General features: G+C 66.5%; 53 protein-coding genes (1 of these 53 running past the window's edge). 43 read left to right on the top strand and 10 right to left on the bottom strand.

Annotated features, from left to right (window positions below):
- Positions 1–453 carry the end of a GspE/PulE family protein gene (locus AC2EBS_RS13255; RefSeq protein ID WP_484728893.1) on the top strand. 1233 nt of this gene lie to the left of the window's left edge, so the window shows 453 of its 1686 coding nt (coding positions 1234–1686); its start codon lies off the left edge, out of view; it ends in the stop codon at positions 451–453.
- A gap of 6 nt (positions 454–459) precedes the next feature.
- Complete coding sequence (locus AC2EBS_RS13250; protein WP_484728892.1) at positions 460–1674, top strand: type II secretion system F family protein; 1215 nt, start codon at positions 460–462, stop codon at positions 1672–1674.
- On the opposite strand, the gene AC2EBS_RS13245 is transcribed toward AC2EBS_RS13250, so the two are convergent.
- The 3 genes from AC2EBS_RS13245 to AC2EBS_RS13235 are packed head-to-tail and all read right to left on the bottom strand — an operon-like array spanning position 1651 to position 4771.
- A complete protein-coding gene (locus AC2EBS_RS13245) occupies positions 1651–3186 on the bottom strand; it encodes a sulfatase-like hydrolase/transferase (protein WP_484728891.1) in 1536 nt (511 codons plus the stop codon). The two genes, AC2EBS_RS13250 and AC2EBS_RS13245, sit on opposite strands and share 24 nt — an antisense overlap.
- Positions 3187–3206: 20 nt before the next feature.
- Positions 3207–4592, bottom strand: a complete 1386-nt coding sequence (locus tag AC2EBS_RS13240; protein ID WP_484728890.1) for a class I SAM-dependent methyltransferase — start codon at positions 4590–4592, stop codon at positions 3207–3209.
- The gene (locus AC2EBS_RS13235) at positions 4592–4771 is read right to left on the bottom strand and encodes a hypothetical protein (RefSeq protein WP_484728889.1); all 180 of its coding nucleotides are present in this window, start codon (positions 4769–4771) and stop codon (positions 4592–4594) included. The genes AC2EBS_RS13240 and AC2EBS_RS13235 overlap by 1 nt, the downstream gene beginning before the upstream one ends.
- A gap of 222 nt (positions 4772–4993) precedes the next feature.
- Between AC2EBS_RS13235 and AC2EBS_RS13230 the strand changes: the two genes are divergently transcribed.
- The 13 genes from AC2EBS_RS13230 to AC2EBS_RS13170 all read left to right on the top strand — a co-directional run bounded on the left by AC2EBS_RS13230 (position 4994) and on the right by AC2EBS_RS13170 (position 20621).
- Positions 4994–6445, top strand: coding sequence for a flippase (locus AC2EBS_RS13230; RefSeq protein WP_484728888.1), 1452 nt, complete (start codon positions 4994–4996; stop codon positions 6443–6445).
- Between the two features lie 8 nt (positions 6446–6453).
- Positions 6454–7377, top strand: a complete 924-nt coding sequence (locus AC2EBS_RS13225; protein WP_484728887.1) for a glycosyltransferase family 2 protein — start codon at positions 6454–6456, stop codon at positions 7375–7377.
- A gap of 4 nt (positions 7378–7381) precedes the next feature.
- Positions 7382–8488: an EpsG family protein gene (locus AC2EBS_RS13220; RefSeq protein WP_484728886.1), complete on the top strand. Its 1107-nt coding sequence runs from the start codon at positions 7382–7384 to the stop codon at positions 8486–8488.
- Positions 8489–8514: 26 nt separating this feature from the next.
- Entirely contained in the window at positions 8515–9360 is an 846-nt protein-coding gene (locus AC2EBS_RS13215; RefSeq protein ID WP_484728885.1) for a 2OG-Fe(II) oxygenase, read from the top strand.
- Positions 9357–10409 (top strand): glycosyltransferase, encoded by a 1053-nt coding sequence (locus AC2EBS_RS13210; protein ID WP_484728884.1) that lies wholly within the window; start codon positions 9357–9359, stop codon positions 10407–10409. Before AC2EBS_RS13215 ends, AC2EBS_RS13210 begins: the two co-directional genes overlap by 4 nt.
- Positions 10406–11623, top strand: a complete 1218-nt coding sequence (locus AC2EBS_RS13205; protein WP_484728883.1) for a glycosyltransferase family 4 protein — start codon at positions 10406–10408, stop codon at positions 11621–11623. Before AC2EBS_RS13210 ends, AC2EBS_RS13205 begins: the two co-directional genes overlap by 4 nt.
- 26 nt (positions 11624–11649) lie before the next feature.
- Positions 11650–12522 carry a dTDP-4-dehydrorhamnose reductase family protein gene (locus AC2EBS_RS13200; RefSeq protein WP_484728882.1) on the top strand — a complete coding sequence of 291 codons (873 nt, stop codon included), beginning with the start codon at positions 11650–11652 and terminating at the stop codon, positions 12520–12522.
- A gap of 36 nt (positions 12523–12558) precedes the next feature.
- A complete protein-coding gene (locus tag AC2EBS_RS13195) occupies positions 12559–13569 on the top strand; it encodes an SDR family NAD(P)-dependent oxidoreductase (protein WP_484728881.1) in 1011 nt (336 codons plus the stop codon).
- Complete coding sequence (wecB, locus tag AC2EBS_RS13190) at positions 13562–14695, top strand: non-hydrolyzing UDP-N-acetylglucosamine 2-epimerase (protein WP_484728880.1); 1134 nt, start codon at positions 13562–13564, stop codon at positions 14693–14695. The genes AC2EBS_RS13195 and wecB overlap by 8 nt, the downstream gene beginning before the upstream one ends.
- A 94-nt stretch (positions 14696–14789) precedes the next feature.
- On the top strand, positions 14790–16748 hold the full coding sequence (locus AC2EBS_RS13185; RefSeq protein WP_484728879.1) for an SLBB domain-containing protein: 1959 nt from the start codon (positions 14790–14792) through the stop codon (positions 16746–16748).
- A 17-nt stretch (positions 16749–16765) separates the two neighbouring features.
- Complete coding sequence (locus tag AC2EBS_RS13180; RefSeq protein ID WP_484729138.1) at positions 16766–17920, top strand: Wzz/FepE/Etk N-terminal domain-containing protein; 1155 nt, start codon at positions 16766–16768, stop codon at positions 17918–17920.
- A gap of 13 nt (positions 17921–17933) precedes the next feature.
- Positions 17934–19040, top strand: coding sequence for an MraY family glycosyltransferase (locus AC2EBS_RS13175; protein ID WP_484728878.1), 1107 nt, complete (start codon positions 17934–17936; stop codon positions 19038–19040).
- Positions 19041–19085: 45 nt separating this feature from the next.
- Entirely contained in the window at positions 19086–20621 is a 1536-nt protein-coding gene (locus tag AC2EBS_RS13170; RefSeq protein WP_484728877.1) for a DEAD/DEAH box helicase, read from the top strand.
- A gap of 80 nt (positions 20622–20701) precedes the next feature.
- Here AC2EBS_RS13170 and AC2EBS_RS13165 read toward each other — a convergent pair whose 3' ends face one another.
- Both AC2EBS_RS13165 and AC2EBS_RS13160 read right to left on the bottom strand, forming a co-directional pair.
- On the bottom strand, positions 20702–21472 hold the full coding sequence (locus tag AC2EBS_RS13165; RefSeq protein ID WP_484728876.1) for an SAM-dependent methyltransferase: 771 nt from the start codon (positions 21470–21472) through the stop codon (positions 20702–20704).
- Positions 21469–22086: a Maf family protein gene (locus tag AC2EBS_RS13160; protein WP_484728875.1), complete on the bottom strand. Its 618-nt coding sequence runs from the start codon at positions 22084–22086 to the stop codon at positions 21469–21471. Before AC2EBS_RS13160 ends, AC2EBS_RS13165 begins: the two co-directional genes overlap by 4 nt.
- Positions 22087–22143: 57 nt before the next feature.
- On the opposite strand from AC2EBS_RS13160, the gene AC2EBS_RS13155 reads away from it, so the two are divergent.
- From AC2EBS_RS13155 to nagZ, 18 genes are all read left to right on the top strand, one after another.
- The gene (locus AC2EBS_RS13155) at positions 22144–22725 is read left to right on the top strand and encodes a YceD family protein (protein WP_484728874.1); all 582 of its coding nucleotides are present in this window, start codon (positions 22144–22146) and stop codon (positions 22723–22725) included.
- Between the two features lie 250 nt (positions 22726–22975).
- Positions 22976–23158, top strand: coding sequence for a 50S ribosomal protein L32 (gene rpmF / locus AC2EBS_RS13150; RefSeq protein ID WP_133604370.1), 183 nt, complete (start codon positions 22976–22978; stop codon positions 23156–23158).
- A gap of 242 nt (positions 23159–23400) precedes the next feature.
- The gene (plsX, locus tag AC2EBS_RS13145) at positions 23401–24513 is read left to right on the top strand and encodes a phosphate acyltransferase PlsX (RefSeq protein WP_484729137.1); all 1113 of its coding nucleotides are present in this window, start codon (positions 23401–23403) and stop codon (positions 24511–24513) included.
- Positions 24510–25502 (top strand): beta-ketoacyl-ACP synthase III, encoded by a 993-nt coding sequence (locus AC2EBS_RS13140; protein WP_484728873.1) that lies wholly within the window; start codon positions 24510–24512, stop codon positions 25500–25502. Before plsX ends, AC2EBS_RS13140 begins: the two co-directional genes overlap by 4 nt.
- 36 nt (positions 25503–25538) lie before the next feature.
- Positions 25539–26480 carry an ACP S-malonyltransferase gene (gene fabD / locus AC2EBS_RS13135; protein WP_484728872.1) on the top strand — a complete coding sequence of 314 codons (942 nt, stop codon included), beginning with the start codon at positions 25539–25541 and terminating at the stop codon, positions 26478–26480.
- Between the two features lie 23 nt (positions 26481–26503).
- Positions 26504–27244, top strand: coding sequence for a 3-oxoacyl-ACP reductase FabG (gene fabG / locus AC2EBS_RS13130; RefSeq protein ID WP_484728871.1), 741 nt, complete (start codon positions 26504–26506; stop codon positions 27242–27244).
- A 140-nt stretch (positions 27245–27384) separates the two neighbouring features.
- Entirely contained in the window at positions 27385–27624 is a 240-nt protein-coding gene (gene acpP / locus AC2EBS_RS13125) for an acyl carrier protein (protein WP_195796395.1), read from the top strand.
- A gap of 44 nt (positions 27625–27668) precedes the next feature.
- Positions 27669–28913, top strand: a complete 1245-nt coding sequence (gene fabF, locus AC2EBS_RS13120; RefSeq protein ID WP_484728870.1) for a beta-ketoacyl-ACP synthase II — start codon at positions 27669–27671, stop codon at positions 28911–28913.
- A gap of 641 nt (positions 28914–29554) precedes the next feature.
- Positions 29555–30964 (top strand): DegQ family serine endoprotease, encoded by a 1410-nt coding sequence (locus tag AC2EBS_RS13115; RefSeq protein ID WP_484728869.1) that lies wholly within the window; start codon positions 29555–29557, stop codon positions 30962–30964.
- Positions 30965–31492: 528 nt separating this feature from the next.
- Entirely contained in the window at positions 31493–33301 is a 1809-nt protein-coding gene (lepA, locus tag AC2EBS_RS13110; RefSeq protein ID WP_484728868.1) for a translation elongation factor 4, read from the top strand.
- A 5-nt stretch (positions 33302–33306) separates the two neighbouring features.
- Entirely contained in the window at positions 33307–34281 is a 975-nt protein-coding gene (gene lepB / locus AC2EBS_RS13105) for a signal peptidase I (protein ID WP_484728867.1), read from the top strand.
- Positions 34282–34316: 35 nt separating this feature from the next.
- Positions 34317–34676 (top strand): DUF4845 domain-containing protein, encoded by a 360-nt coding sequence (locus tag AC2EBS_RS13100; RefSeq protein ID WP_484728866.1) that lies wholly within the window; start codon positions 34317–34319, stop codon positions 34674–34676.
- Positions 34677–34692: 16 nt separating this feature from the next.
- Entirely contained in the window at positions 34693–35400 is a 708-nt protein-coding gene (rnc, locus tag AC2EBS_RS13095; RefSeq protein WP_484728865.1) for a ribonuclease III, read from the top strand.
- A gap of 29 nt (positions 35401–35429) precedes the next feature.
- Positions 35430–36365 (top strand): GTPase Era, encoded by a 936-nt coding sequence (gene era / locus AC2EBS_RS13090; protein WP_484729136.1) that lies wholly within the window; start codon positions 35430–35432, stop codon positions 36363–36365.
- 132 nt (positions 36366–36497) lie between these two features.
- Positions 36498–37268 (top strand): DNA repair protein RecO, encoded by a 771-nt coding sequence (gene recO / locus AC2EBS_RS13085; protein ID WP_484728864.1) that lies wholly within the window; start codon positions 36498–36500, stop codon positions 37266–37268.
- A gap of 21 nt (positions 37269–37289) precedes the next feature.
- Positions 37290–38072 carry a pyridoxine 5'-phosphate synthase gene (locus AC2EBS_RS13080; protein ID WP_484728863.1) on the top strand — a complete coding sequence of 261 codons (783 nt, stop codon included), beginning with the start codon at positions 37290–37292 and terminating at the stop codon, positions 38070–38072.
- A 174-nt stretch (positions 38073–38246) separates the two neighbouring features.
- Positions 38247–38642, top strand: a complete 396-nt coding sequence (gene acpS / locus AC2EBS_RS13075) for a holo-ACP synthase (protein ID WP_484728862.1) — start codon at positions 38247–38249, stop codon at positions 38640–38642.
- A 29-nt stretch (positions 38643–38671) separates the two neighbouring features.
- Complete coding sequence (nagZ, locus tag AC2EBS_RS13070) at positions 38672–39742, top strand: beta-N-acetylhexosaminidase (protein WP_484728861.1); 1071 nt, start codon at positions 38672–38674, stop codon at positions 39740–39742.
- Between the two features lie 224 nt (positions 39743–39966).
- Here nagZ and AC2EBS_RS13065 read toward each other — a convergent pair whose 3' ends face one another.
- Positions 39967–42924 (bottom strand): Rne/Rng family ribonuclease, encoded by a 2958-nt coding sequence (locus tag AC2EBS_RS13065; protein WP_484728860.1) that lies wholly within the window; start codon positions 42922–42924, stop codon positions 39967–39969.
- Between the two features lie 817 nt (positions 42925–43741).
- Between AC2EBS_RS13065 and AC2EBS_RS13060 the strand changes: the two genes are divergently transcribed.
- From AC2EBS_RS13060 to AC2EBS_RS13045, 4 genes are all read left to right on the top strand, one after another.
- Entirely contained in the window at positions 43742–44698 is a 957-nt protein-coding gene (locus AC2EBS_RS13060; RefSeq protein ID WP_484728859.1) for an RluA family pseudouridine synthase, read from the top strand.
- 8 nt (positions 44699–44706) lie between these two features.
- Positions 44707–45372, top strand: a complete 666-nt coding sequence (locus tag AC2EBS_RS13055) for an HAD family hydrolase (protein WP_484728858.1) — start codon at positions 44707–44709, stop codon at positions 45370–45372.
- Between the two features lie 12 nt (positions 45373–45384).
- Positions 45385–45774: a Rieske (2Fe-2S) protein gene (locus AC2EBS_RS13050; protein ID WP_484728857.1), complete on the top strand. Its 390-nt coding sequence runs from the start codon at positions 45385–45387 to the stop codon at positions 45772–45774.
- A 79-nt stretch (positions 45775–45853) separates the two neighbouring features.
- Positions 45854–46870, top strand: coding sequence for a S49 family peptidase (locus AC2EBS_RS13045; RefSeq protein WP_484728856.1), 1017 nt, complete (start codon positions 45854–45856; stop codon positions 46868–46870).
- On the opposite strand, the gene AC2EBS_RS13040 is transcribed toward AC2EBS_RS13045, so the two are convergent.
- Together AC2EBS_RS13040 and hemP are read right to left on the bottom strand one after the other, a co-directional pair.
- Positions 46836–47663, bottom strand: a complete 828-nt coding sequence (locus AC2EBS_RS13040) for a DUF2325 domain-containing protein (protein ID WP_484728855.1) — start codon at positions 47661–47663, stop codon at positions 46836–46838. The genes AC2EBS_RS13045 and AC2EBS_RS13040 overlap by 35 nt on opposite strands.
- Positions 47664–48274: 611 nt before the next feature.
- Complete coding sequence (gene hemP, locus AC2EBS_RS13035; RefSeq protein ID WP_484728854.1) at positions 48275–48478, bottom strand: hemin uptake protein HemP; 204 nt, start codon at positions 48476–48478, stop codon at positions 48275–48277.
- Between the two features lie 153 nt (positions 48479–48631).
- Here hemP and bfr point away from each other — a divergent pair, with 153 nt between their 5' ends.
- From bfr to AC2EBS_RS13005, 6 genes are all read left to right on the top strand, one after another.
- A complete protein-coding gene (gene bfr, locus AC2EBS_RS13030; protein ID WP_484728853.1) occupies positions 48632–49114 on the top strand; it encodes a bacterioferritin in 483 nt (160 codons plus the stop codon).
- A gap of 130 nt (positions 49115–49244) precedes the next feature.
- A complete protein-coding gene (locus tag AC2EBS_RS13025; RefSeq protein ID WP_484728852.1) occupies positions 49245–49478 on the top strand; it encodes a (2Fe-2S)-binding protein in 234 nt (77 codons plus the stop codon).
- A gap of 139 nt (positions 49479–49617) precedes the next feature.
- Positions 49618–51246: a gamma-glutamyltransferase family protein gene (locus AC2EBS_RS13020; RefSeq protein WP_484728851.1), complete on the top strand. Its 1629-nt coding sequence runs from the start codon at positions 49618–49620 to the stop codon at positions 51244–51246.
- Between the two features lie 73 nt (positions 51247–51319).
- Positions 51320–52195, top strand: a complete 876-nt coding sequence (locus AC2EBS_RS13015; protein ID WP_484728850.1) for a GNAT family N-acetyltransferase — start codon at positions 51320–51322, stop codon at positions 52193–52195.
- A 214-nt stretch (positions 52196–52409) separates the two neighbouring features.
- On the top strand, positions 52410–53753 hold the full coding sequence (locus tag AC2EBS_RS13010; protein ID WP_484728849.1) for an MFS transporter: 1344 nt from the start codon (positions 52410–52412) through the stop codon (positions 53751–53753).
- 21 nt (positions 53754–53774) lie between these two features.
- The gene (locus tag AC2EBS_RS13005; RefSeq protein ID WP_484728848.1) at positions 53775–54362 is read left to right on the top strand and encodes a GNAT family N-acetyltransferase; all 588 of its coding nucleotides are present in this window, start codon (positions 53775–53777) and stop codon (positions 54360–54362) included.
- 3 nt (positions 54363–54365) lie between these two features.
- On the opposite strand, the gene ugpQ is transcribed toward AC2EBS_RS13005, so the two are convergent.
- Complete coding sequence (gene ugpQ, locus AC2EBS_RS13000; protein WP_484728847.1) at positions 54366–55112, bottom strand: glycerophosphodiester phosphodiesterase; 747 nt, start codon at positions 55110–55112, stop codon at positions 54366–54368.
- A gap of 7 nt (positions 55113–55119) precedes the next feature.
- Complete coding sequence (locus AC2EBS_RS12995) at positions 55120–56187, bottom strand: sn-glycerol-3-phosphate import ATP-binding protein UgpC (RefSeq protein WP_484728846.1); 1068 nt, start codon at positions 56185–56187, stop codon at positions 55120–55122.
- Between the last annotated feature and the right edge of the window lie 123 nt (positions 56188–56310).

The following is a 56310-nucleotide window of genomic DNA, read 5'->3' as shown; positions in this document are numbered from 1 at the left end:
GCTGTCAACCGCCTGGTCGACATGGGCATCGAGCCCTATCTGGTTGCGGCTGCGCTGCGGGCGGTGATGGCCCAGCGGCTCGTCCGTCGACTGTGTCCTGGTTGCGCCCGGGCGCACAGCGATATCGAGCCCTTGAACCAGCGATGGGCGCGCTTGGTGCCGCGTACGCCGGCATCAGCAGGCTTGCCTGAGCAGCCGAACTGGCTGATGGCTCAAGGCTGCGAGGCCTGTTCAGGTACCGGCTTCCGTGGCCGTGTTGGCATCTACGAGCTGGTGACGGTGTCACCCGCGCTGCAGCATGAGATTGCACAGAATGCGCCGATCGAGCGCCTGATGGAACTGGCTCAACGCGATGGCCGGAGATCCATGGTCGAAGATGGCCTAATCAAGGCGGCCCGCGGTCTGAGCACCCTCGATGAGGTGATGCGCGCCGCGAGCGCCCAGGACGATTAAGGCGTCATGCCGACCTTCAAGTACCGTGCGCAGGATGCCTCGGGTCGGATCATCTCCGGCCAGTTGGACGTTGCGAGCGAAGCCGATGCCGCGCGTGACCTGCTGCGCCAAGGCCTGCGGCCTTTGCAGATCAAGTCCGCCATACCAGGGGGCGTCGCGACGGGTACGGCATCGGGCCGCAAGCGGTCCATCACGGTGGCCGACCGTGTGGTCTGCCTGCGCGAGCTGGGCACTCTCTTAAAGGCAGGCGTCGCACTCGACGAAGCGCTTGAGTCCCTGGCTGCAGGTCATGCGGCCAGCGGAGTAGGCGCCAGCATGTCGCGTGCGTTGACTGCGGTACGGTCAGGCCAGAGTCTGTTCGATGCTCTGGTGTCTAGCGGTCTTGGGCTGCCCGAGCATCTGCTGACATTGGTGAAGGTGGGCGAGGCTAGCGGGCAGTTGGCCGCAGCTCTGAGCGACGCAGCAGAGCAACTGGAGCTGTCGCGCCGGACCGCCGCTGAAGTGCGCAGCGCCCTGATCTATCCCACCGTGCTGGTCACTGCGGGGCTGGCTGCCGTGTTGATCATCTTCATCGGCGTCATCCCGCGATTTGCCCCCCTGCTCAAGAGCTCGCGCGGCAATGTGCCAGAGTTCTCGATGTGGGTAATCGAGACAGCCGTTTTCATGAAGACCAATCTGCTCTGGTTGGGCATGGGTGGCGCGGCGCTGCTGATGGGACTGACCGTGGCGCTGACGCGTCCGGGCTTGCGGCAAGCGCTGATGGATAGGCTGGCGATGACACCCTTGCTCGGACCCTGGCTGCGCGATGCCGAAGTGGGGCGCTGGGCCACGTTAATGGGGACCATGCTGCGCAACCGTGTGTCCTTGCTCGATGCGCTGCGCCTCTCGGTCGGTGCGATCGGCCTGCAGGACTTTCGGCTGCTTGTGACCTCAGCCGCGCGCGAACTGGAGCATGGGCGCAGCCTCTACGACTGCCTGTGCCATTCGCCTTGGATCCCTCCGGCTCGGCTGAATTTGATCAAGGTGGGCGAGCGTTCGGGCACTCTGGATGCGATGCTCAGTTCGCTGGGCAGCATGCAGACCGACACGGCGCGCGAGCGTCAGAAGCAGGCGATGGCGCTGATCGAGCCGGTGGCGATCCTGGTGATCGGCGCAGTGATCGGTGTGCTGATGGTGTCAGTGATGATGGCAATCACCTCAATGAATAGCGGCGCGGTCTGATTCGTTGTCGAAGGGGCGACTCTCCGCATCCCCGATGCGCTGGGCACGTGCCTTCAGCAGGGCTGCCACATCGGCCGGTGAGTTCAGCTGCCGTCGCGCTAGCGCAGGCACAAGCTCGCGTACAACGGTGGTCGAGACCGGTCCACCATACTGGACGGCAGCGGTACCGGGTTCGCCGAACCAGACGATGAATGGCACATGCTGGTCTGCGCTCTTGCCGACTGTGCCGCTCCCGGGGCCGCGCTGACGCTCGTAGATGCCCGACCACAGCTCGCGTTCGCGCAGCCAGTGATCTGAGGTCAGGATCATGGCCACATCGTTCTGGCCTTGACGCAGCGACTCGCGCAGCTCGTCGATGATGCTGAGCATCAACTCCAGGTTGGCCTGATAGTCCTGCTTCAGGTTTTGTGCTGGTGTTCCTGCAAGTGCGACTGGTGGATGCGGCACGTTCAGGTGCAGCCAGATGACCTCATTGCCCCGATCGTTCAGAGTCAGCCTGGCCTGCTCTCGCAAGCTGGCCAGAGTGGCGCTCCATTGGCGCAGGAAATCGGAGTAGGGGTAGTCAAACTCCTGGGTGCGCTTGATGCTGCGCGACAGGGCTGACCACCAGCCTGGGAAGAACTGCACCGGCTCGGCATGGCAGCGCCGCGCGCCGACAGCGACGGCGCAGTAGTCGTGATAAAAGCCGACGACGCCGTAGCCCACCCCCGCAGCAGCGAGATCGCCAAAGAGACCTGCGTGCTCGCTGTCGAAGCGTCGCTTACCGGGGCCGCGCAGATAACCTGCCCCCCCCGACATCACCTGGCCGAATCGCTGCCCCTGCAACATACCTGGGATAGATGCCAGAGTGTTGGGCCCTGCAGGCATAGCCTGCTCGGCGAACAGACTTTGCGCCAGCATTTCGCGTAGAGGTGGCTGTTGGAAGATGCCTGTGCGATTTGCAATCTCCAGGTCCCACTCGTCGAGTACCAGAACCAAGGTGCGTCGCAGCGATGGTTTAGCCGTTGGTGCAGTGGCTGGGCTTGCAGCGTTGCGCGTGTGCGCCAGGTTCAGTAGATAGCCCGGCATGCCAGGCTGCAAGGCGAACATCGTCAGCATGGCCAGACCAGAAGCAGAAGCCAGCCGCCACTGAGATTCGACGCGCAGGCGCCACACCACCAGGGCGGCAGCGAGCACGCAAGCGACTAGCAGGCCAATCTTGAGCAGACCATTGAGCGCCAGTCCGGCAGCCAGCGAGCGCCGGAAGATCTGGAACAACGCGATGAACAGCAGCGCCAGTAGCAGCGCGCGAGCACTACCTGCCAACCAGCGCGGTCGCTGGTCCTGGTCCAGCAGCGCGCCAAGTATTCCCAGCGTGACCAGTATGCCGAGCAAGGCACTGCCTTCTCGCAGGTAGGCCCCTGGCGCGAAGGCGAGATAGAGCGAGGCCCGGCTCTGCAGGATGCTTTCTGACAGGGCGATGGCAGTCAGCGCGATCAGGCCCAACAGGGCATAGCGCAGTCCTTGGCCCATCGCTGTTCGCAGTGCAGCCATCAGGAGCGGGCAGGCAGGCGCTGCATCAGCAACAGCTCGCGCTGGTCAGAGATGCGCATGCTTTGCGCCACGCTGAACCAGGGCGAGGCAGCTGCTACGAACGCCTCGCGCGACCATCCCTCGTAGAGCCCGAGGTTTGCACCGGCGATCTCAATGAAGCGCGGATCGTCACGGGGCACGAACTCGATGAGCAGGTGCTCTCGGCAATAGCTCGCCATCGTCTCGAAGATCTGCGCCAGAGGAAGGCGCTCGGTCACCGCTAGGTGATGTACGACGGCAAGCATCAGCACCAGATCGAACTGCTGATCGAGGCGTTGCGGCAGCGGCAGCGTCTCAGACAAGCGCCAGCCAGTTGCTGGCGTTGGCCGCGCCATATTGGCGTGCAGGCACTGGATGCTGAGTTGCTCGGTGCGGGCCTGGCGGTGCAAATCGTCAAGCGCATTGAGGTCGTCGTCCAGCGCCAGCACCTGCGCACCCTGGGCGGCGGCCAGGCGCGAGAACTCGCCGCTATTGGCGCCGACATCGAGCACTTGCCGGTAGTGGCGCTCACTCAGCAGCGTGCTGACGGCTGCGCGCTTGGCCTGCAGTTCCGCGTTGCCGTAGTGATCGCGGTTGACGGTGTACTCGCTCCAGGTGCTGGTGCCGCGACAGGAGGCCGCGAGCCTTTGCACAAAGCCGCGCAGATTGTTCAGCAGCCAGGGCGTGCCGTCGGCTGCGCTGCCCGGCCGCTCTGTCCGCGCCCTGGCTTGCTGCGTGTGGACGATGCGGCGCCGCTCCAGGCGCGCGGGCATGCGCACGTGCAGCATCATGGCCAGGCTCAGCTGAGCGTGCCATGGCACGTAGGCAGAGACCTCGGCTGCCTTCAGGCCGTCTCTGTGGGCCAGGAAGATGTCGCGGGGACTGCGTCCCAGCTCTGCCACGGCCAGCAGCGGCAGCACGAAGTGGCGCACGAATTGACCGTAGGCTTCCCAACCGGGGGTGTCCGCATTGCTGCGCTGGCGCAGCGAGAGCAGGTCGCAGAACCGCGGCGTCGGGCCATCGAAGAGGATGTTGTTCGCTGCTGCGTCCTTGAGCGTCCAGCCCTGCAGCCAGGCGCGGGACTGAATGTCCAGGGTCAGCAATGCAGCATCGGCAAGCATCGAGGGCGTCCACTCGAACGGATAGCTGGGCCAGCGCACTCGAGCATGCTCCAGCAGCAGTCCATCAGGTGCGTCACTAGCTAGCTCCGTCGCTGGGATCAACCAGCCATCTCCGCGCAGCGACGCATAGAGTTCGCTCGCCAAGAGGCTGCGGGTCTCGGCCACCGCATGCGGCTGCACATGGCGCAGGATCCTCGATCCGTCGTCTTCCACATGACCAGACGGATCGCGAAAACTCACGCTCATCAGGAGCGGTCCTTGCCGAACCGGCGCTTGATGGCGCGCCAGACTTCCTTGGGGTTGCGCAGGTAGTAGAGCGCGCCGACGGCGGCCGCGATGAGGCCCTGAATGATCAGGTGTGCCGAGCCGCCGTCAATGTACGCATAGGCATTGCCGGTGGTTACCACCCAAAGCAGCAGGGCCATCAGGGCGTAGCGAAGAAGAGGCATGAGGCGGAACTCGGGGCTATGAGGGACTGGGCCGTTGTGGACTGAACTGGGCCGAACAGTGACTCAGACCTGGCATTCGAGGCTCTGTATGTTATCAGCCGGCCCGCCGCGTCGACGCTGGCAGCCGGCCTCGTACAATCCGCGTCCTTTGAGCATCCTGGGCGTGTCAGTCCCGTGACTGGCTGCCACTTCTCCCCCTTGAAGCTCGCCCGCCACACTCTGTTCAACCTGTTGGGCCTGGGCGCACCGCTGCTGTTCGCGCTGCTGTCCATCCCGGCCCTGGTACAGGCGCTGGGGCCTGAACGCTTTGGCCTGCTGACGCTGATCTGGGCAGTGACGAGCTACTTCGGGCTGTTCGACCTCGGGCTGGGGCGTGCGCTGACGCAGCAGCTGGCCATCGTGCTGGACCAGCGCCGTGATGCCGAGGTCGGGCCGCTGTGCGCCAGCGCCCTGCTGTTCATGGCTCTGGTCGGTGTGGTCGGCGGCGCGCTGATGATGGGTCTGGCGCCCTGGGGCGTGGACCTGATCAAGCAATTGCCGGATCGCCGCGAGGCCATCAACGCCACGCTGGTGATGGGTCTGGCGACGCCGCTGATCGTGCTGACCGCTGGACTGCGCGGCATGCTCGAGGCCTGCCACGCCTTCGAGGCGCTGAACTACATACGCCTGCCCATGGGCTTGTGGACCTTTGCTGGGCCTTGGCTGGTGGTGGTGGTCTGGGGGCCGGACTTGGTCTTGATTACCGTGGCGCTGGCCTTGGGGCGCGTGCTCGCGGCCGCAGTGCACGCCTGGCTGGCCTGGCGCCAGCTGCCGCAGCTGCGCGGGCGCCTGCATCTGGACAGGCGATGGCTGAGGCCACTGCTCAGCTCGGGCGGCTGGCTGACGCTGAGCAATGTGGTCAGCCCCTTCATGGGCTATGTGGACCGCTTCGTCATCGGCGTGGCGGTGTCAGCCGCAGCCGTGGCCTACTACGCGACGCCGCAGGAGATCGTCACCAAGCTCTGGATCATTCCCGGTGCGCTGACGGCGGTGCTGTTCCCGGCCTTTGCGGCGCAAGTGGCCAAGCAGGATGGCTCGTCCTGGCGGCTTTACGACCGCGCCGTTGCGGCATTGTTCATCGTGCTGCTGCCGATCACCGCGGGGCTGGCCCTGTTCTCTGGCGAGCTGCTGCAGGCCTGGCTGGGGCCGGCTTTCGCCCGCGAGAGCACCTTGATCCTGCAGGTCTTCGCGCTGGGCATCCTGATCAACTGCCTGGCCCATGTGCCGCTGACCTGGCTGCATGGCGCCGGACATTTCCGTGCGCCGGCATTGCTGCATTGCTTCGAACTGCCGTTGTTCCTGCTGGCGCTGTGGGGGCTGAGCAGCCGCTGGGGGCTGCTGGGCGCAGCCCTGGCCTGGCTGTTGCGCATGAGCGCAGATGCGGCCCTGCTGTTCTGGCTGGTGCGCCGCGAGCGCCGCGCGCAGGGCGCGGATCAGGCGGCAAGCGCCGCGCTGCCGGTCTGGGTCTGGCCGCTGGCTGGCGCGGCGCTTGCCTTTGCCGGCACGGCCTGGGCGGAGCCGTTGTGGCGCGGTGCTTGGCTGCTGGGTGTGCTTGCGGCTGCGGCGACAATGGCGCGATCCCTGCGCGCCGAGCTGCGGCGAGCCCCATGAACGGACCGATGAACCCAACGCCTCTCGTCAGCATCGTCACGCCGGCCTTCAACCAGGCCGAGTACCTGGAAGCGACCATGCGCAGTGTGCTTGCCCAGGACTACCCGGCGCTCGAGTACATCGTGATCGACGACGGGTCCAGCGACGACTCGCTGGCCGTCGCGCAGCGCGTGGCTGCCGAGTTTCCCGGCCGCGTCACAGTGTTGACTCAGACCAATAGCGGCCAGGCTGCGACACTGAACCGGGGTTGGGGTTTGGCGCGGGGCGAGATCCTGGCCTACCTCAGCTCCGATGACTGCCTGCTGCCGCAGGCGGTGTCGCGCATGGTCGGCGCCTTGCAGGCGCGACCGGATGCGAGCGTGGCCTACTGCGACTTCTGGCTGATCGATGCCGCTGGGCGGCGCCTGCGCGAGTCGCGGACCGAGGAATTCAGCGCCGAGCGCCTCTGTGTGGACCTGGTCTGCCAGCCTGGGCCGGGCGCCTTCTTCCGCCGCCAGGTCTTCGACCGCACCGGGGGCTGGAACCCGTCGCTGCGCCAGGTGCCCGACTTCGAGTTCTGGCTGCGCGCTGAACGGCAGGGGCCGTTCGTGAGGGTGGCCGAGAGCCTGGCCGAGTACCGCATTCATGAGGGCTCGGCCTCGTTTCGCGTGATGCCTGCGCAGCGCGCCGACGAGATCGTGCAGGTGGTCGATCAGCATTGGGCCGGGCGGGGCCAGCCCGCGCAGGCGGTGCGTGCGCTGGCGCGCGCCCGGGCGCTGGCAGCTAAGAACCATGCACAGTCCGGCCGCGTCGGGGCCGCGCTGCGCCGGTTCGCGCAGGCCTTGGGGCTGCGGCCGGCGCTGGCGCTGGAGTCGGCGGTCTGGCGGCAGCTGCTTGTAGGGTTCGCGCGCCGGGTCTGGTATCAGATGCGGGCGCGAACGAAGGCGGTCTGAGGTGATGCCGAGGAAAACGGATCTGGCTTGGCCAGTCGCCCTGCTGGCGGGCTTGCTGGTTTATATCCGCCTGTTGTTTGCGCAGGGCGAATCGTTCTCCTACGACTTCGCCAACTATCAAAGCTATCTGCGGGCATTGCAGGACGTTGAGTGGGCGGCGTTGATGGAACTGCTGCCCGTGACCTTCCCCTATGTCTTCGTCCCTGGCGGCGGTGCCTTCGAGCTGGGTTTCGCCGCGCTGACCAAGGCCCTGTTGCTCTGGCTTCCACCCGACGCAACCTATGCACTCATCGGCGCACTGTCGGTGGGGCTGAGGACTTTTGCGATGCGCCGGCTCGGGCTGGAATGGGGCTGGCTGATTGCCATCCAGATCTATGCCATCACCTTGTTTGAGGCGAACGCCCTGCGCGCTGGCGTAGCCCTGTCGCTGACGCTGTGGGCGCTGCTGATGGTCCGTGAGCGCCGCTGGTTGCTTGCTCTGTTGGGGGGAGTGGCTGCTGCGAGCCAGCATCTGCAGGCGGTTTTGTTCGTCATACCCTTCATGCTGTTCCTGCTTGTGCCGCAACGTTGGCTGCGTATGCGCTGGCTGGCGCTGCTGGTGCTGGCTGGGGCCGGGCTAGGCACCTTGATGCTTGGTGGCTTGATGGGCGGACTGGATGTGTCCAAGTTGGATGACTACTCGGGGCAGACTTCGGGTGCTGTGGGTTTGAATCTGGTGTCGGTGCTGTCGACCGTTTTCGTTGCGTCCGCTGTGCTGACGAGTCTGGGTGCACCTTCTGCGTCCCTGCGCACCGGCACAACTGCGGAGCGACTTGCCGCTCGGATCTGGGTTTGCTCGCTGTACGCATCCCTGCCGGCCTTGGCCTTGCTGCTGTTCGGCACGGAGCTGTCGGCCGTAGGTGACCGCGCTTGGCAGTTTGTGATCGTCATCCTGGTCACACTGTCGACTGCGATGAGGCAATCAAGCTTGGGCCATGGGTTGCGGGTAGGCATGCTTGCCCTGCTCTTGTCAGTTGCGCTGGTCAACACGCTGATGCGTTACCCGCTTTCCAACTTCTTCTCGCCGCCACTGCCGTACGAGCGGATCGTGCCGCTTTGGCTCGTTCGTTGAATCTATTGTCTTTCAGGTGACTCCCCATGCAGCCTAGTCAAGCTCCTGCCTACAGCCGCGAACAGCTGGTCGCGTTGATCCTGCAGCGACTCGAAGCGCAGGAATCGGGGCTGCGTGATGCCTTCCAAGCCTCGCGTAGCGAGGTCGGCGTGCGCTACTGCGCGCTGGACGACCTGCTGCCCGCCGAGGTGGCCCAGGCGATCTACGCGAAGTTTCCAAAGCCGGAATCCATGCGCCTGATGGACAGCTTTCGCGAGAAGAAGTACACGTCCAAGTCCTTCGATCAGTTCGACCCGCTGATGGCCGAGATCACCTTCGCCGTCCAGGATCCGCGCGTGGTGGCCGTGGTCGAGCGCATCACCGGCATCAAGGAGCAGATCCCGGATTCGACGCTCTATGCCGGCGGCTTGAGTGCGATGGTCAAGGGCCATTTCCTAGGGCCGCACATCGACAACTCGCACGAAGCCACGCGGCGCTACTACCGCACGCTGAACCTGCTGTACTACGTCAGTCCCGACTGGGCGCTGGAAAACGGCGGCAATCTGGAGCTGTGGGACCGCGATGTGAAGAAGCGCGCCACCATCGTCAGCCGCTTCAACCGCCTGGCACTGATGGAGACCACGCCGACCTCCTGGCATTCTGTCAGCCCGGTGCAGGTCGACCGTGTGCGCTGCTGCGTGTCCAACTACTATTTCTCGTCGCGTTCGCCTACGGGCAGTGACTACTTCAACGTGACCTCCTTCAGTGCCTGGCCCGATCAGCCCTTCAAGCGCGCGCTGGCGCGGGTGGACAACGGCCTGCGCCAGGCGCTGCGCGCGATCGCGCCGCAGGGGCTGGGCAAGAAGGACGTCTACCAGGGTCCCAAGGCGTGAGCGTTTCGCGCGGGCGCCTGCTGCTGTATGCGCCCAATGTCCATACCGGCGGCGGGCTGGTGCTGCTCAAGGCCTTGCTGGCCGCCTGGCCTGCGGACGCTCCGCTGCTGGCCTGGCTGGACGAGCGCGCGCGTGCTCAGCTGGCATTGCCGTCGGGGGCTGACGTGCGCTGGGTGCAGGCCAGGGCGGCTTCGCGCCTGTCAGCCGAACTGTCGCTGCGTCGCGCGGCCGGAGCTGACGACCGTGTGCTGTGCTTTCACGGCCTGCCACCCTTGCTGCCTAGCGCGGCGCGCATCGAGGTCTTTCAGCAGAACCGCAACTACCTCGGCCAGGTCCCGCTGTCGGCTTTCGCCTGGCGCACGCGCCAGCGCCTGCGCTTCGAGCAGGCGGTGAGCCGCTGGCGCCGTCATGCTGTGGATACCTACTGGGTGCAGACGCCGTCGATGGCCGAAGCTATGCGGCAATGGTGGGGCAGCGATCGTGCCGGCCTGTCGGTGCAGGTGCTGCCTTTCGTACCTGCGCCCGCTGCGGCCTTGGCCACTGATGTCGCCGCACCATGTTACGACTTCGTCTACGTCGCCGATGGCGAGGCGCACAAGAATCACCGCCGCTTGGTCGAGGCCTGGATCCGCCTGTCCGAGCAGGGCTTGCGCCCCAGCCTGGCCTTGACGCTTTCGGCGCGTGACCAGGCGCTCGGCCAGTGGATTGACGCGCAGAGCCAGACCCACGGTCTGCAGATCCATCAGCTCGGCAGCATGGCGCATGCGCAGGTGCTGCAGCTCTATCGTCAGGCGCGGGCGCTGATCTTTCCTTCGCTGGGCGAGTCCTTCGGCCTGCCGCTGCTTGAGGCCAAGGCGCAGGGTTGCGCCATCGTGGCCTCGGAGCTGGACTTCGTGCGCGATGTCTGCGAGCCCGTGCAGACCTTCGACCCGCAGTCGCCGGTGTCCATCGCGCGGGCGGTGCGGCGCTTCCTCGAGCAGCCCGAGCACCCGGCCGTGCCGGCTGATGCGGCGAGCTTCTTGCGCGCACTGGGCTGCATCGAGGCATGAAGGTCCTGCTGCTCAGCCAGCACTTCTGGCCCGAGTCCTTCCGCATCAACGAGGTGGCGCAGTCCCTCGTCGAGCAGGGCTGCGAAGTGACGGTGCTCACCGGCAAGCCCAACTATCCGGAGGGTCAGGTCTTTCCCGGCTACCGCATCGGCGGCATTCAGCGCGAGCGGCGCGAAGGCTACGAGATCGTGCGCGTGCCCTTGCTGCCGCGCGGCGCAGGCGGTGCGCGCCGTCTGGTGCAGAACTACCTGTCCTTCCTGTTCTGCGCCAGCGTGCTGGGACCCTGGGCGCTGCGCGGGCAGCGCTTCGACGTGATCTTCGTCTACGGCACTTCGCCCATCCTGCAGGCGATCGCCGGCATTGTGCTGAAATGGCTCAAGGGCGCGGCCCTGGTCACCTGGGTGCAGGACCTCTGGCCGGACAGCCTGGAGATGACCGGCTTCGTGAAGAACCGTCGCGCTCTGGATGCGGTGGCGCTGTTGGTGCGCTGGATCTATCGCCGCTGCGATCTGCTGCTGGTGCAGTCGCGTGCCTTTCTCGCGCCGGTGCGGGCCATGGCGGGTGCGACCCCGGTCGCCGTTCACCCCAATCCGGGCGACCGCGAGACCTTGCCCGAGGGCCTGGGGGAACCGGCGCTGCATCTGGATGCGCAGGGTTTCAACATCGTCTTCGCCGGCAATCTGGGCACGGTGCAGGCCCTGGAGACCGTGCTGGATGCGGCCGAGCATCTCGGGCCGGATAGCCCGATACGCTGGTGGCTGATCGGCAGCGGCGCACGCTCGGCCTGGCTGGCCGAGCAGGTCGCAGCGCGTGGTCTCGTGCGGGTCATGTTGCCCGGCCGCTTCGGGCCCGCGCAGATGCCCGCAGTCTTTGCCCAGGCCGATGCCTTGCTGGTGAGCCTGTGCAAGGGCCCGGCGATGAGCCTGACCATTCCGAGCAAAATACAGGCCTATCTGGCGGCGGGTCGCCCCTTGCTGGCCTCCATGGACGGCGAAGGCGCGCGGGTGGTCGAAGAGGCTGGCGCTGGCCTGAGCAGCCCGGCCGAGGACGCCCGGGCCCTGGCGGCAGCGGCGCTGCAATTGCAGCGCATGCCGGCCGAGCAGCGGCAGCAGTTCGGCGCAGCAGGGCGCCGCTACTACGACGAACACTTTGCGCCAGAGAAGCTGGCGCAGGCCCTGGTCGCGCAGTTCCGGCGCGCGATGCAGGGACGATGAGAAGAGACGAGAGAGAAAGACTGACGATGGATGAGAACAAGCAACGCCTGCTGGTGCTGGGCGCCAGCGGCATGCTGGGCAACGCGGTGCTGCGCTGGTTCGCGCAGGACCCGGCCTATGAAGTCTTCGGCTCGGTGCGCAGCCTCGCGTCGGTGAAGGGCCTGCAGGCCCAGGCGCCGCAGGCGCAGTTCGTGGCGGGCATCGACGTGGAGAGCCTGGACAGCCTGACCCGCCTGTTCGCGCAGGTGCGGCCGGACGTGGTGGTGAACTGCATCGGTGTGGTCAAGCAACTGGCCGAGGCCGACGATCCGCTGACCGCCATTCCGATCAACGCGCTGCTGCCGCACCGCCTGGCTCGCCTGGCCCAGGTGGCGGGGGCGCGCCTGGTGCATGTCAGCACCGATTGCGTGTTCTCCGGCAAGAAGGGCGGCTATCTGGAGAGCGACCCTTCGGATGCCTATGACCTCTATGGCCGTAGCAAGCTGATGGGTGAGGTGGACTACGAGAACGCGATCACGCTGCGTACCTCCATCATCGGCCACGAGCTGAACAGCGCGCACGGCCTGGTGGGCTGGTTCCTATCGCAAACGGGGCCGGTGCGCGGCTTCACCAAGGCCATCTTCTCGGGCCTGCCGACGGTGGAGCTGGCGCGCGTGATCCAGCAGCATGTGCTACCGCATCCCGAGCTGCGCGGCACCTATCACGTCTCCGCTTCGCCGATCGACAAGTACACGCTGCTCAAGCTGGTGGCCGCGGCCTACGGTCGCACGAACGAGATCGCGCCCGACGACAAGCTGGTGATCGACCGTTCGCTGAACTCCGAGCGCTTCCGTGCCGCCACTGGCTACCAGCCGCCCGACTGGCCCGCGCTGGTGCAGCGCATGCGCGATTTCGGCTGAGCCCCGACGAACCCAGATTTCCAGAGAGTTGTTCCCATGTTCAAAGACAAAGTCCTGCTGATCACCGGTGGCACCGGCAGCTTCGGCAATGCCGTGCTGCAGCGCTTCCTCAAATCCGACTTCGCGGAGATCCGCATCTTCAGCCGCGACGAGAAGAAGCAGGAGGACATGCGCATCGCCTTGAAGAGCGACAAGGTCAAGTTCTACATCGGCGATGTGCGCGACTACGACAGCGTGCACGACGCCCTCAAGGGCGTGGACTATGTGTTCCATGCCGCCGCGCTCAAGCAGGTGCCGTCCTGCGAGTTCTATCCAATGGAGGCGGTCAAGACCAATGTGATCGGCGCCGAGAACGTGATGCGCGCAGCGATCAATCAGGGCGTCAGCCGTGTAGTGGTGCTGTCCACCGACAAGGCGGTCTACCCGATCAATGCGATGGGCATGTCCAAGGCGATGATGGAGAAGGTCATGGTCGCCAAGTCGCGCCTGTGCGATCCGGCCAAGACCGTGTTGTCGGCCACGCGCTATGGCAATGTGATGGCCTCGCGCGGCTCGGTGATTCCGCTGTTTCTGCAGCAGTTGCAGGACGGCAAGCCGCTGACCATCACCGACCCCAGTATGACGCGCTTCCTGATGTCGCTGGAGGAGTCGGTGGACCTGGTGCTCTACGCCTTCGAGCATGCACGGCCGGGCGACATCTTCGTGCAGAAGGCGCCGGCCTCGACCGTGGGCGATCTGGCCGAGGCGATGCGGCAGCTGCTGAAGAAGAACAACGAGATCAAAATCATCGGCACCCGCCACGGCGAGAAGCTCTATGAGTCGCTGGTCTCGCGCGAGGAGATGGCGCGCTCCGAAGATCTGGGCGGCTACTACCGCATCCCGGCCGATTCGCGCGACCTGAACTACGCCAAGTACTTCGTCGAGGGCGAGACCGCGATCTCCGAGATCGACGACTACACCTCGCACAACACCAAGCGCCTGAGCGTGGACGAGGTCAAGCAGGTGCTGCTGAGCCTGGACCTGATCCGGGAGGCCGTGAATGCTTAAGGTCATGACCGTCGTCGGCACGCGGCCGGAGATCATCCGGCTGTCGCGCGTGATGGCCCAGCTCGACAGGCACTGCGAGCATGTGCTGGTGCACACCGGCCAGAACTACGACTACGAGCTCAACGAGGTCTTCTTCAGCGACCTCGGCATCCGCAAGCCCGATCACTTCCTGGAGGCGGCAGGCACCACGGCGGCCGAGACCATCGCGCAGGTGATCGCCAATGTCGACAAGGTGCTGGAGCAGACCAAGCCCGATGCGCTGCTGATCTTGGGCGACACCAACAGCTGCTTGGCCGCGATCGCCGCCAAGCGCCGCAAAGTGCCGATCTTTCACATGGAAGCGGGCAACCGCTGCTTCGATTTCCGCGTGCCCGAGGAGATCAACCGCCGCATCGTCGACCACACCTCGGACATCAACCTGACCTACAGCCAGATCGCACGCGACTACCTGTTGCGCGAGAACCTGCCGCCGGATCAGGTCATCTGCACTGGCAGCCCGATGCGCGAGGTGATCGAGCATTACCGGCCCGGCATCGAGGCCTCCGACGTGCTGCAGCGCCAGGGCCTGACGGCGGGCCAGTACTTCGTGGTCAGCTCGCACCGCGAGGAGAACGTCGATGCGCCGGAGAACCTGCAGCGCCTGCTGGGCATCCTGAACACGCTGGCCGAGCGCTTCGGTCTGCCGGTGATCGTCTCCACCCACCCGCGTACCCGCAAGCGCCTGGAGGGCCTGCTGGCCCAGCAGACCATGCATCCGCTGGTGAACTTCATGAAGCCCTTCGGCTTCCTGGACTACATCAAGCTGCAGACCTCGGCGCGCGCCGTGCTGTCGGACAGCGGCACCATCACCGAGGAGAGCTCCATCCTGAACTTCCCGGCGCTGAACCTGCGCGAGGTGCACGAGCGCCCGGAAGGCGTGGAGGAGGGCGCGGTGATGATGGTGGGCCTGGACGTGGAGCGCGTGCTCGACGGCTTGGCCATTCTGGAGAGCCAGCCGCGCGGCGACGAACGACTGCTGCGCCTGGTGAATGACTATGCGCCGGCCAATGTCTCGGACAAGGTGCTGCGCATCATCGTCAGCTACACCGGTTTCGTGAACCGCAAGGTCTGGCGCAAGCCGTCTTGATACACCAGCGATCGGACATGGTGCGCCGCTAGAATCGCGGCCAACCCGGCACCATGCCAGTGCATGGCGCGCAACACGCGAGCGACATCTTCCAATGCCTACTCTCGAACGCATGCTTGTTCGTCTATTTCAACGTGTTGTACCTGCCGGACTGCTGTGTCTGGGTGGCCTTTGGGCATCGTCGGCCTCGGCGCAGGCGATTCCCGGCATTGCCAACGAGCAGTTGCCTGCCGCGGGTGGGCCGGTGCGGCTGGCACAGCCGCTCAATTCGCCAGGTAAAGAGCGCACCGCGCGCGAGACCAAGAACGCGGCTGACGAGCGCAGCGGCAAGTCCGGCAAGGCCTGGGATGGCGAGACTGTGCGCGATGGGTATCGCCCCAGCGAGTTCGAACAGTTCGTGCGCCAGCTGGCGGGGCTGACGCGCCCCAAGACCGATCCACTGGCGGAAGAGGATCAGCCCATCCGCCGGTTCGGCATTGAGTTGCTCACGCCGCGTGCGCCCGCCGATTCTGAGCTGGCCGATCCGGTCAGCTTGGTGCCCGACGATTACCAGATCGGCCCCGGGGACGAGATCGTGCTCAATTTGTGGGGGTCGGTTGAGGGCAATCTGCGTCTGAGTGTCGATCGGAGCGGGCGTGTCGCGATTCCGCGCGTTGGCACGGTATCGGTTGCCGGTGTGCGTTATGCCGACCTGAAAGCGACGCTGCGTCAGCGCGTCGCGACCCAGTTCCGCAATTTCGATCTGTCCGTGGGGCTGGGGCAGGTGCGTGGCGTGCGCGTCTACGTTACGGGATTTGTGCAGCATCCTGGCGCGCAGACGGTGAGCGGACTCTCGACGATGCTGCACGCGCTGATGGCGGCTGGCGGCCCCACTGCGGTCGGCAGCCTGCGCAGCATCCAGCTGCGCCGCCAGGGTCAGCTGGTCAGTACCCTGGACCTGTATGACCTGCTGCTGCGAGGCGACCGGACGGCGGACCGCGTGTTGCGCAGCGACGATGTCATCCACGTGAATGCCATTGGCCCGCAGATTGCGGTGATCGGGAGCGTGAACAAGCCGGCGGTCTTTGAGCTCAAGAACGGCGAAACCATCGCGGACGCGCTGGCGATGGCCGGGGGCTTGTCGACAGTGGCCAATCGCAGCAGTGCGGTGATCCATCGGCTGGATGATCGCGCCGGTCAGGCGCTGCGCGACATCAGCTTGATCGAGGCGGCGGCTCAGAAGCTGAGCAACGGCGACGTGCTGCGCGTGATGAGCATGGCTGACATGGCCCGCCCGGCGCTGCGGCAGAGCAAGCGAATCCGCGTGGAGGGCGAAGTTCAGAAGCCGGGTGACTACGTGCTGCCGGCCGGCAGTACGCTGAGTGATGCGCTGGCTGCGGCGGGAGGCACGACGCCTCAAGCCTATCTGTTCGGCGCGGAGTTCACGCGTGAGTCGGTTCGCCTGCAGCAGATGGAGAATTACGAGCGCACGCTGCGCGAGCTGGAGACCGAGTACTCGCGCATCGCGGTGAATCAGAAGGAGAAGGGGACACCGCCGCCGACCGATGTCACTGTGGCCCGCAGCCTGGCGCAGCTGAAGCTGATCGAGCGCTTGCGCAGTGTGCAGCCCAACGGTCGGGTGGTGCTCGCACTCCAACCCGACAGCCCCACACTGCCAGCACTGGCCCTCGAGGACGGCGACCGACTCTCCATTCCTGCGCGGCCGCTGTCTATCGGTGTCTATGGCAGCGTCTTCTCCAGCGGCAGCTTTGCCTTCGCTGAAGGGCGCAAGCTAGAGCAGTACCTGAGCATGGCTGGTGGCGCCACGCGCAGTGCCGATGCCGACAGCATCTTTGTGATGCGCGCCAACGGAAGCGTGGTCAGCAATCGCGGTTCGCGCGGCGGCTGGCTGATGGGCGGCGGGGCTGTTCAGAACCTGTTGGCGCAACCTGGCGACACCGTGTTCGTGCCGGAGGACTTGTTCAGGAGCAACTCGCTCCAGGAGACCAAGGACTGGGCGCAGATCCTCTATCAGTTCGGCCTTGGCGCGGCGGCGCTGAAGAGCTTCAAGTGAGTGGCGCGGTGGATCACATGTCGAATCAAGAGACACAGTCGTCGGCCTCGGATGCGACCGACGCCCTGGATCTGCTGCTGGAGCTGGCCCGCAGCGCGCGCCTGATCGTGGGGGGCGGATTGCTCTGCGGCGTGTTGGCACTTGGGGGCAGCTACCTGATCAAGCCCACGTTCACGTCCTCAACCGTGATCATGCCGCCGCAGCAGCAGCAATCGATGGCGGCCTCGGCTCTGTCCTCGCTCGGGGCTTTGGCCGGATTGGCGGGCGGTGCCGGTGGCCTGCGCAGCTCCGTTGACCTCTACGTGGCCCTGCTGCGCAGCACCACGCTGGCCGATCGGATGATCGACCGCTTCAAGCTGCTGGATGTTTACGAGGAGGAGCTGCGACGGGACGCACGCCAGGTGTTCTGGGACCGCACGCGCGTCACGGCTGGTCGGCGCGACGGCTTGATCACGCTCGAGGTGGATGACAAGGATCCCAAGCGTGCGGCGGAAATGGCGGGTGCCATGATCGAGGAGTTCCGCCGGCTGACCTCGGAGCTGGCCATCACCGAGGCGCAACAGCGAAAGCTCTTCTTCGAAAAGTTGCTCACCGACACGCGGGGGAAGCTCACTCAAGCGCAGGCCGCTTTGCAGGCCAGTGGCCTCACGCCGGGGGCTTTCAAGGCGGAGCCGAGGGCGGCCGCCGAGGGCTACGCGAAGCTCAAGGCCGAGGTCACTGCAGCTGAGGTTCGCTTGCGTGCCTTGCTCGGCAATATGACGTCCAGCGCGCCAGAGGTTCAACAGCAGCAGTCCGTCCTTTCGGCGCTGCGTGCCGAACTCCAGAAGATTGAGGCAAACGGCGATGTCGCCAGCGATGCGGGATACATTGGGCGATATCGAGAATTTAAGTACCAGGAAACGCTGTTCGAGCTCTTCTCCCGGCAGTATGAGATGGCGCGTGTGGATGAGAGCCGTGAGGGAGGCGTGACGCAAGTGGTCGATGCGCCGCAGCTGCCCGAGAAGAAGAGCAAGCCCAAGCGTGCGGCGATCGCGGTGGGAACCAGCCTGGGCGCTGGATTGGTGCTGATGGTCTGGGTGCTTGCGCGCTTCCAACTGCGCAAGGGCGATGACGACGGACGTGTGCGGGCGAAGCTTGCTCGGCTGTGGCCGGCGCTGCTCGGCCGGGCCTAAGGAATTCGCCCATATGCTTGCTGCGCTGGCGCTGAGCTTTGCCACCGCTTTGGTGCTGACGCTGTTCATCGTGCGATTTGCCAGCCAGAAGGGGGGCATGGTCGCAGACGATGACTTCTCGGGGCCGCAGAAGTTCCATACACGTCCGGTGCCGCGCATCGGCGGGATGGGTATCTTTCTGGGCTTCGTTGCTGGTGCAGCAATTTGGTATACCCGACAGCCTGAGGCGCGTCTGCCGCTCTTGCTCCTCGTACTGTGCTCCTTGCCGGCCTTCGCTTCGGGCCTGATCGAGGATCTGACAAAGCGCGTCAGCCCCCTGCGTCGCATGCTCGCGATCGTCATGGCGGCCTTGCTGGGCGTATGGCTGCTTGACGCGAGCATTCGCCACACCAGCATCCCGGGACTGGACTGGATAGCTTCGTTCCCGCTGGGGGGCGCCGTGCTGGCCCTATTCGTTGTCGCCGGCGTGGCCAACTCGGTGAACATCATTGATGGCTTCAACGGCCTGGCCTCGATGTGCAGCATGATCATGCTGGCAGGGGTCGCCTTCGTGGCCGTCGAGGTGGGCGATCTGTGGATTGCGGGTGCGGCCTTGTTGGCGGTGGCTGCCACGCTGGGCTTCTTCGTCTGGAACTATCCGATGGGCCTGGTGTTCCTGGGCGACGGTGGCGCCTACTTCCTGGGCTTCGTTCTGGCCGAGCTGAGCATCCTGCTGATCGGCCGCAATTCGCAGGTGTCGCCGCTGTTCCCGCTGCTGCTGTGCGCCTATCCGGTGGTGGAGACGGTGTTCTCGATGTACCGGCGCAAGATCATCCGCGGCCGGCCCATGGGCATGCCCGATGGCGTGCATCTGCACAGCCTGATCTACCGTCGCCTGATGCGCTGGGCCATCGGCAGCCGCGACGCGCGCGTGCTGACGCGGCGCAATTCGCTGACCGCCCCATACCTCTGGGTGGTGTGCTCGCTGTCGGCCTTCCCGGCGGTGATCTGGTGGGACGACACCAGGGCGCTGGCGATTTGGCTGGTGGTCTATGCCGTGGGCTATAGCACGGTCTACTGGCGCATCGTGCGCTTCCGCACGCCGCGTTGGCTGGTCTTCAAGCGCGGCGAGCGGCCCTGAAGCGGGAAAACCCGGGTGAACTCGCCGGCCGGCGATAATGCCGCCATGAGTGAAACGACAAGTCCCGTGGCCGCTGCGGCCCCCGCTGCTGCCGCTGAAGCGCCACCCGCACGCTTCGATACCCTGCCACTGGACGCCAAACTGCTGCGCGCGGTGGCTGATTCGGGCTACCTGAGCATGACGCCGATTCAGGCCAAGGCGATCCCGATCGTGCTGTCCGGCCGCGATGTCATGGGCGCGGCGCAGACCGGCACCGGCAAGACTGCGGCCTTCTCGATCCCGCTGCTGCAGCGCATGCTCAAGCATGAGAACGCCAGCGCATCGCCGGCCCGCCATCCAGTGCGAGCCCTGGTGCTGGCGCCGACACGCGAGCTGGCCGATCAGGTGGCCAACAACGTCAAGGCTTACGCCAAGCACACCCAGCTGCGTGTGGCCTGCGTGTTCGGCGGCGTGGACATGAAGCCGCAGACCGTGCAGCTCAAGGCCGGTGTCGAGGTGCTGATCGCCACGCCGGGTCGTCTGCTGGACCATATCGAGGCCAAGAACGCGGTGCTCAATCAGGTCGAGTACGTCGTGCTCGACGAGGCCGACCGCATGCTGGACATCGGCTTCCTGCCTGACCTGCAGCGCATCCTGAGCTTCCTGCCCAAGGCGCGGCAGACGCTGCTGTTCTCGGCGACCTTCTCGCCGGAGATCAAGCGTTTGGCGCAGAGCTATCTGCAGGAACCGGTGCTGGTCGAAGTGGCCCGGCCCAATGCCACGGCCTCGACGGTGGAGCAGCGCTTCTTCAGCATGGACGACGACGACAAGCGTCGCGCCATTCGCCAGATGCTGCGCGAACGCGAGATCAAGCAGGCCATCGTCTTCGTCAACAGCAAGCTGGGCGCGGCCCGCCTGGCCCGCGCTTTCGAGCGTGACGGTCTGCGCACCGCCGCTCTGCACGGCGACAAGAGCCAGGACGAGCGTCTGAAGTCGCTGGATGCGTTCAAGCGCGGCGAGGTCGATTTGCTCGTTGCCACCGACGTGGCGGCGCGGGGCCTGGATATCGCCGATCTGCCCGCGGTCTTCAACTACGACGTGCCGTTCAACGCCGAGGATTACGTCCATCGCATCGGTCGGACCGGACGCGCCGGCGCATCGGGCATCGCGATCACGCTGGTCACAAAGGCCGATGCACGTCTGGTGGCCGACATCGAGAAGCTGATCAAGCGCAAGATCGATATGGAGGCGTTCGAGCTCGAGGATGATCGCTCGTCCCGTCCTCGCCGCGAACGGACCGAGCGCGAGGACGAGCCGCGCCGCGCCGCGCGTGACGAGCAGCCGCGCGAGCGCAGCAGCTACCGCCCGGCTCCGGCGCCCGTCGATCCCTTCTTCGACAAGCCCTACGAGCCCTCGGCCGCAGGCGACAAGCCGGCCTGGGAGCGTGCGCCGGCACCGGCGGCTACTGTTGGCAAGAGCCTGTCGCCCTATATCAAGCCGAAGAAGAAGGTGGCGGCGCTCTTTGGTGCCAAGCCGGCACCCACACCGGCTGCTGCGCCGGACGCCTCGCCGGACAGCCCCGTTGTTCCGGCCCAATCCTGAAGCGACAGCGCCGCGATCCCGGCGCCATTGCGGGGTGGCCTTAAGCGTCCACGGGCTCCCTCCGGAGCCTGTCTGCTAGCTCAGTCCGCCAGCAAGGCGAACACCGCCGGCAGCTTGTCCGGCATTGCTGTCGGCTTGGCGCGCCACTGCGCGACGGTGGCGGTGCGCGTCCAGCCCTGCGGCAGCGTCAGCGCGCAGCTGACCGAGAGCCGCGTCGTCGGCCTGAGCTGGGCGAGCAGGGCTTGGAGGAGCGCCTCGTTGCGGTAGGGCGTCTCTATCATCAGCTGCGTCTGCTGAGCGCGTGCCGACAGCGCTTCCAGCTCGCGAATGCGTTTGGCACGTTCGGCCGCATCGACTGGGAGATAGCCTACGAAGGCGAAGCTCTGCCCGTTCAAACCGCTGGCTCCCAGCGCCATCAGCAGCGAGCTCGGCCCCGACAGGGGCATCACGCGTAGGCCTTCGGCATGCGCTGCTGCGACCAGCAGTGCGCCGGGGTCCGCGATGGCCGGCAGGCCGGCCTCGGAGATCAGGCCCAGGTCATGGCCCTCGCGCAGCGGCGTCAACAAGGCCAGCCATGAGGCATCCAGCGTCGGTCTAGCGCCGCCCTTGGGTGGGCGCGGCAGCTCGGTGATCTGCAATTGCTGCAGCGGCTGCGTCAGCGGTACGAGGGCATCGACGCGCTTGAGGAAGGCGCGCGTCGTCTTGGCGTTCTCGGCCGCCCAATGGCCGATGCGGGCGGCGATCTGCAGCACCTGCATGGGCAGCACTGCCTGCAGATCGACGCTGGCGTCGGCGACGCCGAAGTCCAGCGAGTTCGGTACGAGATAGAGCGTGCCGCGCTTATCGCTCATGCCGCGGCTCCTCGCGGCGGCACGGCCAGGCCGGCGGCGCGCAACATGCGGCTGGTGCGGATCAGCGGCAGGCCGATCAGGGCTGTCGGGTCGTCGGAGTCGATGGCGTCGAGCAAAGCGATGCCCAGGCCTTCAGCCTTGGCACTGCCGGCGCAGTCGTAGGGCTGCTCCAGGGCCAGGTAATCGGCAATCGTCGCGTCGTCGAGTACGCGGAAGCGCACATGCACCGGGGCCAGGTCTTGCGCGCGGAACGCCGACTGCAGTCGAACCACGGCCACGGCAGTGTGGAAGACGACATCGCGGCCGCTCATGCGCTGCAGCTGCTCGACAGCGCGCTCGCGCGTGCCCGGCTTGCCCAGCGCCTGGCCGCCCAGATCAGCGACCTGGTCCGACCCGATCACGATGGCGTCCGGGAAGCGCTGCGCGACGGCAAGGGCCTTGGCCAGCGCCAGCCGCGCCGCGGTGGCGGCGGGTGATTCGCCGGCGAGCGGTGCTTCATCGACTTCCGGTGCGCTGACCTCGAACGGCAGGTGCAGGCGTGCCAGCAGTTCCCGCCGGTAGATCGAGGTCGAGGCGAGGATCAGCGTGCTGTTGGTTGGCGGGGCGGCAGACATGGCGGGCATTGTCCCATCGGCCAGGCGCGGCCCCAGTGAGCCTCTTACACTTCGGGAATGAGTCAAAGCAGCACCGGCAAATCCCGCCCCCTCGATCCGCGCAAACTCGATGTTCAGGCCATGGCTCGTGATGGCCAGGACCTGCATGGGCGGTGGCCGGCCACTCTGCTGGAGCGCCTGGCTGACGGCGCCCCCGCCGAGGCCTCGGCGGCGGGCTGGCCTGATGTGCAGTGGGCGGCGCGGGCGGAGTTGCGCGAGCGGCGCGCTGCCGAGCCTGAGCTGTGGCTGCATTTGAGCGTGCAGGCCCAGGTCAGCCAGAGCTGCCAGCGCTGCCTGCAGCCGGTGGAGCTGCCTCTGCACATCGATCGCTGGTTCCGCTTCGTGCGCGACGAGGAGCTGGCCGCCAGCCTCGACGCTGAGAGCGATGATGACGTGCTCTCGCTTGGCGGGCGGCTCGACCTGCTGGAACTTGTCGAGGATGAGCTCTTGCTGGAGTTGCCCTTGGTTCCGCGTCACGAGGAGTGTCCGCAACCCTTGCCAATGGGCACGTCAAGTGCCGACGCAGAAGACGAGGCGCCGAGCGACGAGCGGCCGCACCCCTTCGCCGCCCTCGCTGCGCTAAAGAAGACCAGGCAGTAGGCTGCATCGCGATTCGCGTGCTGCGGCTTGGTCCCCGAGATCGACCGTGCTAGAATTTCGGGCTTTCCCCGGTCTGAGGGTCAAGAGTGCAGGGCAGCCTGGCTGCGAAATGTACTTGAGCGCATGGTGCGCGAGACCTTGGTTGCCGGGGGTCGGGGCCGGAAGCGGCGTTGGGCGACGAGCTCGCGTTGCTGGGATCGAAGGCTGGCCTCAACCGCCGTAACAGACACCGGAACCAAGGAGAAACATCATGGCCGTTCAGCAAAACAAGAAGTCGCCCTCGAAGCGTGGCATGCACCGCTCGCACAATGCCCTGGTGAACCCGGGTACCGCGATCGAGCCGACCACCGGTGAGGTGCATCTGCGTCACCACATCAGCCCCAACGGCTTCTATCGTGGCCGCAAGGTCCTGAAGACCAAGGCCGACGCCTGAAGTCGGGAGGCCGCGCCAGGCGCGCGGCTTCAAGACAAGCGATGAATGCATGCGAAGCCCGGCACTGCTGAGAATGCGGTGTCGGGCTTTCGTGTTGCTGTTGCCGAATCCTGCTGCGGGTGCGCCCGCTTGTTCGCTGCCGGGGGCTCGCGTAAGGTCGGCTCCTGTTCCGGCGCGGAGCGAGCCGCCCTGTGAGCCACTTCGCTGAAGCTTCGATGAACCGTCCTGTCTCCCGCGCATCGGTGCCGGTGCGCATTGCCGTCGATTGCATGGGTGGCGACCATGGTCCGTCGGTCACCTTGCCGGCCTGTCAGTCCTTTTTGGCGCGCCACCCGCAGGCCGAACTGCTGCTTGTCGGTTTGCCTGGCGCCTTGGCTGCCGCCGCGCAGTGGCCGCGCTGCCGCATCGTGCCGGCCAGCGAGATCGTGACTATGGACGACCCGGTCGAGGTGGCGCTGCGTCGCAAGAAGGATTCATCGATGCGCGTGGCCATCGGCCAACTCAAGGCCGGGGCGGAAGGCGCTGCGCCGGCCGCCGACGCCTGTGTTTCGGCGGGCAACACCGGCGCACTGATGGCCGTGGCGCGCTATCTGCTGAAGACGCTCGAAGGTATCGATCGCCCGGCGATCGCGACCGTGATGCCCAATGAGACCGGCGGCTACACCACGGTGCTCGATCTGGGGGCCAATGTGGACTGCGGCCCCGAGCATCTGCTGCAGTTTGCAGTGATGGGCAGTGCGCTGGTGGCGGCTGTGGACGGCAAGGAGAATCCCACTGTTGGCCTGCTCAACATCGGCGAAGAGGCCATCAAGGGCAGCGAGACGATCAAGCGCGCCGGCGAGCTGTTGCGTGAAGCGGCAGCGGCGGGTCAGTTGAACTTCTACGGCAACGTCGAGGGCAACGACATCTTCAAGGGCTCCAGCGACATCGTCGTTTGCGATGGCTTTGTCGGTAACGTGGCGCTGAAAACCGCGGAAGGGCTGGGCTCGATGATCGTCAGCTTCATCAAGCAGGAGTTCGGTCGCAACGCGCTGACCAAACTGGCTGCCTTGCTCGTGATGCCGGTGCTCAAGCGCTTCAAGCATCGGATTGATCATCGTCGTTTCAATGGCGCGGCGCTGCTGGGTCTGCGCGGACTGGTGTTCAAGAGTCATGGTTCGGCGGACGCCTTCGCATTCGAGCAGGCTCTCAACAGGGCTTATGATGCGGCCTATAACCGGCTACTCGACCGGGTTCACGACCGCATCATCGCGACCTTGCAGGCCATGCCTGCCGGCAGCGCCCCTGACGGCTCTGCCGCATCGGTCGTCGATGCAGGAGACAAGGCGGCTGCGGCCGCCCATCAAGCTGCATGACCATCCCGAATTCGCCGCGCTATTCGCGCATCCTGGGCACAGGGAGCTACCTGCCGCCGAGGCGACTGACAAATGCCGACCTGGCCGCAGAACTCGCGCGCGACGGCATCGAAACCTCCGACGAGTGGATCGTCGAGCGCACCGGCATCCGAGCGCGACACTTCGCAGGTGAGGGCGTCACCGCCAGCGATCTGGCGTTACCCGCCGCGCAGGCGGCGCTGCAGTCTGCCGGCGTCGACGCTGCCGAGATCGACCTGATCATCGTCGCCACCTCGACGCCCGACATGGTCTTCCCATCCACCGCCTGCATTCTGCAGCGCAAGCTCGGCGTGGCCGGCAGCGCGGCCTTCGATGTGCAGGCGGTCTGCTCCGGCTTCGTCTACGCGCTGACGGTGGCCGACTCGATGATCAAGTCCGGTGCGGCGAAGAAGGCGCTGGTCGTCGGCGCCGAGGTCTTCTCGCGCATCCTCGACTTCAAGGATCGCACCACCTGCGTGCTCTTTGGCGACGGCGCTGGCGCCGTGGTGCTGGGCGCGAGCGACACGCCGGGCGTCCTCTCGACCGAGCTGCATGCCGATGGACACCATGTGGACATCCTCTGCGTGCCGGGTACGGTCTCCGGCGGCCAGGTGCTCGGCGACCCGCTGCTGAAGATGGACGGACAGGCTGTCTTCAAGCTGGCCGTCGGCGTGCTCGAGAAGGTTGCGCGCTCGGTGCTGGAGAAGGCAGGGCGCAGCGATGCCGACATCGACTGGCTGATCCCTCACCAGGCCAATATCCGCATCATGCTGGGCACGGCCAAGAAGCTGAAGTTGTCGATGGACAAGGTGATCGTCACCGTCGACCAGCACGGCAACACCTCGGCCGCCTCCATTCCGCTGGCGCTGGACACGGCCGTGCGTTCGGGCAAGATCAAGGCCGGCGACACGGTGATGCTCGAAGGCGTCGGTGGCGGCTTCACCTGGGGCGCGGTGCTGCTCGACTTCTGAGCACTGCCGGAACAACAAGACGACGAGAACGAAGAGATGAGCGCGAAGTTTGCATTCGTATTCCCCGGCCAGGGCTCGCAGGCCGTCGGCATGCTCGACGCCTGGGGCGACCATCCGGAAGTGGCGCGCACGCTGGCCGAGGCATCGGCCGCGCTGGGCGAGGACATCGGCGCCCTGATCAAGAACGGTCCCAAGGAACAGCTGGACCTGACGACCAACACTCAGCCGGTGATGCTGACCGCAGGCATCGCCTGCTATCGCGCCTGGATCGCCGAGACGGGGCTGGTGCCGGCAGCTGCGGCTGGCCATTCGCTGGGCGAGTACACGGCGCTGGTCGCCGCCGGCGCGTTGGCTCTGGCCGATGCCTTGCCGCTGGTGCGCTTCCGTGCGCAGGCCATGCAGGAGGCGGTGCCGGTCGGTGCCGGTGCGATGTACGCGATCCTGGGGCTGGACGGCGAGGCGGTGCGCGAAGGCTGCGCCAAGGCGGCCGCCGAGAGCGGCGAAGTGATCGAGGCGGTCAATTTCAACGACCCCAAGCAGACCGTGATCGCCGGCAGCAAGGCCGGCGCCGAGAAGGCTGCCGAGGTGCTCAAGGCCATGGGCGCCAAGCGCGCGCTGCCGCTGCCGGTGTCCGCGCCGTTCCACTCCAGCCTGATGAAGCCTGCGGCCGACAAGCTCAAGACCAAGCTGGCGGCGACGAACTTCGGCGCGCTGCAGTTCCCGGTGGTCAACAACATCGACGTTGCCACGGTCGACAGCGCCGATGCGCTGCGCGATGCGCTCTATCGCCAGGCCTTCGGCCCGGTGCGCTGGGTCGAGGTGGTGCAGGCGCTGAAGGCGCGCGGCCTCACGCACATCATCGAATGCGGCCCGGGCAAGGTGCTGGCCGGCATGGCCAAGCGCATCGATGCCGAGCTGCAGAGCACCACCGTGCTGGATCCGGCCTCGCTGGCCGAAGCCAAGGCGCTGCTGGGCTGAGCAAGACAGACAAGAAGAACACTATGACTGAAACGACGAAGCAAGTCGCGCTGGTCACCGGCGCCAGCCGTGGCATCGGCCGCGCCATCGCGCTGCATCTGGCGCGCCAGGGCTACACCGTGGTCGGCACCGCGACCAGCGAATCCGGCGCTGCCGGCATCGGCGCGGCGTTGGCCGAGTTCGGTGGCCGCGGCATCGTCCTCAATGTCAACGACGCGGCCGCCTGCGATGCGGCAATCGACGAGATCGTCAAGGCCGAAGGCGGCCTGCAGGTGCTGGTGAACAACGCCGGCATCACGCGCGACACGCTGGCCATGCGCATGAAGGACGAGGATTGGGACGCGGTGCTGGACACCAATCTCAAGGCCGTGTTCCGCATGAGCCGCGCCGTGATGCGCACGATGATGAAGCAGCGCTACGGCCGCATCGTCAACATTACTTCGGTGGTTGGTGCCTCTGGCAACCCGGGGCAGGCAAACTACGCGGCGGCCAAGGCTGGCGTGGCGGGCATGACACGTTCGCTGGCGCGCGAACTCGGCAGCCGCGGCATCACCGTCAACTGTGTCGCCCCCGGCTTCATCGCCACCGACATGACCGAGGTGCTGCCCGAGGCGCAGAAGTCGGCGCTGCTGGCGCAGATCCCGGTCGGTCGCCTGGGTGCGCCGGAGGAGATCGCCGCCGCGGTGGCCTTCCTGGCGTCCAAGGAAGCCGCCTACATCACGGGTACCGAACTGCATGTCAACGGAGGCATGTTCATGAACTGAGGCGGACGCATCCCGCGTCCGCCCACCGGATTCGCCCGGCCGGTGAAGGCACTGGACCCCTGACGCAGCCAAGCTTAGGCGCGTCACTCTAGTGCCTTAGAATCCCGGGCTGTTCCTAGCAAACCCCTCTTGGAGGAGTCATGAGCGATATCGAAGCACGTGTCAAGAAAATCATCGCCGAGCAACTCGGCGTGCCTGAGTCCGATGTGACCAATGAGAAGGCCTTCGTGGCTGATCTGGGCGCCGACTCGCTGGACACCGTGGAACTGGTGATGGCCCTGGAAGACGAGTTCGGCATCGAGATCCCGGACGAGGAAGCCGAGAAGATCACCACCGTGCAGCTGGCGATCGACTACGCCGTCAAGCACCAGAAGGCCTGAGCGCACGGCGCTCTCGCTTTCCCATCAACTGATTCCCGTACCGCATGAGCCGTCGTCGCGTCGTCGTCACCGGTCTCGGCCTGATCAGCCCCGTGGGCAACACGGTGGCCGAAGGCTGGGCGAACATCCTGGCCGGTCAGTCCGGCATCGACCGCATCACTCGTTTCGATGCCAGCAACTTCGCTTGCCAGTTTGCCGGTGAGGTGAAGGGCTTCGACGTTGGAGCCTACATCTCCAGCAAGGAAGCGCGGACGATGGACACCTTCATCCACTACGGCATGGCAGCAGCCATCCAAGCCGTGCAGGATGCGGGTCTGCCGACGGGCGATCAGTTGAGCGAAGAGGCGGCCGAGCGCATCGGCGTGCTGGTGGGATCGGGCATCGGCGGCCTGCCGATGATCGAGGAGACCCATGCCGAGCTGACCAATCGCGGTCCGCGTCGCATCTCGCCGTTCTTCGTGCCGGCCTCGATCATCAACATGATCTCGGGCCATGTCTCCATCAAGTACGGCTTCCAGGGACCGAACCTGGCGATCGTGACGGCCTGCACCACGGGTCTGCACTGCATCGGCGAAGCGGGCCGCTTGATCGAGTACGGCGATGCCGATGTGATGATCGCTGGCGGCGCCGAGTCGACCGTTTCGCCGCTGGGCATCGGCGGCTTCGCAGCAGCCCGTGCACTATCTACGCGCAATGACGATCCCAAGACCGCGTCCCGCCCCTGGGACAAGGATCGCGACGGCTTCGTTCTGGGCGAGGGTGCCGGCGTGCTGGTGCTCGAGGAATATGAACACGCGAAGAAGCGCGGCGCCAAGATCTACGCCGAGCTCGCCGGCTTCGGCATGGGTGCGGACGCGTACCACATGACTGCGCCGAACGTTGACGGACCGAAGCGCTCGATGCGCGCGGCCCTGCGCAATGCCGGGCTGAACCCGGATCAGATCCAGTACATGAACGCTCACGGCACCTCGACGCCGCTGGGCGATGTCAACGAGACGAACGCCATCAAGCTGGCTTTCGGCGACCATGCCAAGAAGATGGTGGTCAGCTCGACCAAGTCGATGACCGGCCACCTGCTCGGCGGCGCCGGCGGCATTGAGTCGGTGTTCACCACGCTGGCCGTGCACAACCAGATCGCCCCGCCGACGATCAACATCTTCAACCAGGATCCCGAGTGCGACCTGGACTACTGCGCCAATGCAGCGCGCGAGATGAAAATCGACTACGCCGCGAAGAACAACTTCGGCTTCGGCGGCACCAACGGCACTCTGATCTTCAAGCGCATCTGATGCGCTGACTCAGCCCATGCAGCCTGCGCTGCGCTCGCCGCCTGCGTTCGAAGTGAGCGTTGGCGGCGATTTTGTTTGGCGCGCGCTGTGCGCGTGTCTCTATGGGCTGACCGCAGCGGCCTTGACGGCTTGGGCGAGCGCTCACCAACCGGTGCCAGGCTCGCTAACGGTCGGCGCCAGCCTGCTGTTGATCGTCTTGTCGGCTTGGTTGGGCTGGCGTCTCGCTGCGCAGCCCGCTTGCCGCTTGCGCTGGGACGGGCAAACCTGGCAACTGGTCGAGCCGGGTCGAGAGGGCAAGACCATTGCGGTCGACGTGAGGCCGGCGATCGAGCTCGATTCATGGCTGATGCTCTGGCTGACACCTGTGGACTGCAACCCATTGATGTGGCCCCATCTTGAGAGTCGACTGCTTCGTCTCGAGCGGTATGCCGCGGGACCTCATTGGCTGTTGCTTCGCGCTACGCTACATACGGCCAGGACTCGACGGCTCGCGCCCGCGGCAGGTGGCACTCAACCCTGATCCGGCAGCGCAGCAGCGATTGCTCTATCCTCGCTGCCGTTCAACAGCGAGAGCATCCATGGTCAGTCTCCCAGTGCACCCCCTGCCTGTCACTCCGCCTTTGCGCCGACTTGCCCATGCGATGGGCCTGCTGCTGACGGCCCTGCTGCTGGGCATGCTTCCGATCGGAGCTCCCCACGCCGAGGCCCGAGACCTGCCTGACTTCACCGATCTGGTGGAGCGCGCCGGACCTTCGGTCGTCAACATCCGTACCGCGGAGCGTGTGCGCGGCTCGCAGGCCACGCCCGAGATCGACGAGCAGATGCAGGAACTGCTGCGGCGCTTCGGCATCCCGCTGCCTAACCAGCGTCGTGGTGCGCCGCGCGGTGATGACGACGCGCCACAGCGGCGCGGTGTGGGCTCGGGATTCATCCTCAGCGCCGATGGGTTCGTGATGACGAATGCGCATGTCGTGGATGGCGCGGACGAGGTGACTGTCACGCTGACCGACAAGCGCGAGTTCAAGGCCAGGCTGATCGGCACCGATGCGCGTACCGACGTGGCAGTGCTCAAGATCGAGGCTAGCGGCTTGCCCGCGGTGAAGATCGGCGACGTCGGCCGGCTGCGTGTCGGCGAGTGGGTGCTGGCCATCGGCTCGCCGTTCGGCTTCGACAGCACGGTCACTGCCGGCATCGTCAGTGCTAAGGCGCGCGACACCGGCGAACTCCTGCCCTTCATACAGACCGATGTGGCGATCAACCCGGGCAACTCGGGCGGACCGCTGCTCAATATGCGCGGCGAGGTGGTTGGCATCAACTCGCAGATCTACAGTCGCTCGGGTGGCTTCATGGGCATTTCCTTCGCCATCCCGATCGACGAGGCGATGCGCGTGGCCGATCAGCTGCGCGGTACCGGGCGGGTCACGCGCGGCCGCATCGGGGTGTTGCCCGATGACCTAAGCAAGGAGGTTGCTGAAGCCATAGGACTGGGGCGGCCCAATGGTGCACTGGTACGCAGCGTGGTCGAGGGCAGCCCGGCGGAGAAGGCGGGCGTGGAACCCGGCGATGTCATCACCCGCTTCGATGGCAAGCCCGTCGACCGCGCCAGCGAACTCCGGCGCCTGGTCGCTGCCACCAAGCCCGGCAGCAAAGTAGCCATGCAGGTATTCCGCCGTGGTAACGTCAAAGAGCTCATCGTCACTGTCGCCGAACTCAGCGAGGAGCGCCCGCGGACCGCGACCGAGAATGGGTCGTCCCAGCCTGTGCCCGTGCAGACCGGTGCCCTAGGCCTGACTGTTGCCGATCTCAGCGATGCGAGCCGGCGCGAACTGAAGGTGCGCGGTGGCGCCCGCGTGACCGCCGCCGAGGGACCGTCGGCGCGGGCGGGCCTGCGCGAGGGCGACGTGATCCTCTCCGTCAACAATCAGGAGGTGAGCAGTGCAAAGCAGTTGCAGAGCCTGTTGCTTGGCCTTGAAAGAGGCGGCAAGCCGGTGAGCCTGCTGGTTCGGCGCGACGGCGCGGTCAGCTTCGTGCTCGTCAGGCCGCAACGTTGACCCGGAAGCGCTGGCTTGAGGCGTTGTGACTAGCCGACTGGCACGGGGGGTCTTTTCGCGAGGCAGGATTTTGTTTCATATCCGAATTCCGCTGGCGGAATGAAACAAGATGTTTGCGCTTGCTGACTTCTCGTCGCGGACGGCATTGCGTCGCCAGACAGATAGAATCCGTATGTTGAAGTGTCCGTTTTGAGTTGCCCGCAATCTGAACGGGACCGTTCGCGCTGTGGGTGGCAACTGTGCCACATGAATTGTGGATAAGTTGTTGACAAGATCATGTTGGCCAGTCGCAACGCGTGGATTGGCGCGGCTTCCCGCCTTCCGGCCCCTGGGGTTTTGGCTACAATGAAAGCCCAACAAGCAGTTGCCAAAAGTTTTGTTGGAAGGCGCGTCACCACTTTCGACGTGCCTTTTTTTTATGTCCGGCCGGGCCGTCGCGGCACCGCCGATAGGCCGCGCCAGCGAGTGCATCTTGTGCAGCGGCGAGACTGCTGAAGTACTGCGCCCGCCAGGGCTGCGACTGAGTCCATGAATCACATCCGCAACTTTTCCATCATTGCCCACATCGACCACGGCAAGAGCACGCTCGCTGATCGAATCATCCAAAGGTGCGGCGGTCTCTCCGACCGCGAGATGGAAGCGCAGGTGCTGGACTCGATGGACATCGAGCGCGAGCGCGGTATCACCATCAAGGCGCAGACTGCAGCGCTGAAGTACACGGCGCGCGACGGCAAGACCTACAACCTGAACCTGATCGATACGCCGGGGCATGTGGACTTCTCCTACGAGGTGAGCCGTTCGCTGTCGGCCTGCGAGGGTGCCTTGCTCGTCGTGGATGCCAGCCAGGGTGTGGAAGCGCAGACGGTGGCGAACTGCTACACCGCGCTGGACCTTGGCGTCGAGGTCATCCCGGTGCTCAACAAGATGGACCTGCCGCAGGCCGATCCAGAGCGAGCCAAGGAAGAGATCGAAGACGTCATCGGCATCGATGCGGCCGACGCGATTCCCTGCTCGGCCAAGACCGGTCTGGGCATCGACGACATCCTTGAGGCGATCATTGCCCGCATGCCTCCGCCTCGGGGCCAGGCCGAGGCGCCGCTGCGCGCGATGATCATCGACAGCTGGTTCGACAACTATGTCGGCGTGGTGATGCTGGTGCGGGTCGTCGACGGCAGTCTGAAGAAGGGCGAGCGCATCCGCATGATGGCCACCAATGCCGTCTATCCGGCGGAGCAGCTGGGCGTGTTCACGCCCAAGAGCGAATCGCGCGACCAGCTCAATGCCGGCGAGGTGGGCTTCATCATCGCGGGCATCAAGGAGCTGGCGGCGGCCAAGGTGGGTGACACCATCACCGTCGAGAAGAAGCTGCCGAACAACCTCGGTCCGGCCGAATCGCCGCTGCCGGGTTTCAAGGAGATCCAGCCGCAGGTGTTCGCCGGCCTCTATCCGACCGAGGCCAGCGAGTACGACCAGCTGCGCGACGCGCTTGAAAAGCTCAAGCTCAACGACGCGTCGCTGCGCTTCGAACCCGAGGTCTCGCAGGCGCTGGGCTTTGGCTTCCGCTGCGGCTTCCTGGGCCTGCTGCACATGGAGATCGTGCAGGAGCGCCTAGAGCGCGAATTCGACCAGGACCTGATCACCACGGCCCCCAGCGTGGTCTACGAAGTGGAGCTGGGCGACGGCACGGTGCTGGAGGTGGAGAACCCCTCGAAGATGCCCGAGCAGGGCAAGATCCAGGAGATCCGCGAGCCCATCGTCACCGTGCACCTTTACATGCCGCAGGAATACGTAGGCCCGGTGATGACGCTGGCCAACCAGAAGCGCGGCGTGCAGATCAATATGGCCTACCACGGTCGGCAGGTCATGCTGACCTACGAAATCCCGCTGGCCGAGATCGTGCTGGACTTCTTCGACAAGCTGAAGTCGGTGTCGCGGGGCTATGCCTCGATGGACTACGAGTTCAAGGAGTACCGCGCCTCCGACGTGGTCAAGGTGGACATGTTGATCAACGGCGACCGCATCGATGCGCTCTCACTGATCGTGCACCGCACGCAGGCGCAGTTCCGCGGCCGCCAGGTGGCGGCCAAGATGCGCGAGATCATCCCGCGCCAGATGTATGACGTGGCCATCCAGGCCGCCATTGGCGCCAACATCATCGCTCGCGAGAACATCAAGGCGCTGCGCAAGAACGTGCTGGCAAAATGCTACGGCGGCGACATCACCCGCAAGCGCAAGCTGCTGGAAAAGCAGAAGGCGGGCAAGAAGCGCATGAAGCAAATCGGTTCGGTGGAGGTGCCGCAAGAAGCCTTCCTGGCCATCCTCCAAGTTGAAGAATGAATGCCATGAGTGCACTGACCGGCGTGCTGTACGCCGCCCTGATCGTCTACCTGGGCGGCTGGTACACCGGCTACTGGAGCGGCAATTTCTCGCTGCTGCTCTTCATCCTCAGCAGCGTGACGCTGGCCTATTGGCTGGCCGAGCGCTTCCATTTCAAGCCCGCTCGCGAGCGCGCTGCGGCTCGATTGGTCGAGGCTGACCAGCAACGCCGCGAGCGACTGGCCGAGCAAGGCATCACCCGTGTGGACGGCGATGTCGAGCCTGCGCGTGAAGCGCTGCTGCGTCAGCCTTGGTGGCTGGACTGGACCGCCGGGCTGTTCCCGGTGATCCTGGCGGTGTTTCTGCTGCGCTCCTTCCTGTTCGAGCCTTTCAAGATTCCGTCCGGATCGATGGTGCCGACGCTGCTGGTGGGCGACCTGATTCTGGTGAACAAGTTCCACTACGGCGTGCGCCTCCCGGTGATCAACAAGAAGATCATCGAGAACAACGCGGTCAAGCGTGGTGACGTGATGGTGTTCCGCTACCCCGAGGACCCCAGCGTCGACTACATCAAGCGCGTCGTCGGCATCCCGGGCGACGAGGTGGCCTATGTGAACCAGCGCCTGTTCCTCAACGGCCAGCCGGTGCCTATACAGCCGCAGGGCGACTTCTACGACGAGGACAGCATGTCCTACCGTGCCCGCTTCACCGAGAAGCTGGGCGAGGCCGAGCATCAGATCCTTGTCGACCCGCGCCGCACGCCGCTGTTCCGCCCCGACCGGCTCGGAGGCCCTTTCCCGTATCAGGACAACTGCCGCTACAGCCCTGAGGGCGTCGTGTGCAAAGTGCCCCAGGGCCATTACTTCATGCTCGGCGACAACCGTGACAACTCGCGCGATTCCCGCTTCTGGGGTTTCGTGCCTGACGAGAACATCGTCGGCAGAGCCTTCTTTGTTTGGATGAATTTCGGTAACCTCAAGCGCATTGGCGGCTTCAACTGAAGCGCTGCGACTTCCTGTCGAAAGGGACTCAATCCATGCATAGCGCCAAGCCTCGGCAACGCGGTGTCACCCTGATCGGTCTGGTCTTCTGGGCGGTGCTGATCGCATTTGGCGGCGTGCTGCTGGCCCGGGTGTTTCCGAGCGTGATGGAGTACTACACGATCGAGAAGGCAGTGAACAAGATTGCCCAGGGCAATCCGGCCACGGTGCCGGCTGCACGGGCCGAGTTCGAGCGGATCAAGCAGGTGGAGTACTCGATCCAGAGCATCAGCGGCCAGGATCTGGTGATCACCAAGGAGAACGACCGCGTGAAGATCCGCTTCGCCTACGACAAACTGATCGACGTTGCCGGCCCGGTCTTCCTGCTCATCAAGTACGAAGGGGAGTCGCGCTGAGGCGGCGACTGCTCGCATGGCCAGTCCTGCACTCGACTCGCTGCAGCAACGCATCGGCTACCGCTTCAAGGACGCGGCGCTGCTTCAGCGCGCGCTGACGCACCGCAGTTTCGGTGCCGAGCACAACGAGCGCCTCGAGTTCCTCGGCGACGCGGTGCTGAGCCTGACGGTCTCCAGCCTGCTCTACGAGCGCTACGCGGGGTCGGACGAGGGTGATCTGACGCGTATCCGCGCCCACCTCGTGCGCGAGGACAGCCTGCACCGCCTGGCGCTACAGCTGGGCCTGCCCGAAGTGCTCCGTCTGTCCGAGGGCGAAGCCCGCGGCGGCGGCGCGCAGCGGCCTTCCATCCTGGCTGATGCGCTCGAGGCGGTGATCGGCGCGGCCTTTCTCGATGGCGGCTATCCGGCCGCGCGCGAGATCGTCAAGGCCTTGCTCTCCGAAGTGATCGCCGGCAGCCGCAGCGAAAGCTGGGCCAAGGACGCGAAGACGGCGCTGCAGGAGTGGTTGCAGGCCCGTCGCCTGGCCGTGCCCAGCTACCGCATCACCGAGACGCGCGGTCAGGCGCATGCGCAGATCTTCACCGTCGAATGCGCGGTGCCGGCGTTGAACATGATGAGTCAAGGCGAAGGCCGCTCGCGCCGCGCGGCGGAACAGGATGCCGCGCGTCGCCTGCTCGACGAACTGATATCCCGCGACAAGCCTGGTTCAGGCTTGCGCGACTGAGGAGGGCGGCCTTGAGCCGCGACAACAGCATGACCCAAGCCCAGCACGAGCCGCCGCACGGCGAGGACGGCCCCACTGATCAGCCCGCGCATCGCTGCGGCCTGATCGCCATCGTCGGCCGCCCCAATGTGGGCAAGTCCACGCTGATGAACGCGCTGGTCGGCCAGAAGGTCAGCATCACCTCGGCCAAGGCACAGACCACGCGTCACCGCATCACCGGCGTGCGTACCGTCGATGAGGCGCAGTTCGTCTTTGTCGACACGCCTGGCTTCCAGACCAAGCACAACGCGGCGCTCAACCGCAATCTCAATCGCACCGTGCATGGCGTGCTGTCGGACGTGGATCTGGTGCTCTTCGTGGTCGAGGCCGGAAGATTCGGGCTCGACGATGCCAAGGTTCTGGCGCTGCTGCCCGAGGACCGGCCGGTCGTGCTGATTGCCAACAAGCTGGACGCGGTGCATCGCCGTGCCGAGTTGGCGCCCTGGCTCAAGAGCATGCAGGAGCGGCGCAACTTCGCCGAGTTCGTGCCGCTGTCGGCCAAGAAGCCTGCCGATGTGCAGCGCCTGTTCAAGATCCTCAAGCCCTACCTGCCCGAGCAGGTCTGGTTCTATGACGAAGACGCGCTAACCGACCGCAGCGAGAAGTTCCTCGCCAGCGAGATCATCCGCGAGAAGCTCTTCCGCCTGACCGGCGACGAGCTGCCCTACACCTCCACCGTCGTGATCGACAAGTGGGAGGACGAGGGCAATCTGCGCCGCATCAGCGCGTCCATCATCGTGGAGCGCGACGCCCACAAGGGCATGGTCATCGGCCAGGGGGGCGAGCTGCTCAAGCGCATCGGTTCCGAGGCGCGCCAGGAGCTCGAACACCTGATGGACGGTCGCGTCTTCCTCGAGCTGTGGGTCAAGGTGCGCTCGGGCTGGGCCGATAGCGAGGAGCATCTGCGCTCCTACGGCTACGAGTGAGATGAGTCCCCCAGTCGCTGCGCTCCTGCCCCGCGGACCCGCTGGGGCTGCTGCTCGGCCCCCCGGACCCGCAGGGGCCGCTATCCGGCCCTTTGGCGCCGCCCGGCTTGGGACGGCCCAGCGCCGGGCGTGATGCGTCGCTCGCCAGCAGTTCAGCAGGCCTTCGTCCTGCACCACTACGACTGGAGCGAGAGCAGCCAGGTACTGGACCTGTTCACGCGCGAGCAGGGGCGCATGGCCGTGGTCGCCAAGGGCGCCAAGCGGCCGTACTCGCAGCTGCGTGCCGTGCTGCTGCCCTTTCAGCGCATCCAGGTCGCCCTGTCCAAGCCGCTCAAGCGGGAGGACGAGGACGCGCCCGAGGTGGTCACGCTGCGCAGCGCCGAGTGGGCCGGCGGCAGCGTGCTGCCCGCGGGTGCGGCGCTGTTCTCGGCCTATTACCTCAACGAGCTGCTGATGAAGTTCCTGGCTCGCCAGGACCCGCATCCGGCGCTGTTCGATGCCTATGCAGCCACGCTGGCACAGCTGCGCGACGGTGATGACGCCGCAGCACAGGCGGCCTTGCGTGCCTTCGAGCTGCGCCTGCTGGCCGAGGTGGGCCTGCTGCCCGAGCTGAGTCTGGTGACCGTCACACAGCAGCCGCTGCTCGCGCAACGCGCCTATGCGATCTCGCCCGAGTCCGGCGTGATCGAGGCGAGCAACGGCGAGGCGCCGCTCGACGGTGCCACGCTGGTGCAGCTGCAGGCCGCGCTGATGCACGGCAGCATGGCGGCGCTGCAGCACGCCTGCCTGGGTGCGCTGCCGGCGCTGAAGACCGCGCTGCGCGGCCTGCTTCACTATCATCTGGGCCACCGGCCCCTGCGCAGCCGGCAGGTCATGCTGGACCTGCAGCGGCTCCACGACTGAACACTCCTCGCCACGACTTCAATGAACCCGCTCGTCGCCCCTGAATCCGGCTCGCACGACAGCCGCTGCAAGCTCTCTGTCAACGTCAACAAGGTCGCGCTGCTGCGCAATACCCGCCACATCGGCATCCCCAGCGTGCTGCGCGCTGCCGAGATCTGCCTGCAGGCGGGTGCGCAAGGCATCACCGTGCATCCGCGTCCCGATGGCCGCCACATCCGCGCGCACGACGTGCACGAGCTGGCCGAACTGCTCAAGACCTGGCCCCAGGCCGAGTACAACATCGAAGGCAACCCGACGCAGAACCTGATGGACTATGTGCGCGCGCTGCGGCCGCAGCAGGTGACCTTCGTGCCCGATGCCGAGGACCAGTTCACCTCCGACCATGGCTGGAACCTGCCGGCCGACATGGAGCGGCTCGCGCCGCTGATCCAGGAGTGCAAGAGCCTGGGCGTGCGTGTCAGCCTGTTCATGGATCCGCTGCCCGAGGCCATGCCCTACGTCGCTCAGCTGGGCGCGGACCGCATTGAGCTCTACACCGAGAGCTACGCCAGCGCCTGGGGCACGCCGCGCCAGGCCGAGGTGCTCGCCGGCTTCACCGCTACGGCCCGTGCCGCGCTGGCCCTGGGTCTGGGCATCAATGCTGGCCATGATCTGAACCGCGACAACCTGACCACCTTCCTGCGCGAGGTGCCCGGCGTGCAGGAGGTCTCGATCGGCCACGCGCTGATCGCCGATGCGCTGGAGCTCGGCTACGCCGAGACGGTGCGCGACTACCAGCGCTGCATCCAGCGCGCGTATGTGTGAGCCCCTCGCCCAATCGCGCCCCGCTGAACGCCGGCGCGCCTGGGCGATCCCCCACGTGGATGGCGATGCTTGCGGCATCGGGCCGCAAGCACATCGCCAGCGCGGGCCGGCTTGGGGCGGCCCGGCGCTCGGCCCGAGTTTCCTGACTCCAGCAGCAATGCTGAGACAACTGACATGATCTACGGCATCGGCACCGACATCTGCGACATCCGCCGCGTGCGCGAGACCTTGGCGCGGCGCGGCGAGCGCTTTGCCGAGAAGGTGCTGGGCCCCAACGAGCTCGCGGTGTTCCGCCATCGCCGCGCCAAGGTCGAGGCGCGCGGTGTGGCCTACTTGGCGACGCGTTTCTCGGCCAAGGAGGCTTTTTCCAAGGCCATCGGCCTGGGCATGCGCATGCCGATGACCTGGCGCGCCTGCGAGATCCTCAACATCGCCAGCGGCAAGCCGGAGATCCGCCTGCATGGCGAGCTGGGCGCCTGGTTCGAAGCCAAGCGTCTGCGCGCCCATGTGACGGTGAGCGACGAGAGCGACTACGCCTGCTCTTTCGTGGTCGTCGAGACCTGCGACTGAAACCTCAAGCCTGAAATGGGCAGACATCGATGAGTGACACCTTGCAGCATGCACCGCTGGTGCTGGACATCGCCGGACTTGAACTCGACGCCAACGACCGCCGCCGCCTTGCGCATCCGCTGGTCGGCGGCCTGATCCTGTTCGCGCGCAACTACGCCAGCCGCGGCCAGCTCACCGAGCTCACCGCCGAGATCAAGAGCATCCGCCCCGATGTGCTGATCGCGGTGGACCACGAAGGTGGCCGCGTGCAGCGTTTCCGCAGCGACGGCTTCACGCAGCTGCCGGCGATGCGCACGCTGGGCACGCTGTGGATGCACGACGCACTGCGCGCCACCGTGGCCGCCACCGCCACCGGCTATGTGCTGGCCGCGGAGTTGCGCGCCTGCGGCGTGGACTTCAGCTTCACGCCGGTGCTGGACCTGGACTTCGGTCAGAGCAGCGTGATCGGCGAGCGCAGCTTCCACCGTGATCCGCGCGTCGTCGCGATGCTGGCCAAGAGCCTGATGCAGGGCCTGCTGCTGGCCGGCATGGGCAGCTGCGGCAAGCACTTCCCCGGCCATGGCTTCGTCGAGGCCGACAGCCATGTGGCCATACCCGTGGACAAGCGCAGCCTCAAGAGCATCCTCGGCGAGGACGCCAAGCCCTATGAATGGCTCGGTCTGGGCCTGTCGGCGGTGATGCCGGCGCATGTGATCTATCCGAAGGTGGACAAGCGCCCGGCCGGCTTCAGCCGCCGCTGGCTGCACGACATCCTGCGCGAGCAACTCGGCTTCGGCGGCGCGATCTTCAGCGACGACCTCGGCATGGCCGGCGCCCGCGTGCTCGAAGGCAAGGCGATCGGCTACACCGAAGCGGCGCTTGCCGCCCTCAACGCCGGCTGCGATCTGGTGCTGCTGTGCAACCAGTCGAATGTGGGCAAAGGCGAAGCCATTGACGAGCTGCTCGCCGGCCTCGAAGCCGCCGCTGGTCGCGGCGAATGGACACCCGACCCCGACAGCGAATCACGCCGCCTCGACCTGCTGCCGCAGACCGCGCCGCTGACCTGGGACGAGCTGATGCGCAGCCCGCGCTATCTCGCCGCGGTCGAGCGACTGGCTTAGCAAGGACGGCACGCAGCCCAAAGAAGAAGACGCCGCCCGGGCGTAAGCCCGAGGCGGCGTCTTCGCTTAGAGCCGACGTCCGAGGGTCCGGCTCTGCCGGCCCTACGGATGTGGCAAGGCACGGAGGCCTTGCCCCTCGCCAGGCACGAACAGTGCTCAGGACTGTCCGTGTCCGGGCTCGGCCCCCTTGAGGGGGCGCGCGTCAGCGCGTAGGGGGTGGGCCTTTACTGCTCGAAAGGCAGCTTGATCTGCGCGAGATCCTTGCGGGTCTCGACCAGCACCAGCGGGCCTTCGTCGAGCACCACCAGCGGCGGACGCTCGCGTGGCACGTGCACGGGCTTGGGCTCGGCGGCGATGGCCTCCTGCGCGGCGCGGATCTTCTCGGCGTCCGAGTTGACCCACTCCATGCCCGCACCCTGGGCCAGCGCCTGCAGCTCGCCGATCGGCAGCTCGTACTTCGGCTGCGGGGCCGGGGCAGCGGCAGGCGCTGCCGCAGGGGCTGCGACCGGCGCGGGTGCTGCCGGGGCCGCTGCAGGTGCGGCAGCTTCGGCAATCAGCGGGGCTTGCACCGGCGCGGCGGCGACAGCAGCTTCGGCGGCTGCCTCGTCGCCTGCTGCCGGCGCGGCTGCGCTCTCTTCGCCCTGGTCCTCGCGACGCTCGCGACGATAGCGGTCGCGGCTGCGACGGCGGCGGCCCTGGCCATCGCCGGCGCCTTCCTCGCGCTCCTCGGCGGCGCCTTCGCTGCCTGCCTCGGCCGCGGCTTCGGCGGCCGCAGCCACGGGCTCCTCGACGGCGGCTTCCTCATTGCCTTCGATCGCCTCGGTGCTGCCGCCTTCCTGGCCGCGACCTTCGCCACCGCGGCCGCCACGACGGCGACGACGCCGACCCTGGCGCTGCTGCTCGTCCTGGCCTTCGCCCGCTGCCTGCGGCGCGCCGCCTTCAGCGGCCAGCTCGTTGGGTTGCGTATCGGCAAAGGCGTTGGCGCTCACCAGCTGTTCCTGCTCGGGTGCGTCGGGCGACGCGGCGAGTTCGAGGCCGGCCTGCTGCGGCTGCTGCTGCTGCTCGCCACCGCGGCGCTGTTCGCCACGCTGACGACGGCCTTCGCCTCGCTCACCGCCGCGCTCGCCGCGCTGTGCCTGCTGGCCGTTGCCGGCGGTCTGCTCCGCTGCCGCTGCCTCGGGGCGGCCTTCGCCGCGACGGCCACCGCGCTCGCCACGCTCAGCACGTTCACCGCGTTCCGAGCGCTCGCCGCGCTCACCACGTTCGCCGCGCTGGCCCTCGGCCTTCTGGCCGTTGCCACCACCGCGGCGTTCGCTGCCGCGCTCGCCGCGACGGCCACCGCGTTCGCCGCGGCCGCCTTCTCGCTTGCCCTGGCCTTCCTTGGCCGGGCGCTCGCCGGCTTCAGCCGGCTTGGCTTCGGCGGCGCTGCTGGCCACTGCGGGCTCGGCGCTCTCGCCGCCGAAGATCTTCTTGATCCAGCCGAAGAAGCCGCCACCGGCCGGCGCAGGCGCAGCGGCCGGGGCCACAGGCGCTGCCACGGCCACCGGCTCGGGCTTGGGCGGAGCGATGGGTGCCGGCTGCTCGGGCAGGATGCCCTTGATCACCGGTTCCTGCTTGTTGGTCTTGCCGGCGTCGCGACGGCGGGTGATGCCCACCTCGTCGTCCGGCTCCTCGATCATCGTGTAGCTGGCCTGCAGGTTCTCCAGGCGCGGGTCGTCGTGGCGCAGGCGTTCCAGCTTGTAGTTCGGCGTCTCGAGGTGCTTGTTGGGCACCAGCAGCACGGTGACGCGCTGCTTGAGTTCGATCTTGGTGATCTCGGTGCGCTTCTCGTTGAGCAGGAAGGAAGTCACTTCCACCGGCACCTGCACATGCACGGCGGCGGTGTTGTCCTTCATGGACTCTTCCTGGACCATGCGCAGGATCTGCAGTGCCGAGCTTTCGGTGTCGCGGATGTGGCCGGTGCCGTTGCAGCGCGGGCAGGTGATGTGGCTGCCTTCGGACAGGGCCGGGCGCAGGCGCTGGCGGCTCAGTTCCAGCAGGCCGAACTTGCTGATCGAGCTGAACTGCACGCGGGCGCGGTCCTGGCGCAGCGCGTCGCGCAGGCGCTGTTCGACCTCGCGGCGGTTCTTCGACTCTTCCATGTCGATGAAGTCGACAACGATCAGGCCGCCCAGGTCGCGCAGGCGCATCTGGCGCGCGATCTCGTCGGCGGCTTCCAGATTGGTGCGTGTCGCGGTCTCCTCGATGTCGCCGCCGCGCGTGGCGCGCGCCGAGTTGACGTCCACCGAGACCAGGGCCTCGGTGTGGTCGATCACGATGGCGCCGCCGGAGGGCAGGTTGACCGTGCGGCTGAAGGCCGTCTCGATCTGGTGCTCGATCTGGAAGCGACTGAACAGCGGCGCGTCGTCGCGGTAGCGCTTCACGCGATGGCCCTGGTCGGGCATCACGTGGTTCATGAACTGGTGCGCCTGCTCGAACAGGTCGTCGGTGTCGATCAGGATCTCGCCGATGTCCGAGGTGAAGTAGTCGCGGATCGCGCGGATCACCAGGCTGGACTCCTGGTAGATCAGGAAGGCGCCCTTGCCGCCTTTGGCCGCCTCGTCGATGGCGGACCAGAGCTTGAGCATGTAGTTCAGGTCCCACTGCAGCTCGGCCGCGCTGCGGCCGATGCCGGCAGTGCGCGCGATCAGGCTCATGCCCTTGGGGTACTCGAGCTGGTCGAGGTTCTCCTTGAGTTCCTCGCGCTCTTCGCCCTCGATGCGGCGCGAGACGCCGCCACCGCGCGGGTTGTTGGGCATCAGCACCAGATAGCGTCCGGCCAGCGAGACGAAGGTGGTCAGCGCCGCACCCTTGTTGCCGCGCTCTTCCTTCTCCACCTGGACCAGCAGCTCCTGGCCTTCTTTGATCGCGTCCTGGATCTTCGCGTTGCGCACGTCGGTGCCATCGCGGAAGTACTGACGGGCGATTTCCTTGAAGGGCAGGAAGCCGTGGCGGTCTTCGCCGTAGTCGACGAAGCAGGCTTCGAGCGAAGGCTCGACCCGCGTCACCACGGCTTTGTAGATATTGCCCTTGCGCTGTTCCCGGCCTTCGATCTCGGTCTCGAAGTCGAGCAGCTTCTGGCCATCGACGATCGCGAGGCGCCGCTCTTCCGGCTGCGTCGCATTGATCAGCATGCGTTTCATGTCGTCACTCCTCGCGCACCTAGGGTCGATCTCTCGACCGCAAGGCGCGCAGCATCACTCCGCCGACGCGGAATGCCAGGCATCCCGCGGGGCGACTCATCGATGCACGTGCTGACGTGGAGGAACCGAGGAAGGAATCGCCCTGGACTTGTCGGGATCGTGTCGATCAGCCGACAAGCGTTGGCGCATGCGTCATGACAGCAATTGGCGGAGCTGCGTCCCCGTCTCCTGAACGCGCGGCATCCCAGTGCGGCGCGGCCCGGCCACGGCCAAAGCTGCCAGCCTCGCCGGCCATCATGGGCCGGGGCTGCACGCGCGAGCGGTGGGGGGTGGAGGAGGTCGGGGAGTTCATCCGCGAAGGCTGCTTGGCGCTGGTCCGAGGTCGGGGGGAACCGCTTGAAGTCGCGCTCCGCCACGGCCTCGAGCCGTGTAAACCTTATTGTCTTGCCAGCACGGCCCGCATCGCACTTCGATGGTGGGGCCGGCTCGGCGGGTTCTTTCTACGATCGCACTGCCACGCCAGTCACGAAACCGCCCTGTCACTTGGGGACAGGGCCCGCCTCGCAGTCTGGCGCGTTGCATCACCGCTTGTCAGGCATGACCACAGGCCATGCCTGCCACCCTGGCGCCGCCTGACTCTCGATCCGCCCAGCTAAAATTAGGCAAATCAAATACTTACGGCGCAAAAGTGGTTCAAAAGATTATAAGGGCTAAAGCCAGCGCCAAGTCCGCCCAGAAGGGTGAGCATCCGCCAACGCGTCGGCTGTCACCGACAGTCGCGACGCCGGCCGCAAAGAAGAGCAGCCCTGCGGCCACCGTGCCTGCCGTTCGCCTGGTCGAGGTCGACGAAGGCAGTGCGGGCCAGCGCCTGGACAACTTCCTGCTGCGCGAGCTCAAGGGCGTGCCCAAGACCCATGTCTACCGGGTGATCCGCGCCGGCGAGGTGCGGGTCAACAAGGGCCGGGCCCAGGCCGACACCCGGCTGGAGCTGGGCGACATCGTGCGCATACCGCCCGTGCGCCTGCCCGAAAAGCCCGCCGCCGAAACGGCTTTCGTGCCAGCCAAGGAGTTCCCGGTCGTCTTCGAGGACGAGCACCTGATCGTCGTTGACAAGCCGGCCGGCGTGGCGGTGCACGGCGGCTCGGGCGTGAGCTTCGGCGTGATCGAGCAGTTGCGCCAGGCCCGGCCCGGCGCCAAGTTCCTGGAGCTGGTGCATCGGCTGGACAAGGAGACCTCCGGGCTGCTGCTGATCGCCAAGAAGCGCAGCGCACTGACCGCCTTGCAGGACCAGTTCCGCGGCCGCGAGACCGGCAAGACCTATGCGGCGCTGGTCATCGGCGACTGGGCCGAGAGCAAGAAGGTGATCGACGTGGCGCTGCACAAGTTCGTCGGCGCCGATGGCGAGCGCCGCGTGCGCGCGGTGACCAGCTCGCACGACACGGCCGCAGAGCAGGCCAAGCGTTCGATCAGCATCGTGAAGGTGATCCAGCGCCTGCCCGGCTACACGCTGCTGGACGTGACCATCAAGACCGGTCGCACCCACCAGATCCGCGTGCACCTGGCGCATGAGGGGCACCCGATCGTCGGCGACCCCAAGTACGGCGACTTCGAGGCCAACCGCGCCTTGGCGCGCGGGCCGCTGCGCTTCGAGCGCATGTTTCTGCATGCGCGGCGGCTGCGCTTTGTCCACCCGGCCAGTGGGCAGGAAATCGAGCTCGCCGCACCCCTTCCGCCCGAATGTGAGAAGCTGCTGAGCCAGCTGAAGAGCGCCTGAGACCAACGATGAATTCCCGTCCCCGCCAGTTCGATCTGATCGTTTTCGATTGGGATGGCACCTTGTTCGACTCCACCGCGCTGATCACGCGCTGCATCCAGGCCGCGGCCGTCGATCTCGGTCTGCCGCGGCCCAGCGACGAACAGGCCAGCTATGTGATCGGCCTGGGCCTTCACGAAGCGCTGGCTCACGCGGTGCCGGGCCTGCCGCGCGAGCGCTATGGCGAGCTGGGCCTGCGCTACCGGCACCACTACTTTGCCGCCCAGCACGAGGTGACGCTGTTCAAGGGCGTGCTGGACATGCTGGCGGCGCTGAAGGATCGGCATCACTGGTTGGCGATCGCCACGGGCAAGAGCCGCCGCGGCCTGGACGAGGCGCTGAAGACTGTGGACCTGCGCCATGTCTTCGACGGCAGCCGCACCGCCGACGAAACCGCCGGCAAGCCCGATCCGCGCATGCTCGAGGAGCTGATGCGCGAGTTCGGTGCCGAGCCCGAGCGCACGCTGATGATCGGCGACACCGTGCACGACCTGCAACTGGCCATCAACGCCGGCACGGCCAGCGTCGGCGTGGCCTACGGCGCGCACGATCACGAGAGCTTCGATGCCTACCAGCCGCTGCACATCGCCCATGACGTGCCCGATCTGCAAGGCTGGCTGCTGCGCCATGCCTGAGCTGGACCGCGCATGAGCGACACCGACAAGAGCGAGCAGGCCCAGGCGCTGTGCGCCTCCGCCGAACTGGAGGAGCGCGGCCGCGCCTTCGTCTTCGATGTGATGCAGTTCCGCCAGCCAGCGCGCGCTTTTGCGCTGCGCTACGACGGCGAGGTCCACGCCTACCTGAACCGCTGCGCGCATGTGCCGGTCGAGATGGACTGGCAGGAAGGCGAGTTCCTCGACCGCGACAAGCGCTACATCATGTGTTCCATCCATGGCGCGGTCTATGAGCCCACGACCGGCCACTGCGTGATGGGCCAGTGTGGCCGGCGCGGCCTGACCAAGATCCGCGTCAGCGAGAGCGGCGGGCAGGTCTATTGGTATCCTTCGCGCGACACCCGGCCCGCCTTCGAGGATTGAGCGATGCCCGCCATCGATCTGCATCCGACCGAACTGCGCGGTGCGTGCCCAAGCTTCCCAGAGCCCTTGCCTTCCTGACATGACGCCCAACGACGATCTGCCGCCTGCAATTCCTGATCCGCAGGTCGACACACCCAAGCCTGCGGGAGCCACCGCGGCCGCGCCTGCGGCGGGTGCCGCCCACGAGGCGCTGCTTGCCCAGTTCGCGCGCGACTATCTGGCTGACCGCCGCAGCGAGCGTCGCTGGCGCGTGTTCTTCCGCCTCGCCTGGCTGGTGCTGGTCGCGGCGCTGTTGTGGTTCCTCTTCGTCGGGCAGCATCCGGGCAAGCCGCCGCTGACCCCGCATACCGCATTGATCGAGGTGCGCGGCGAGATTGCCGTCGACAGCGAAGCCAGTGCCGAGCTGCTGCTGTCCGCCTTGAAGAGCGCCTTCGAGGACGAGGGTGCGCAGGCGGTGGTGCTGCGCATGAATTCGCCCGGCGGCAGTCCGGTGCAGGCTGGGATCGTCCATGACGAGATCAAGCGTCTCAAGGCCAAGCATGGCAAGAAGGTCTATGCGGTGGTCGAGGAGGTCTGTGCCTCTGGTGCCTACTACATCGCCGCGGCTGCCGACGAGATCTTTGTCGACAAGGCTTCCGTCGTGGGCTCGATCGGCGTGCTGATGGACGGCTTTGGCTTCAATGGCCTGATGGGCAAGCTCGGCGTGGAGCGGCGGCTGATCGCAGCGGGTAACAACAAGGGCATGCTCGACCCGTTCTCGCCAGAGGATCCGCAGCAGCGCGCCTATGCCCAGGCCATGCTGGACCAGATTCACCAGCAGTTCATCCGCGTCGTCCGTGAAGGGCGCGGGACGCGGCTGAAGGAGACACCGGAGACCTTCTCGGGGCTGTTCTGGAACGGCGAGGAGGCGGTTCGCCTGGGCTTGGCCGATGGTCTGGGTACGCTGGACTTCGTTGCGCGCGAGTTGGTGAAGGCCGAGGAAGTCATCGACTACACGCCGCACCCCAATATTGCCGACCGCCTGGCCAAGCGCTTCGGCGTCGGGGTGGGCGAGGCGATGGTCAAGACGATGCGTTCGGCTGGCGCGATCCGCTGAGCGCGGCCGCATCGCCGGCCGGCGCCGGCGCGATGCGCAGTTGGGTGAGTGCGCGCTGCAGGCTCGAGGCGCTGGGCTTGTCGACAAAGACACACTGCTTGCCGTGGCGCTTGCAGTGGTCCTTCACCCGCCAATAGGCATCGTGGCTGATGCAGCCGGTCTGGCAGATCACCAGATCGGCGGCGGCCAGACTGGCATCCAGCCGTGTTTGCGCGTCTTCCTCGCCGCCATCGTGGTGCAGGAAGCGACCGCCGGTACGCTCGATCAGCTGGCGGTAGATCGGCACCACCGAAGGTCGCCCACCGACGCAGAGCACCGCGCGTTCGTCCAGCGCGGGCAGCGGGCGGTCGGTCTCTGGCTGGCTGGCCTCGGTGGCCACCATGGCCAGCGCGCTTGCATGTGCAGCTTCGGCCTCATCGGCGCGGCGACGCTCTCGCGCCGCCTGCTCGCGCGCCTCTGCCAGGCCTAGCCCGAGCTGTTCCAGGCGATGCTGCAGCAGCTGCAGCTGCTCGGCCTGCGCCTGCCGTCGCCGCAGGCCGGGTTCGGCGGCATGCAGCCGTGCCAGTTCATCGCGAAGCGCCGCCAGCTCGGTGTCGCGAGCCAGCAGCTCGCCGCGCAGGCGCAGCAGTTCGTTCTGTTGTTGCTCGATCTGGCGCGCGCGCTCGGCCAGAAGCTGGGTCGAGCGGGATTGTGCGCGTGCAAGTTCGCGGCCCAGCACGGCGTTTTCTTCGCGCAAGGCGTCCAGGCGCTGCAGATCGGCACGGTTCGAGACGCCGACCTGGTGCTGCAGCATGTGAATGTCGCGCAGTACCCGCTCCTGCAGGGCGCCGTCGCAGCGCGCATGGCACAGGGTGGCCCAAAGGGCGCCAGCGACGTCTCCACTGTCTTGAGTTGCCCCTTGCCACCATCTGCACAAGGCCTCGCTGTCTTTGCAGGCTGATGCCTGCCGCACCGCGAGGGCGTAGCGGGACTCGAGTTCCCGCTGCAGCAGTTCCGCCACCGCTGTGCGTTGACTGCATTCCTGGATCGCGCCGCAGTGCAGCTCGTAGTCGGAGCCGAGTGGATCGCTGCCCAAGGTCTTGCCAAGTCGGCGGCGCAGCACTGGCATGGGCAGGCAGACGCCGATCACGGGGCACAGGGCTTGCGGAGGCAGCTCCCAGAGCCGGCGGCGGCGCGAGCCGCGCGGGCGGGTGGCTGGGGAGGACGCCGGCTCGGGCACAGGCCTTGCCTTCAAAGGGCCGAACACGCTCGGTGTGCTGCTTTGCTTCTCACCGTTCAATTCGCACATCTCAGAGCTCCACGATTGAATGCTTGCAAGCTGCGCTGGGGCAGGCGTGGCACGGGCTGGCGGAACAGGCTGGCAGGTGCTGGGCGGAATGGGGACGCGATGCGGGTCGCTTCGGGCTACTTGGTCAGGATGAGCTTGCCCAAGGCGGTCAGGCGCAGCCGATAGATCTGGCCCCCATGCTCGATCTCTACCTCACGCTCGCTGCCGAGCAAGGCAGTGCTGTGCAGTCGAGTCGGTGGGCGCGCTGGCGCTGGTTGGGCGCTGTCTTGCGCGAGGCGGGCTGTGGACAGTGGCTGGTCTGTCGGGCTGCGGGTTCTCATGTGTAGATATTAAATGCGAACCATTCGCAATTGCAAGCCTTGTCGAGCTTGTTGGGCTTGGCATGTCTGTCGGCGAAGCGCAGGGGCACGCTCCCATGCAGACGAACTCGCGCGCACAATCAGGTGCGAAGCAAGTTCCCAAGGAGAACCGCAATGAAGGGCGACGCCAAGGTCATCGAGTTTTTGAACGCCCAGCTCAAGAACGAGCTGACCGCCATCAATCAGTACTTTCTGCACGCCCGCATGCTGAAAAACTGGGGTTTCGAGCGTCTTGCCAAGCATGAGTACGAGGAGTCCATCGAGGAGATGAAGCACGCCGACCGGTTGATCGAACGTGTGCTGATGCTCGAAGGTCTGCCGAATCTGCAGGACCTGGGCAAGCTCTACATCGGCGAGAGTGCCGTCGAGGTGCTGCACTGCGATCTGAAACTCGAGATGGCCGCGCACGGTGTGCTCAAGGATGGCATCGCCCATTGCGAAAGCGTGCGTGACTATGTCTCGCGCGACATCCTGCAGGACATCCTCGAGGACACCGAGGAGCACATCGACCACCTGGAGACGCAGATCGGTCTGCTCGCCCAGCTCGGCGAGCAGAACTGGCTGCAGTCGCAGATGGGTGAGGGCAAGGCAAGCTGACGGCGGGCCGGTGCGAGGTGGTAGACGTCCCCTTGCACTCTCAGGGCTTGCATAGGATCTTATTGAGAAGTGTTCGCATTTGCGATAAAGTGCCTCGGGTCGGCAGCCTGCCGGCTCCGATTGCACTCCGATGATCGTCTGCCTCTGCCATCGAGTCTCCGACCGCGACATCCGCCACGCCGTGGAATCCGGCCTGCGCAACTTCGAATTGCTGCAGGACGAGACGCGCGTCGCCTCGGCCTGTGGTTGCTGCCATGACTGCGCACGCGAGGTTTTCGATGCGGCGCTCACGAAAGGGAGCTGCCCTGGCCTGTGCCATAGCGAGCGGGCCCAGGTGACGTTGCCGGCCAAGGCTGTCGTCTGACGCCAGCCCGCAGCGCTGGGCGATCTGCGAAGGCCGTCCGCGCGCCTGCTCTTGGTGTGTGCTTTCGTGCGGCACGACAATCGGCCCGCTGCAGCGGCGCTGTCGTCGCTGAGTCAGCCGTACAGGAGTCCGCAGCACCATGACCACGCATCCCTTCGACTGGGGCCAGAGCTACCCGAGCGTTCGCTCGCCGGTCTTTGCGCGCAACATCGTGTCCACCTCGCACCCGCTGGCTGCACAGGCGGGTTTGCGCATGCTGGCGCAGGGCGGCAATGCGGTGGATGCAGCCATCGCGACTGCGGCGGCGATGACCCTGGTCGAGCCTTGCAGCAACGGCCTGGGCTCGGATGCCTTCGCCATTCTCTGGGACGGCAAGCAGCTGCATGGCCTCAACGCTTCCGGCCATGCGCCCCAGGCCTGGACGCCCGACTTCTTCCGCCGCAAGTACGGCGCTGACGCGAAGAACCTGCCCAAGCGCGGCTGGGACGCGGTGACGGTGCCCGGCGCCGTGGCCGGCTGGGTAGCGCTGAGCGAACGCTTCGGCAAGCTGCCTTTCGCAGACCTGCTCGCGCCGGCGATCGAGATCGCCGAACGCGGCTATGCGGTGCCGGTGATCGTGCAGAGCAAGTGGGCGATGGCCGCGGCGTTGCAGGACCTGACCTCGCAGCCGGGTTTCGCCCAGGCCTTTCTGCCGCACGGCCGGGCGCCGCAGGTGGGTGAGCTGTTCCGTTTCCCCGACGCCGCGCGGACCCTGCGCCTGGTCGCGCAGACCAAGGGGCAGGCCTTCTACCAGGGTGAGATCGCGGCGGCCGTCGAGGCCTTTGCCAAGCAGACCGGTGGCGCGATGACGGCGGCTGACTTCGCTGCCTACCGCCCGCAGTGGGTGGCTCCGATCGCGATGGACTATGCCGGCCACACCTTGCACGAGATCCCGCCCAATGGGCAGGGCATCGCCGCGCTGATGGCGCTGGGCATCCTGAAGAACTTCGACCTTGGCTCGCTGCCGGTGGACAGCACGGCCTCGCAGCATCTGCAGATCGAAGCGATGAAGCTGGCCTTTGCCGACGTCTATCGCTATGTGGCCGATCCCGAGCACATGACGCTGACGCCGGCGCAGATGCTCGATCCTGGCTACCTGGCCGAACGCGCCAAGCTGATCGACATGAAGCGCGCGCAGGATTTCCAGGCCGGCAACCCGGTGCGCGGCGGCACCATCTACCTGACCGCGGCCGACGAGAGCGGCATGATGGTCAGCTTCATTCAGAGCAACTACATGGGCTTCGGCTCCGGCGTCGTGGTGCCTGGCTACGGCCTGTCGCTGCAGAACCGCGGCCATGGCTTCACGCTGGCCGAGGGCCATGCCAACCTGGTGGCACCGCGCAAGCGCCCCTTCCACACCATCATCCCGGCCTTCCTGACCAAGGACGGTCAGCCGGTGATGAGCTACGGCGTGATGGGCGGCAATATGCAGCCGCAGGGCCATATGCAGACCCTGGTGCGCATGCTGGACTACCGCCAGCATCCGCAGACCGCCTGCGATGCGCCGCGCTGGCGATTCAATGAGGGCCTGTCGATCAATGTCGAAGCCTCGATGAGGCCGGACACCATCGAAGGGCTGCGCGCGCTAGGCCACCAGATCGGCGACATCCACGACAGCTATCAGGACTTCGGTGCCGGTCAGTTCATCTGGCGCCTCGGCGATCCGGCGGTGGAGGGCTACGTGGCCGCCAGCGACCCGCGCCGCGACGGTGCCGCCGTGGGCTATTGAGAAGGCCGTTCAGACCTGACCCTGTCAGTTCTGACACTGACGCCCGAGCTTGGCCCCGGCTAGTCTCGCCAGTATGAGACTGGTCCATGCGCTGTCATTGGGCTGGCGCACCGAACTGATATTCGCGCGTTTCGATGGCAGCGTGATCGAGCGCAAGGATTGCGTCGTCGTGCGTACGCCGGCCAACCCGCTGCACTACTGGGGCAACTGCCTGCTGCTACCCAGGCCGCCACGCGACCATGAGCTGCCCTACTGGCTGGCGCGCTTCGAGGACGAGGTGGCCAGCCACTCGGGTGAAACCCGTCATGTGGCCATCGGTTTCGATGCGCAGACCCCGCCGGAGCCGCTGCTGAGCTGGCGAGCCGCCGGCTTCGAGATTACGCCGACGGCGACCCTGTCGCTGCGCACGACCGACTTGCGCATGCCGGTGCAGCCGCTGGCCGCCCAGTTCCAGTTCGAGCGCCTGAATCTCGCCGACCTCGCGGTGCAGCAGCAGATCGTTGAACTGCACTGCGCCAGCGATGCTGGCGGCCATGATCCGGTGCTCTACCGCCGCCACCGGCAGCTGCAGATGCAGCGCTATGCGGCGATGCAGCTGGCCGGGCTGGGCCATTGGTATGCCATCCGCCACGGCGATGCGCTCGTAGCCGATTGCGGCTTGTTTCGCGAGGAGCGCCTGGGGCGCTTCCAGCATGTCGGCACGCACCCGCTGTGGCGTCGCCGCGGGCTGGGTCGCGGCCTCGTCGAGCGAGTCACCCAGCAGGGGTTTCTGCAGATGGGGCTGGAGCAGATCGTGCTGCGCGCCGATCCGGCGGAGGCTGCGATCGGCATCTACGAAGCGCTGGGCTACCGCCGCCAGGGCTATGTCTGGAGTGCCTTGCGCCAGGCGGCGATGCCGGGCCAAGGCGGTGGCTTGGCTTGTCGCACTGCGGACGAAACGTTAGGATGAGCTCCCCTCCAAGGACTTGAGCAATGACCAAGCTTCTCGATCGCACCAGACGCACCGCAAGCCGCGGCGCGCCGGCGCGCGTGCGCGGTCTTGCCCGTCCTGGCGTGTCGGTCTGACGCGCCGCTCCCCGCGGATCCAGAGTCCGCCCCCGCCTTGATGCTGTTCAGACCTGGCCCCACGAGGGCGAGGTGCTGACCTGTTGGAGTGTTCTGTCATGCCCAAGCGGCAATCTTTCCCGATCTGGCTGAGCCAGCTCGGCCAGGCCTTGCGCCTGCCTCCCGGCGACCTGTTGCGCGACGCCGTCTACCGACGCCTGTGGAGCTCCATCCTGATCAGCTCGCTGGGTGGTCAGATCACCATGCTGGCGCTGCCCCTGACCGCGGCGGTGCTGCTCGATGCCTCGCCCACACAGATGGGCCTGCTCACCGCGATGGAGATCCTCCCTTTCGTACTGTTCTCGCTGCCCTCCGGCGTCTGGCTGGACCGCGTGCGCAAGCTGCCGGTCTATGTCTGGGGCGAAACGCTGCTGGCGCTGGTCGTGGGTACAGTGCCGGTGGCCGCGCTGATGGGATGGTTGTCGATGACCTGGCTCTATGTGGTCGGCTTCGTGCTCGGCACGGTCTACACCACGGCCGGCAGCGCCGCGCAGATCGTGCTGACGCAGGTGGTGCCGCGCGAGCGCCTGGTCGAGGCGCATGCGAAGAATGCGCTCGCCTCCTCGGGCGCGGAGGTGGCGGGGCCAGGTCTGGCCGGCGCGTTGATCAAGATGCTCGGCGCGCCGCTGGCCCTGGCGGTCGATGCGGCGCTGGTGCTGGTTTCGGCGCTGATCCTGCGTGGCATCAAGGTCAATGAGACGCCCCCCAGCAAGGAGGGTGCACACTTCTGGCGCGACCTCAAAGCCGGGCTGCAGTTCGTCAGGGAGCAGCGCCTGCTCGTCGCGCTGGCGCTGGCGGTGGGCAGCTGGCAGCTCTGCCACAACGCTGCCATCGTGGTGCAGATCCTCTTCGCCACGCGCACGCTGGAGCTCAGCGGCCAGACCGTGGGCCTGTGCTACATCGCGCTGGGCGCCGGCACGGTGCTGGCCAGCGTGCTGGGCCATCGCATCAGCCGTCGCATCGGTCCCGGGCCCTGTCTGGTGCTGGGCTTCGCGGCCAGCGCACAGGGCTGGTTGTTGCTGGCCTTTGCACCGCAGGGCGCCTGGGGTGTGGCGGCGTTCTGCTACATGCTGTTCAGCTTCGGCGTCGGTGCGGTGCTCATCTTCATCAACTTCCTCTCGCTGCGCCAGGCGGTGACGCCGGGTCCGCTGCTGGGGCGCATGACCAGCACGATGCGCTGGCTGATCCTGCTGCCGGCCGGTCCGGGCGCGCTGATCGGCGGCTGGATCGGCGAGCACCTCGGCCTGCGCTGGGCGCTGGGCTTCGCCGGCTGTGCCGCCGCGCTCTTGAGCGTGCTGGCCTGGCGTGCAGCGACGATACGCACGGTGCGCTCGCTGCCCAGCAGCGAGGATCTCGAGTTGCGCCACGAGCCCTCGCTGCCTGAGCCCACGCTGGCCAAGTGAAACCCTGACGAAGCGACGACCATGAGCACTCCCGACCCCGTCCTGATCCAGGTGCCCGAGCGCATAGCGACCGAGCGCCTGCTGCTGCTCGCGCCGCGTGCCGGCTTGGGCCAGGCGCTCAACGCGGCGATCTGCGAGTCCATCGAAGACCTGCGCCCCTGGATGCCCTGGGCCCAGGTCGAGCCCACCGTCGAAGAGAGCGAGGCCGTGGTGCGCCGCCAGCTCGCGCGCTTCATCGCCCGCGAGGATCTGGCTTTCCAGATCTACCGCCGCAACAGCGACGGTAGCGCCGGCCAGCTGCTCGGCGGCACCGGTCTGCATCGCTTCGACTGGACGGTTCGCCGCTTCGAGATCGGCTACTGGATTCGCAGCGGCGCGCAGGGGCAGGGTTATGTCAGCGAGGCGGTGCGTGCGCTGGCGGCGATGGCCTTCACCGCACTGCGGGCCAGACGCGTCGAGATCCGCATGGATAGCGCCAATCGGCGCAGCCGCGCCGTGGCCGAGCGCTGCGGCTTCGAGCTCGAGGGCGTGCTGCGCCGCGATGCCTTGAATCCGCTGGGCCAGCCGCGCGACACCTGCGTCTATTCGCGCATCGCCGAGGCGGACTGAAGCTCAGCGGCCGCCCGGTGCGAAACGGTCGACCGCGTCGCTGATGATGCCGTCCACGCCATTGCCGATCAGCCACTGCGCGACAGACTCGTCGTTGACGGTATAGACCAGGGCCTTGAGCCCGGCGCCGTGCAGGCGTTCGACCAGCGTGCGGTCCATCAGCGCGTAGTTCGTGATCACCGCCCGGCATTGCAGCTGCGTGGCCACCTCGAACCAGTCGCTCCACAAGGTGTCCAGCAGCAGGCCGCGCGGCAGCTCGGGCGCGCTGTCGCGTGCGCCGGCCAGCGCCTCGGGCCTGAAGGACGAGAGCAAGGGCACCATGCCGCTGCCGGCCCACAGCCGCCGCACCTCGCGGCCGACGACGCGGCCGGTCTCGGCCTCGCTGCCCGGTGTGGGCTTGATCTCGATGTTCAGCGCGAAGCGGTTGCGCAGGCAGTAGTGCGCGATCGCGTCTAGGCTGGGGATGGGCTCGCCGGCAAACGCGCGGCTGTGCCAGCCGCCAGCGTCGATGCGCGAGAGCTGCTCCCAGGGCCGCTCGCCGGCCACGCCGCGCTCGGGCGTGGTGCGCTCGAGCGTGGCGTCGTGCAACAGAAAGGGCACGCCGTCGGCGCTGAGCTTGACGTCACACTCGAAGGCGCGCCAGCCCTGCCGCGCGCCTTCGCGAAAGGCGGCCAGCGTGTTCTCCGGTGCCAGCTTGCCGGCGCCACGGTGCGCGATCCAGAAGGGCAGGGGCCAGGTGGTGTTCGTCATGGCCGGATCATTCCACACGCTGCTGGGTCTGCGCGTCGAACCAGTGCAGCTGTTGTGCACTGACTGCCAGGCGCAGCGTATCGCCGGCCCTGGGCGGTGTCAGCGTGCCGTCGATACGCAGCGTGAAGGGCTCGCTGCCCAGCCGGCCGTGGACCAGACGCTCGGCACCGAGCATCTCGATCATCTCGACGTGCAGCGGCCAGCCGTCAGCAGCGTCGAAGTGGTCGAGGTGTTCGGGCCGCAGCCCGAGGATCAGCGCGCCATCGCGCGGCGCGTCCGAGGGCAGCGGCAGCGAGATGCCGCCGGTCGCGAAGACGCCGCCGCGTGCCTGGCCCTTCAGCAGGTTCATCGGTGGTGAACCGATGAAGCCGGCGACGAAGGTGGTCGCCGGCCGGCCATAGACCTCCTCGGGCGTGCCGATCTGCTCCATGCGGCCGGCGTTCATCACGATCATGCGCTGGGCCAGCGTCATGGCCTCCACCTGGTCGTGGGTCACGAACAGCGAGGTCACGCCCAGCTCGCCATGCAGCTTCTGGATCTCCAGGCGCGTCTGGGCACGCAGCTTGGCATCCAGATTGGACAGCGGCTCGTCGAAGAGGAAGACCTGCGGGTTGCGCACGATGGCGCGGCCCATCGCCACGCGCTGGCGCTGCCCGCCAGAGAGCTGGCGCGGCTTGCGATCCAGCAGTGTCGAGAGCTCGAGGATCTTGGCTGCCTTGTCGACGCGAGCCTTGATCTCCGCCATCGGCACCTTCTTGATCTTCAGTCCGTAAGCCATGTTCTCGAACACGCTCATGTGCGGGTAGAGCGCGTAGTTCTGGAACACCATCGCGATGTCGCGATCAGCCGGCTCCACGTTGTTGACCACGCGGGGGCCGATGGCGATCTCGCCGCCGCTGATCTCCTCCAGCCCGGCGACCATGCGCAGCAGCGTGCTCTTGCCGCAGCCGGAGGGGCCGACGATGACGATGAACTCGCCGTCGGCGATCTCGGCATCGACGCCGTGGATCACCTGGTTGGCCTTGGGGCCGTGGCCGTAGCGCTTGACGACCTTGCGCAGGGAAATGCTTGCCATGTTCTCGCGGTGTATTCCGGTTAGCGGTGTTGCCTGGCTGCGCCTCGCTGCGCGTGGCTCGATTCCGAGCGGGCGACGTCCGGTGATCCGGCTCCGCCGGTCGCTCGGGCGTGCCCCCTTGAG

Source organism: Roseateles sp. T103 (assembly GCF_057219915.1).
The sequence above is the reverse complement of the archived record's forward strand: the minus strand, read 5'-3'. Positions and strand labels throughout refer to the sequence as shown.

Bases quoted from the DNA above. Each gene is read 5' to 3' on its own strand.
- AC2EBS_RS13250 (WP_484728892.1), top strand. From the start codon at position 460: ATGCCGACCTTCAAGTACCGTGCGCAGGATGCCTCGGGTCGGATCATC.
- AC2EBS_RS13245 (WP_484728891.1), bottom strand. From the start codon at position 3,186: ATGGGCCAAGGACTGCGCTATGCCCTGTTGGGCCTGATCGCGCTGACT.
- AC2EBS_RS13240 (WP_484728890.1), bottom strand. From the start codon at position 4,592: ATGAGCGTGAGTTTTCGCGATCCGTCTGGTCATGTGGAAGACGACGGA.
- AC2EBS_RS13235 (WP_484728889.1), bottom strand. From the start codon at position 4,771: ATGGCCCTGCTGCTTTGGGTGGTAACCACCGGCAATGCCTATGCGTAC.
- AC2EBS_RS13225 (WP_484728887.1), top strand. From the start codon at position 6,454: ATGAACCCAACGCCTCTCGTCAGCATCGTCACGCCGGCCTTCAACCAG.
- AC2EBS_RS13220 (WP_484728886.1), top strand. From the start codon at position 7,382: ATGCCGAGGAAAACGGATCTGGCTTGGCCAGTCGCCCTGCTGGCGGGC.
- AC2EBS_RS13215 (WP_484728885.1), top strand. From the start codon at position 8,515: ATGCAGCCTAGTCAAGCTCCTGCCTACAGCCGCGAACAGCTGGTCGCG.
- AC2EBS_RS13205 (WP_484728883.1), top strand. From the start codon at position 10,406: ATGAAGGTCCTGCTGCTCAGCCAGCACTTCTGGCCCGAGTCCTTCCGC.
- AC2EBS_RS13200 (WP_484728882.1), top strand. From the start codon at position 11,650: ATGGATGAGAACAAGCAACGCCTGCTGGTGCTGGGCGCCAGCGGCATG.
- AC2EBS_RS13195 (WP_484728881.1), top strand. From the start codon at position 12,559: ATGTTCAAAGACAAAGTCCTGCTGATCACCGGTGGCACCGGCAGCTTC.
- wecB (WP_484728880.1), top strand. From the start codon at position 13,562: ATGCTTAAGGTCATGACCGTCGTCGGCACGCGGCCGGAGATCATCCGG.
- AC2EBS_RS13185 (WP_484728879.1), top strand. From the start codon at position 14,790: ATGCCTACTCTCGAACGCATGCTTGTTCGTCTATTTCAACGTGTTGTA.
- AC2EBS_RS13180 (WP_484729138.1), top strand. From the start codon at position 16,766: ATGTCGAATCAAGAGACACAGTCGTCGGCCTCGGATGCGACCGACGCC.
- AC2EBS_RS13175 (WP_484728878.1), top strand. From the start codon at position 17,934: ATGCTTGCTGCGCTGGCGCTGAGCTTTGCCACCGCTTTGGTGCTGACG.
- AC2EBS_RS13170 (WP_484728877.1), top strand. From the start codon at position 19,086: ATGAGTGAAACGACAAGTCCCGTGGCCGCTGCGGCCCCCGCTGCTGCC.
- AC2EBS_RS13165 (WP_484728876.1), bottom strand. From the start codon at position 21,472: ATGAGCGATAAGCGCGGCACGCTCTATCTCGTACCGAACTCGCTGGAC.
- AC2EBS_RS13160 (WP_484728875.1), bottom strand. From the start codon at position 22,086: ATGTCTGCCGCCCCGCCAACCAACAGCACGCTGATCCTCGCCTCGACC.
- AC2EBS_RS13155 (WP_484728874.1), top strand. From the start codon at position 22,144: ATGAGTCAAAGCAGCACCGGCAAATCCCGCCCCCTCGATCCGCGCAAA.
- rpmF (WP_133604370.1), top strand. From the start codon at position 22,976: ATGGCCGTTCAGCAAAACAAGAAGTCGCCCTCGAAGCGTGGCATGCAC.
- AC2EBS_RS13140 (WP_484728873.1), top strand. From the start codon at position 24,510: ATGACCATCCCGAATTCGCCGCGCTATTCGCGCATCCTGGGCACAGGG.
- fabD (WP_484728872.1), top strand. From the start codon at position 25,539: ATGAGCGCGAAGTTTGCATTCGTATTCCCCGGCCAGGGCTCGCAGGCC.
- fabG (WP_484728871.1), top strand. From the start codon at position 26,504: ATGACTGAAACGACGAAGCAAGTCGCGCTGGTCACCGGCGCCAGCCGT.
- acpP (WP_195796395.1), top strand. From the start codon at position 27,385: ATGAGCGATATCGAAGCACGTGTCAAGAAAATCATCGCCGAGCAACTC.
- fabF (WP_484728870.1), top strand. From the start codon at position 27,669: ATGAGCCGTCGTCGCGTCGTCGTCACCGGTCTCGGCCTGATCAGCCCC.
- AC2EBS_RS13115 (WP_484728869.1), top strand. From the start codon at position 29,555: ATGGGCCTGCTGCTGACGGCCCTGCTGCTGGGCATGCTTCCGATCGGA.
- lepA (WP_484728868.1), top strand. From the start codon at position 31,493: ATGAATCACATCCGCAACTTTTCCATCATTGCCCACATCGACCACGGC.
- lepB (WP_484728867.1), top strand. From the start codon at position 33,307: ATGAGTGCACTGACCGGCGTGCTGTACGCCGCCCTGATCGTCTACCTG.
- AC2EBS_RS13100 (WP_484728866.1), top strand. From the start codon at position 34,317: ATGCATAGCGCCAAGCCTCGGCAACGCGGTGTCACCCTGATCGGTCTG.
- rnc (WP_484728865.1), top strand. From the start codon at position 34,693: ATGGCCAGTCCTGCACTCGACTCGCTGCAGCAACGCATCGGCTACCGC.
- era (WP_484729136.1), top strand. From the start codon at position 35,430: ATGACCCAAGCCCAGCACGAGCCGCCGCACGGCGAGGACGGCCCCACT.
- recO (WP_484728864.1), top strand. From the start codon at position 36,498: ATGCGTCGCTCGCCAGCAGTTCAGCAGGCCTTCGTCCTGCACCACTAC.
- AC2EBS_RS13080 (WP_484728863.1), top strand. From the start codon at position 37,290: ATGAACCCGCTCGTCGCCCCTGAATCCGGCTCGCACGACAGCCGCTGC.
- acpS (WP_484728862.1), top strand. From the start codon at position 38,247: ATGATCTACGGCATCGGCACCGACATCTGCGACATCCGCCGCGTGCGC.
- nagZ (WP_484728861.1), top strand. From the start codon at position 38,672: ATGAGTGACACCTTGCAGCATGCACCGCTGGTGCTGGACATCGCCGGA.
- AC2EBS_RS13065 (WP_484728860.1), bottom strand. From the start codon at position 42,924: ATGAAACGCATGCTGATCAATGCGACGCAGCCGGAAGAGCGGCGCCTC.
- AC2EBS_RS13055 (WP_484728858.1), top strand. From the start codon at position 44,707: ATGAATTCCCGTCCCCGCCAGTTCGATCTGATCGTTTTCGATTGGGAT.
- AC2EBS_RS13050 (WP_484728857.1), top strand. From the start codon at position 45,385: ATGAGCGACACCGACAAGAGCGAGCAGGCCCAGGCGCTGTGCGCCTCC.
- AC2EBS_RS13045 (WP_484728856.1), top strand. From the start codon at position 45,854: ATGACGCCCAACGACGATCTGCCGCCTGCAATTCCTGATCCGCAGGTC.
- AC2EBS_RS13040 (WP_484728855.1), bottom strand. From the start codon at position 47,663: ATGCTGCAGCACCAGGTCGGCGTCTCGAACCGTGCCGATCTGCAGCGC.
- hemP (WP_484728854.1), bottom strand. From the start codon at position 48,478: ATGAGAACCCGCAGCCCGACAGACCAGCCACTGTCCACAGCCCGCCTC.
- bfr (WP_484728853.1), top strand. From the start codon at position 48,632: ATGAAGGGCGACGCCAAGGTCATCGAGTTTTTGAACGCCCAGCTCAAG.
- AC2EBS_RS13025 (WP_484728852.1), top strand. From the start codon at position 49,245: ATGATCGTCTGCCTCTGCCATCGAGTCTCCGACCGCGACATCCGCCAC.
- AC2EBS_RS13020 (WP_484728851.1), top strand. From the start codon at position 49,618: ATGACCACGCATCCCTTCGACTGGGGCCAGAGCTACCCGAGCGTTCGC.
- AC2EBS_RS13015 (WP_484728850.1), top strand. From the start codon at position 51,320: ATGAGACTGGTCCATGCGCTGTCATTGGGCTGGCGCACCGAACTGATA.
- AC2EBS_RS13010 (WP_484728849.1), top strand. From the start codon at position 52,410: ATGCCCAAGCGGCAATCTTTCCCGATCTGGCTGAGCCAGCTCGGCCAG.
- AC2EBS_RS13005 (WP_484728848.1), top strand. From the start codon at position 53,775: ATGAGCACTCCCGACCCCGTCCTGATCCAGGTGCCCGAGCGCATAGCG.
- ugpQ (WP_484728847.1), bottom strand. From the start codon at position 55,112: ATGACGAACACCACCTGGCCCCTGCCCTTCTGGATCGCGCACCGTGGC.
- AC2EBS_RS12995 (WP_484728846.1), bottom strand. From the start codon at position 56,187: ATGGCAAGCATTTCCCTGCGCAAGGTCGTCAAGCGCTACGGCCACGGC.